Here is a 57,671-nt window from a genome sequence, read left to right on the forward strand (position 1 = left end):
GTACGGGCCTCTGCGGGACTATTTGCAGCAGGAACAGATTTTTCAAGGAGATTTGGTCGATTAGGTCAGTGGACAACCCCTCCCGTCATATACTTAGTTGGACTGCATTAGACGGGAGGTGCCAATATGGGTTATCAGCAGTACGGAATCAGCCCCCAATTGGTCGCACGGATCAAGCTGAAGATGAAAAATCCGGCCACCAAGGAGCGCATTAAAAAATTGATCGAAGGCGTAAACAAACAGGACCTGCAGGATCCGGCCAGGGTACAGCGGCTGGTCAAGTCGGCATCGTCCATCCTGAACGAGAAGCTGACCGGCGCCGAGGAAGGACAAATCGTCCGGTTTGTGATCGCCCAAAAGATCGATCCCAACAATACGTTCCACCTGATCAAGTTGTGGGGAATGTTCCGCTAAAAAAGCATACAAGCGCTTAGAATGCAGCCCTCCGGGAGAAACCCGGGGGGCTTTTTTTGTATTCAAAGCAGGCAGCAGCGAGACCTGCCCGAACTTCTTGACGTTTAGGCTGTCAGGTGATTTGCGGACTCTCTTCCTTTGAAGATCAATCCGGCGGTTGTGATGGAAATCGCGAGGTTCGTCCTAGTCATTTGGTCGCAATATGACGTCTGATGTCAGATATTGCGTTTGAAACAGAGAAATTTTGGGTAACTGATTCGAAGTGGTCTTCTTTATTGCATCCATAATATTCATAATTGGAGGGATCATGTTGCCAGGACTGAAATTGGGGAAGAGCAGCAAGCCGGCCCGGTCGAAAGAACCGGATGAATCCCGGCGGAAATTTTTGAAAGCCTCGGGAATGACGCTTGGCGGTCTGGTCGTCGGCGGTGTGTTCGGGGGCGTCCTGACGGACAGTCTGGAGAAAAATCAGGCCCCCCAGACGGCGCCTGCCGACAGCAAGCCTGAGGCTTCGCTGCAGGATGCGCTGATGTTCTTTAACCAGGAGCAGTTTAAAATGACCGAAGCGGCGGCCGAAAGAATTTATCCCGAAGATGAGAACGGTCCCGGTGCCAAGGCGCTGGGCGTTGCCTTTTTTATTGATCATCAGCTCGCAGGCCCATGGGGGTATAACGCGCGGGACTATATGATGGGTCCTTTTGTCCAGGCCCAGACAACGCAGGGGGAGCAGTCGCGGCTGAAGCGCAACGAGATGTTCACGCTGGGCCTGGAGGGACTGAAGAGCTACTGCCAGCAAAAGCACCAAAAGGCTTTTACGGAGCTTGAGGGCCAGCAGCAGGACGAAGTGCTGACCGCTATGGAGAAAGGGGACAAATTCCCCATGCGCGGGGTGACGAGCAGCAGCTTCTTCAACATGCTGAAAAATTTGACGATCGAGGGCGTATACGCCGATCCGCTCTATGGCGGCAACCGGAATATGAACGGGTGGAAGATGCGGAATTTTCCGGGCAACCAGATGAGCTACGCCCAGCAGATTACGAAGGAAGGGCTGGTCCAGATCCAGCCGAAAAGCCTGCAGGCTCACATGAGCGAATAAATTTCACAGATATAAGGGGACATCAGACGTGGCCAAATTACCTAAAGTACCAGTGGTTATTGTTGGAATGGGCTGGGTCGGCGGCATCATTGCAGCCGAGCTGACCAAAGCGGGCGTCCAGGTCGTCGGACTGGAGCGCGGAAAAAGCCGGAGTACGGAAGATTATTTCATGGATCATGATGAGCTGCGGTATGCGCGGCGTTTTGAACTGATGCAGGACTTGTCCAAGGAAACGATCACGTTCCGCAATACGGAATCGATGAGGGCGCTGCCGATGCGCAGCTATGGCTCCTTCCTGCTGGGGGACGGGCTCGGCGGCGCCGGATCGCATTGGAACGGGCAGACGCACCGCTTCCTGCCGTATGACTTTGAGATTTACAGCCAGACGGTCGATCGGTACGGAAAAGGCAAAATTCCCGCCGGCATGCAGCTGCAGGACTGGGGAATCACGTATGATGAAATCGAGCCGTATTACGACAAGTTCGAGCAGATGGCCGGCATTTCCGGGGAATCGGAAGCGAACCCGATGCTTGGCAAACGGTCCCATCCGTTTCCGACTCCGCCGATGAAAAAAACGCCGATCCTGCAAAGGTTCGAGGAGGCTTCGAAAAAGCTCGGATACCATCCGTACATGATCCCTTCGGCCAACCTGAGCGAGAACTACAAAAACCCGGACGGCGTTTCCCGTGCGGCCTGCCAGTACTGTGGATTTTGCGAGCGGTTCGGCTGCGAGTACGGCGCCAAGGCGGATCCGGTTGTGACTGTGATCCCGACGGCGATGGCCACCGGCAAGCTGGAGGTGCGCACGTTCTCGAACGTGACCGAAATTCTCCATGACGGCAAAAAGGCGACCGGGGTAGTGTACATCAACACGGTGACCGGGGAAGAGGTGACCCAGCCGGCGGACGTGGTCATTCTCGGCAGCTTCGTGCTGAATAACGTGCGCCTGCTGCTGAGCTCCAAGCTCGGAACGCCCTATGACCGGAAAACCGGCCGGGGAACGATCGGCCGGAATTATGCGTATCAGGTCAACTCCGGGCGCGCGGTCGGCTTTTACGATGATGAAGAGTTCAGCACGTTCATGGGTGCCGGGGCGCTCGGGATGGAGTTCGACGACTTCAACGGGGATAACTTTGACCATTCCGATTTGAAGTTTCTGCACGGGGCGGGCATCCGGATCAGCCAGAACGGCCTGCGCCCGATCGAGAACAATCCGGCGCCGAAGGGCACGCCGACCTGGGGCAAGGAATGGAAGAAGACCACGCTGAAGTACGCCAACCGCGTACTGACCGTAGCGACGCAGGGGGCAAGCTTGCCCTGGAAGCACCACTATTTGGATCTCGATCCGACCTATAAGGACATTTACGGCAAACCGCTGCTGCGGATTACGTTTGATTTCGAAGATCAGGACCGTGAGCTGACGAAGTTTCTGGCAGACAAGGCCGGTGAGGTCATGAAGGAGATGGGTCCTTCCCATGTGGAGGTCAAGGACAAGCTGGATCCTTACAATATCGTTCCTTACCAATCCACCCACAATACCGGCGGGGTCATTATGGGCGCGGACCCGGAAACGTCGGCGGTGAACAGTTATCTGCAGATGTGGGAAGCGGAAAACGTGTTTGTGGTAGGTGCTTCGGCATTTCCGCATAACAGCGGCTACAATCCGACCGATACCGTCGGCGCGCTTGCCTACCGGGCGGCGGAAGGGATCCAGAAGTATTTGAAACAGGGAGGCATGCTTGTCTGAACAGGCAGTGCTTTCGGGCTACTGCGTGACGGTCATGCGACTTCATGGAAAAGGAGGGATCGGCCATGCTTTCGACGATCGGAGTACCGGGGCTGCTGCTGTTGCTGCTGCTCGTCCTGCTGCTGTTCGGGCCGTCCAAGCTGCCGCAGCTCGGCAAGGCGGTGGGAACGACGTTTCACGAATTCCGCAGCTCTGCGCGGCAACTGACGGAAGAGGATGAGGAGAAGCAAGAGGCGGGGCGCCGCCAGGAAGGATAACAGAACAACATACTTATTTATTTTAAATGGAGGGATTTAACATGAAAAAATGGATGCTGATGGGACTTACGCTGCTGCTGGTTTTTGTGCTTAGCGCCTGCGGAAGCAGCGGCGGAAGCGGGAGCGGCTCGTCGGACGAGTCTTCGTCTTCCGGCGGCTCGGACGGCGTGAAGGAAATCAAAGTGACGGCGTCAAACTTTAAGTTTGAGCCATCCGAGATCAAGGTCAAAAAGGGCGAAAAAGTCAAAATTACGCTGGAGAACAAAGATGGAAACCACGGTCTGGCCATTCCCGATTTCAACGTGGACCTGCAGAAGCCAAGCTCTGCAGAGTTTACCGCCGATCAAGTAGGTGAGCATGAGTTCCACTGCTCCGTCATGTGCGGTGCCGGCCACAGCGATATGAAGGGGACCCTGATTGTTGAATAAATTGGATTAGCAGATGATGGAGCACCTGACTGCCTTCTGACGAAACAGGAGGCAGAATCGAGAAAGCGCCGCCCAGCCGGACCGTAAAGGTTCGCGCAAGGCGGCGCTTTTTTTGCATATATACGGTTACGCGCCTTCCGGCACACGTTCGATGCAATCGGGCGTATCGTTTTTAACCGAATTGACCGTCCTTGAGACCGGGTAAGCTTCCATCTCCTCGGCAGGATAGGGCACGAGCAGCTTCTGCAGGGCGTTTACGTCCGTCTGCCCGCGGTCCAGCCAGGCCATTTCGTCCTCCGGGCGCAAAATGACGGGCATCCGGTCATGAATCGGCGCCATCAGTGCATTGGGCCCGGAAGTGATGACCGTGCAGGTGCTCAGCTTACTGCCGTCCTCCTGAAGCCAGGTGTCGTAGAGGCCGGCCATGCTGAAGATTCCCCCGCCCCGGAGGGTAATCCGGTAAGGGACTTTGCCGCTGTCGGTTTTCATCCATTCATAGAATCCGTCGGCGGGGATCAGGCACCGCTTCCTCGCAAAAGGCAGCTTATAGGCCGGCTTGTCCGCCAGCGTTTCGCTTCTGGCGTTGATCATCTTGCTCCCCATGCTGCTGTCCTTGGCCCAGGACGGGACCAGCCCCCATTTAAGCTGACCGGCGCGAAGGCTGCTTCCATCATGAATGACCGCCAGTACGTTCTGCGCCGGAGCGATATTATAACGGGGATGAAAGTTCAGCGCAAGCTCAAGCTCATAGCGCAGCATCAATTCTTCCATCGACACAGTCAGTGTATAACGGCCGCACATCAGGCACTCCCCCTTTTGTGGAATGATCGTTGTAAACAGTGTACCGCGGGATGCCGGTTTACGCCAGCCTGTCTGCCAGCAGCAAGGGAAGGCTGTCAAAAAATACATTTGCATAGAGAACATGTGTTTGGTATATAATACGAATATACGTTCGCTTACCGAGTGAGCATGCTTCGTGGAGAGGGAAGCGGCCCGGATCGTTTTTTCGAAGAGCGGTCTTTAGGGAGCTGGAGCTTCTCGGAGCTGCCCGGCCCAAACCGGTTTAACGAAATGCCAAAGTGGATGTGGAGGGTGTGTGCGCTTGAGCAGATCAAAGGAGAGAATTATATTTTTGGCCGATTGTCAGAGCTTTTATGCAAGCGTAGAGAAGGCGGATCATCCGGAGTATAAAGACAGGCCGCTCGCCGTTGCCGGAGACCCGATGCGCAGATCGGGCATCATTCTGGCCGCCTGCCCGATCGCCAAGAGTTATGGGGTATCCACCGCCGAACGGCTGGGGGAGGCGCTCAAGAAGTGCCCGGATCTCGTCATTATGCGTCCAAGAATGCAGCATTATATCGATGTCTCGCTTCAGATTACCCGGATTTACGAGGAATATACCGATCTGGTCGAAATATTCAGCATCGACGAGCAGTTTCTGGACGTGACCGGCAGCATGGCTCTCTTCGGCGACCCCGTGAGCATTGCGAAGTCGATCCAGCAGAAGGTGATGGAGGAGACGGGAGTCTGGGTGCGGGTCGGCATCAGCTCGAACAAAATTTTGGCTAAAATCGCCACCGACATTTGGGCGAAGAAGAACAAGGAGGGCATTTTTATACTGCCCAAAGCCGACATCGAGAAGAAGCTCTGGCCGCAGCCGGTCCATAAAATGTTTGGGGTGGGCTCGCGCATGACGGCCCATTTTGCCAAGCTTGGCATGACGACGATCGGGGATGTGGCGAGAACGCCTCTTCCCCAGCTGAAGGATAAATTCCGGGCGCGGTTCGGCAAGCAGTCGGATATCCAGGCCGAAGTGATGTGGCGCACCGCCAACGGCATGGACGACAGCAAGGTGACCCCGGAAACGTTCGACAAGCCTCCCAAATCGGTCGGGCATATGATGACGCTGCCCCGGGACTACGCCATCCCTAAGGAGGTCGACACGATTCTGCTGGAGCTGACGGAAGAAGTATGCCGCGACTGCCGCCGGAAGGGATATATGGGCTCGGTCGTCACGGTCAGCTGCATGTGCAGCCCTTATGACGCGCCGACAGGCTTTTCCCGGCAAATGAAGATGCCGGATCCCACGAACAACACGAACAAAGTGTATGAAGCCGTAAAAACGATTTTTTATAAGCACTGGGACCGCATGCCCGTTAGGCGCGCCGGGGTCATGCTGAGCGAGCTCAGCGACGACCGGAATTACCAGCTGACGCTGTTTGAAGACCAGGAGCGGCTGCGGGCTCTGGAAAAGGCGACGGACCATATCAAGCAGCGGTACGGCAGCATGGCGATCGTAAGAGCCTCTTCCCTTACGGGCGCCGGCCAGGCAGCGGAGCGGTCCATGAAAATCGGGGGGCATTATAAATGAGCAAGAAGCTTGAGAATAACGGGATTTGGGAATCCAGCCGCATGATGCTGCCCCAGCACCGGGAGGAACTGCTGAAGCGGCGCTCGCAGCAGCCGGAGGAACACCGGCCGCCCCGCAGGGAGGACCTGGAGCTGATGCGGGACAGAATCCTGCTCCCGGTCATGATATCGATTGTGAAGAAGCGGATCCAGGCGATCGAGGCGTCAAGCGAGGCCTTGAAGCACCTTTATTCGAAGGTGGCCCAGGTCCTGCTGCAGGACATCCAGAAGGATTTGTCCAAGGTGGAGCAAACCATGCTCGATGAGCGCATCGATCTGACCCAGGAGGGAAAGGACACCCAGATGATCTGGTACCGGTATTCGTTTCATGGGTATGAGGATACCTTCACGATCACGCGGGATTATATGCGCACGGAGGTCAGCGTAAGAATCGGACGGTACTCGGACCGGCTGATTACGGCATTGTACGCCCGTCTGCAGGATCATAAGCAGAAATAACCGAATGGAGCCCGTTGTCTTGTCTGGGAGACAACGGGCTTTTGGCCTTGTCGTACCTGGGCGAGATCAGGATCGGCGGACATCCAGGCCGCTGTGGCCATAACGATGGATAGGAAGCGTACAGCAGAAATTACCAGGTTCAGCCGGCGGGATCCAGGGTAGGTATGGGAGTGGAACACCCAAGAACGGAATGGGGCCTGTTTCCTATTTTGGAAATCCGGGGGATCATACGTTTTGCAATTCGGCGGGAAAAAGGCCCCTAATGGTAAATTTCAACAAATTACGATTTTAAAAAAAGCCCCCATAGCGATTGATTTTTGAAAAACCTGCCCGATGATCCTAGTCAAAAAGAAGCGGGGGAACGGGGAGAAAGGACCACTAAAATGAACGAAAAGTCTGGTAATTGAAAACCAGTAATTGGAATGATTTGGTGAAAAAAAGACAGGAGGTCCTACCCGGGACCACGTTCTCATTTTTGTAATGTGACATAAATTGGCAAACGTTGATGTGACGCGGTTTTTCGCTGTCGCTTTATCGGACTATGGTATCAATTTTGTAATCTTTATGGATAAAGCTGTTAAATAGACCACAACTTTAGCAATTTTGAGGCGTATAAATGTCCAGTTAACCTGTCGCCTCAAGGCTTGGTTTACGTTTCTTTGTTATTCGTAACGGGGCCGGCTGACAGGGGATGGCAGGGCTCTATGGTCCGCACGAGGGAGTGGCGGGCTAGGTCGGCGGGGTGGGAAATTTCCAACTACTAGCCTAGTTTACAGATCGGGGCCGAATAGTTAAAAATTAGATTTAGGCGAAGGCCAAGCCCCGGACCGATGAGGCAAAAATCGAAAACGAGGTGGGAACGAAGAGGCGATGATCAGACGTAAAACACTATTTATTTGGATCACGGCGGCTGCGGTTCTCATAGCCGGAGGCGGGGCGGCGGGACTGATGTTGAAGAACCCGACGGCTGCGGCCTACAAAGATCCGGACGGTACGAGATTTACGTTTAAAACCCAGGGGGACCGTTTCCTGAAGTACGAGAAGGACGGGACATGGAAAGAGATATTCGTTAAAGGCGTTAATCTTGGCGCCACGGTGCCGGGACATTTTCCGGGGGAGCTGCCGGCGACCGAGGAAGATTATCTGCGCTGGTTTAAAGAAATTGACGACATGGGCGCTAACGTCATACGGGTCTATACGATTCACCAGCCCGTATTCTATCAGGCTCTCGTCAAGTACAACAAAGACAAGGGGGACGACCCCCTGTATTTTATGCAGGGGATCTGGTCGCCTGAAGAACAGCTGATCGAGCAGCAGGACGCCTATTCGGGGGATATTACGAAACAGTTCAAAGAGGAGATCAAGAAAGCGGTGGCCGCGGTATACGGCGATGTCACGATCCCGCAGAAGCAGGGTGCGGCAAGCGGGGAGTACAAGGCGAATGCCGGCAAGTACTTGATGGCATGGCATCTTGGAACCGAATGGGACCCGGGTATGGTCAAAAATACGAACAAGGTGCACAGCGACGTGAAGGCCTATCAGGGCAAGTATTTTTCGGGTACGAAAGACGCGGCTCCGTTCGAAAACTGGCTGGCCAGCTTGCTTGACTATACGGCCGAGCAGGAGGAGCATTACGGTTGGGAGCATCCCGTGACTTTCACCAACTGGGTCACGACCGATGTGCTCAGCCACCCTGGCGAACCGCTGTTCGAGGAAGACATGGTGAGCGTTGATGCCCGGCATGTTCAGCCTACCGGCTGGAAAGGCGGTTATTTCGCGGCCTATCACGTCTATCCGTATTACCCGGACTTTTTCCGGACGGATTCGACGCTCCAGACGATCAAGGACGACCAGGGGAACTACAATACCTACAAAGCTTATCTCCGTCAGCTAAAGGCCAAGTATAAGGACATGCCGCTGATGGTCACGGAGTACGGTGTTCCTTCTTCTGTCGGCGTGTCGCATTTTGGCGCCGGAGGGCGCGATCAGGGCGGCCATAACGAACAGGAGCAGGGAGAGATCGATGCATCCCTGACCAAAGACATTCACGACGAAGGCTACGCTGGCGCCATCCTTTTCATGTGGCAGGACGAATGGTTCAAGAAAACCTGGAACACGATGCCGATGGAGCTGCCTGAAGACCGGAGGTCCTATTGGATCAACGTTCTGACCAATGAGAAAATGTTCGGCCTGCTCGGCATGCTGCCGGGCAAGGAGAAGCTGATTACGATTGACGGCAATCTCACCGACTGGGACAGGCTCCCGGAAGGGGAAGTACAGCACTGGCAGGGCAAGATCCCGGGAGTCCAGGATATGAAAATCACGCATGATGAGGGCTACCTGTACATCGGCATGAAGCTTGATCATCCATTTGATCCGGCCAAGTCGAAGCTCTACATCGGTGCCGACACGATCACAGGCGGCAACCAGCCGTCCGCGAAGCAGCTTCCCGGGAGGAAGCTGGAAGGCGGGGCGCCCGAGACGCTGATCGAAATCGGCAAGGACGAGGAGTCCCAGGTGGAAATCGCGGCCGATTATGATTTTCACCAGCGGCTGTACGGCAAAGACGGTTATTGGATGCTGCCAGAGGCCGAGGCAGGAAACACGGCGCCGTTCCATCCGTGGAAGCTGGCGATCAGCCTGCTCATGAATCCGCCGGATACGCGCTTTTCGCATCCGTTCATCGACAAGACGATTGGTACGCTGAAAAGAGGGACGACGGACCGCAGTAAGGAGACGTTCGACTCGCTGACTTCTTGGCAGTACAGCGGTGATTTAATAGAGATGCGAATCCCGTGGATGCTGCTTGGCTTCTCGGATCCGAGCTCCCTTCAGGTCATCGACTACGGTCCGCTGAAGGAACGGAGTTACTTCGGCACGACCACAACCGACGGGATACGGCTTATTCCGTGGATCGTCCAGCGTGACGGAAGCGGCGTGTCCTGGCCCGGAGGAGACCAGAAGACGCTGAACGTGCAGAGCCTGCCGCTGTATACCTGGAAGCAGTGGGACACGGTGCAGTACAGTGAACAGTTGAAGCAGAGCTATTACATCATGAAGGATGCTTTTACGAAAATTTCCGGCCCTAAAGAGAAAAAGGAGTAGGAGAATTGACTTTCCAAAAAGGAGGAACCTGCTAACATGTTTCATTTAACCGTTGCCTATATTTTCATCTATGTGTGCCTCGGCTTGATTGCCCTAGGGATTCTGCTGTTGCTCCAGATGAAAATATCGCATAACCGGGAACTTCGGAACCGTGAAGCGTATGCGAAGAAGCATCATGACTACTTTGTGTACGTTCAAGCCAATCTGCAGGACAATGTCGAATTGAGGCTTCCGCCCGGCAAGCTGAAGAAGCTTGAGAAGAGAGTGATTCAGGATAAATTTATCGAGTGGATCGAGCAGTTTAAAGGCGATTACCGTCTCAAGCTGATCGAGCTGTGCCGGGAGGCCGGCTTTGTGGAGGAGGACCTGAAAGCACTCCGCAGCATCCGGTACGGCCGGAGGCTGGAGGCGGCCTACCGTTTGGGAGGCATGCGCGCGCCGGAGGCGGTGCCGCTGCTGCAGAACATCCTGCAAAAACGCAAATACAGCTCGCTGTCGATCGTTATGGCCCGCTCCATTGCGAAAGCGGCGGATAACAGCGAGGATCTGCTCCAGATGCTGCGCGCCCTCTTGTCTCACGGCAAGCCGATCCATAACCTGGCGGCGGATATTATGCTGGAGACGGGGCTGGATTCAAGTGCGATTTTGCTCAAGCTGCTGAACGACTCCGATTCCGCGCTGGTCAAGGTGGGACTGGTGGCCATGTGGGGACAGGCTGTACCGGAAGTCATGCCGGTTCTGGGACGTTTGGTCGGTGCGGAAGAGAAGGACGTTCGCGCCGAAGCGGTCAAGCTGTATCTCACGACAAATCCAGCGCTCAAGGACGATACGATCGCCCAGCTGATGAGCGACCGAAGCTGGGAAGTCCGGGCCGAGGCGGCCAGAGCACTTGGCCAGCTGCACGCCGCAGGCAGCATTCCGCTGCTGACCGATGCGCTCCGCGATTCCAGCTGGAAGGTGCGCTATAACAGCGCCGAGAGCTTGGCGGAGCTGGGAGAAGCCGGCTTTGAGGCCCTGTGCCAGGCCGCGCTGACCGGCGCCGGCATCCAGCGCGAGGCTGCGTTGCACCGGATCGAGCTGGTGATGGAAAAGGAGCGCGAGCACAGCGCGATCGAACAAATGGTGGCTTACAACAAGAAACGGCTTCTGTACGACCGTTATTTCGGCGTGAAGCAGCCGGCCAAACGGGTTGGCGGGGTAGCCGCTGTAGGAGGGGATTACTCTGCTTAGAGACATACTTATGTATTACGGCATGATCGCCGTGTATTACGTCATGATCGTCAACATTTTGTATTTTACCATTATGGCTTTATCGTACCGGAACATCGGGACCATCTACCGGAGGTCCAAATATTCCAACTACAATACGCTGTCCGGCTCCGAACTGGTGCCGCCGGTATCGCTGCTGGTGCCGGCCTTCAATGAGGAACTGACCATCAGCGAGAACGTCAACTGCCTGCTGACGCTCAACTATCCGACCTACGAGGTCATCGTGATTAACGACGGGTCCAGCGACAATACGGTGGATGTGCTCATCAAGGAGTTCCGGCTGAAGAAAATGCCGAATCCGGAGTTCCGGGGGACGATCGACACGCAGGAGATTCGAGGCGTTTATCATAATCCCGATTATCCCTCCCTGTTTGTAATAGATAAGGAAAACGGCGGCAAGGCCGACTCGCTGAATGCAGGTATCAACTTATCGCATTATCCGCTGATCTCTTCCATCGACGCGGACTCGCTGCTGGAGAAGGACGCCCTGATCCGCATGGCCCGCATGTACATGGAGAATCCGGAGGAAATGGTGGCGATCGGCGGCGACGTGCGTATTGCCAACGGCTGTCTGATCGAGAACGGTGCGGTGCAGAAAGTGTCGCTGCCGCGCAAGATCTGGCCGATGTTCCAGTCCATCGAGTATATGAAAGCCTTCCTGGGCGGACGGATCGGCTGGAGCCATATGAACGGCCTGATCATTGTCTCGGGCGCGTTCGGCCTGTTCCGTAAGGACTATGTCATCGCTGTTGGCGGGTACCGCGGCGGTTATCCGGGAGAAGACATGAACATCATCATCAAGCTTCACCGGTACATGCTCAGCCATAAAATCCCGTACAAGGTAGCTTTTTGCCCTGAAGCGGTCTGCTGGACGCAGGCACCGGATACGTACAAGATTATCTCCAACCAGCGCAAGCGCTGGGGGCGGGGAAATCTGAAGAACATGATCGAGAACCGCGGAATGCTGTTTAATCCGAAGTACAAGGTCATGGGTATGATCACGATGCCTTACAACGTCCTGTTTGAAACGTTAAACCCTTATTTTAGAATCACGGGCCTGTTGGCTCTGGTAGGATATACGCTGCTGGACATGACTCACTGGCGCATTCTATTGACTTTCTTCCTTCTGAACTTCCTGAGCGGCTATCTGCTCAGCGTCGGTGCCATCATCCTGGAGGAAATCGCCTTCCGGCGATACAAGAAATTGTCCGATCTGTGGAAAATGCTGCTGTTCTCCGCGCTGAAGTTTTTCGGATACCATCAGCTCGGCGTGCTGTGGCGCGTCCAAGGACATATCCAGTATCTCCAGAACAACAATTCCTGGGGAACGATGACCCGGCAAAGCTGGAGCGAAGAAAGCAAAACGGCCTGATGGGCCCCGATTCAAAGATTTATACATTTGAGAGAGGTGGGAGTGGATTATGCCGCAAACCGTAACTTTACAGAGAGAACAGACGACCGATGTGTACCACCATCTGGGAGAACGTTTGAAGGAAACGTCGCCGGACACTTGCGGAATCATGTTTCTGTACAGCAGTGCGAACCCCCCGCAGCTGGAAGAGCGGGTTCGGGAGATTTTGCAGCATGGTTCCGGGCTCGACTATGAGGTGTTGAAGGATGCGCAAACCCGGACGCTGGCGATTTTGCTGCCGGGACTTACGCTGGATGCGGCCCATTACCAGGCGCTGCTTCTGAAGCAGCAGCTGCAGGAGACGGTGAAGGATGCCGATCCGCGGATTACGCTGACCGTATTCCCTGGGCAGGTCGAACCTACGCCTGGCGTTCTCAAACAGATGGCCGAGTCCACAAAGCTCAGCACATCGTCCGATATTCATATATTTACGAAAGAGGAGGCCGCGGAAGAGGCTGGAAGAATTTTGATCGTCGACAATGACGCCACCGTCCGCGAGTTTCTCCAGATTCGTCTGAAAATGCAGGGCTACGAGACGCTGGCCGCTCATGACGGCACGTCCGCCCTGGAGCTGATCGAGAAATGGGAGCCGGATCTGGTGCTGACGGAGCTCAACCTTTACGGGATTGACGGGCTGCCGTTCATTCACCAAATCCAGCAGCTGCCGGTCGACAACACGCCGAAAATCGTCGTGCTGACCGAACAGCGCGTGGAGCAAACCATCAGCCAGTGCTTTAAACACGGAGTAGACGACTATGTGACCAAGCCTTTCTCTCCGGTAGAGCTGGATGCCCGTATACACCGGTGCTTTCACTAAATCATCCGCTTTTCTTGAGCGTTACTTAGTAGCAGACCAAAACTTACATCTAATGGAGGTTGAGTGCTTGTGAATCACGAATATGAGCAGTTGTTGGAAGGAATTAAAACCAAAAAGGCCGTATTGGGCGTAGTAGGACTGGGATACGTAGGACTTCCGCTGGCCGTGGAAATGGTCAAGCAGGGCTTTACCGTAATCGGTATTGACGTGGATCCTGCGAAAATCGATAAAATCTATCAGGGCGAATCCTATATCACCGACATCTCTTCCGAAGACTTGGCCGCGGTCGTGGCTAGCGGACGCTTCAAGCCGACGACGGACTACAGCATGATCGCCGTCATCGACGCGCTCAGCATTTGCGTACCGACACCGCTCAGCGAAAACCAGGATCCGGATACGTCCTACATTACGAGCGTCGTGGATCAAATCAAGCTGCACATGAAAAAAGGCATGCTGATTACCCTGGAAAGCACGACTTACCCGGGTACGACCGAAGAGCTGATCCAGACGGAAATCGAAGCGCTCGGCTACCAGGTGGGCGAAGACTTCTTCCTCTGCTTCTCTCCGGAGCGGGTGGACCCTTCCAATGTGCGCTTTAACACCTTCAATACGCCAAAAGTTATCGGCGGTACGACCGAGGCCTGCCTGGAGCTGGGGACGGCGCTCTACTCCCAGTATGTACAGACGGTGGTGCCTGTCACTTCGCCGAAAGTGGCCGAAATGTCCAAGCTGCTGGAAAACACGTTCCGCAGCGTAAACATTGCCTTCATCAACGAAATGGCCATGATGTGCGACCGCATGGGCATCGACATTTGGGAAGTCATCGACGCAGCAGCGACCAAGCCGTTCGGCTTTATGCCGTTCTATCCGGGTCCTGGCATCGGCGGACACTGCATTCCGCTCGATCCGATGTACCTGTCGTGGAAGGCGAAGGGCTTCCGCTTCTACAGCAAGTTTATCGAGCTGGCACAGTCGACCAACGACAACATGCCGTATTACGTTATCGGCAAGACGTCGACGATTCTGAACGAATACGCGAAATCCATCAAGAAATCGTCGATCCTTATCCTCGGCATGGCTTACAAGCCGGACATCAGCGACCTGCGCGAATCTCCGGGGCTTGAAGTCTACGAGCTGTTCAAAGAGAACGGCGCGAACGTGGAATACTACGATCCGTACGCTGTCAGCTTCCGCGACAAACACGGCGAGACCGTGCACAGCGTAGCCTACGATCCGGCGCAGTTTAAAAAATACGACTGCATGGTGCTGATCACCAATCACAGCGGACTCGACTACGGCGAAATCGCGGCGATGGGCGTGCCGATCATCGATACGCGCAATGCATTTAAAAACTACACCCTGCCTCATATTTACAAAATCGGACATTCGGTGCAGCACGTGGAAGAGCCGGATGTGGCGTTAATCGTATAATAAAGGAGGGGATGGTTTGGGAGAGCTGCTCAAAAAAGCGAAAATCCCGGTGATCCTAGTCATCTGCGGCTTGCTGCTCCTGCCTCTCCTGTTAAAATCGTCATCAATGGAAGATCAAAAAGCGACCTGGCTGTGGGATACCGAGCTGATCAAGGATCCCGGCAAAATTATAGCATTCTGCAGGGAGCAGAACGTAGGCACGATCTTCCTTCAGGTTCAGAAAAAGGTTAGCGATGAGGACTACCGCCGCTTTATTGCGGCAGCCTATGAGGAAGGCATTGCCGTGCATGCGCTGGATGGGCAGCCCGATTGGGCCTATGAACGCCAGCGCAGGGAGGCGGATCAATTTCTGCAGTGGGTGTTTGATTATAATGCAAAAGCAGCCCCAAGCGAGAAGTTTGCCGGCATCCAGCTGGATGTGGAGCCCTATCAGTTAAGACGCTGGGAGAGGGATCAGGACGGCGTAGTCCGCGAATGGAGCAGCAATGTGGAGAAATGGGTAGCCCAGGGCAAGGAGAAGGGCCTGTACATGAGTGCGGCCGTTCCCTTCTGGCTGGGCAACGTTAAGGATGCCAACGGCAGCGGGAACCTGAGCCGGTGGATGATCAGCCAGTTTGATGCCGTCGCCGTCATGTCGTACCGGGACAGTGGACGGAAGATTTACGATGTGGCCCGCGAGCAGTTGGATGAAGCGGACCAGCTCGGTAAATCGGTATGGATCGGCATGGAGCTGGGCGACACCGAAGAAGGTTCGCACATCACGTTTTTTGGCAAGGCCGTGCCTGTGATGGAGGAAGAGATGAAGTCTGTGAACAGTCTGGGCGACAGCCATCCTTCCTTTGCCGGACTGGCGGTACACCATTATGAAATTTGGCAGGACAAAATCGCTTCAGCGGCTTCGGACGAGAAGCCCGAGAAGTCCAATCAGTAAATGGAATCAGGCGTGCGAAGAGGGAAACCATTCGCACGCTTTTTTTCGTGGATGAAGAGCAGTCTCGGCACCGCACAAGGTTGAACGCACATCGCACACCGATATAAAAGGCCCCGCTTGACGGGGGCTTTGCTTCAGGCATCCGGCAGCCGGATGCCGAGATAACGGCTGAGCACGAGGCCCGATTCCGCCTGCACGTACGTCCAGAGCATGGCGAACCGCCGCTGGTATCCGCGGCACAGGTACGACGCCTCAATGCCCTTGGCGGTCCGGGTTTCCTCGTAGACCCGAATGCCTCGGGCCTTCATCTCGCGGCGGATGGACGTCAGGCTCGCCATAATCTGATCCTGGATGGACGACAGGGCGCGGATATACAGCTGTGCCATCTTCAGCGGGACAGTGCCGATCAGGCGAACGTCCTGCTCCAGCGCATCAAGCAAAACCACGTGCAGCAGGTAGGCTTTGACCAGACGGCCGTCTTCTTCCGAGGGGGCTGGAGGGGAGAGGGATGCTTTCATGAGGCATGGCACTTCCTTGCTAACAGTATAGGAACATACGTTCTAATTATACTCATGTTAAGGCAAAAGTATTCGGGAAGGCAATAACGAATTTATGGAAGCGCGCAGCGTTTCGGTCCGGACGGGTGGATTTGGTATAATAAAGAGAAGCGGCATTGAACAAAAGAAACTTGGAATCGCGGAACTTTAGGTTGGAGGAAGAATCATGTTTTTGAACAAAGGAGAAATATTATTCAGACAGGGGGACAGCGGGGAGTTTTTATACCATATCAAGAGCGGTTTGTTCAAGGTAACACGGCTCCATAAAAACGGGAACAGCGTTCTGTTTAACGTGCTTTATCCAGGGGAAACGGTCCCTCACCATTCGTTGATCACCCCGAAGGATATCCACGGTACGGCAACGGCCCTGATGCGCAGCGAAGTCGAGAAAATTCCGGCAGAGGAGTGGTACCGCGAGCTCCGTGAGCACCCGGAGAAGGCGCTTGAAATCGCCCTTTTGCTGCAGGAAAAGGTGCGCTTTATGCAGCAGCGGATCGACCACCTAACCGTCGGGACTCCGGCCGAGAGGCTGGCGCTGCTGACCGATTGGCTGGACAGCTACGCCCACGGTATCCACTTTACCGAGCTGCTGACCCAGGAGGAGATCGGCCAGCTGATCGGTGTACGCAGGGAAACGATCAACCGGCTGCTCCGGGGGCATTAACATAACGCCATCCAGCCATCCGCCATACGCGAACGGTCCGGTAAACAAACAAAGGGGCTGCCCCCAGGTTCAGAGAACCTGAATGGGGCAGCCCCTTTGTGCATTTTAGTAAATCGTATTGGCTGGTTTGAAATCGTATTGGCTAAATCAGCGCATCGCATTAGCTAACTCAGAGCATTGCATTGACCAATCCGTGCGTTGCATTGGCTTCAAATGACACCGTAGTCCGATAGGCGGGTTATCCCGCCAGCTGATAAGCTGACCGAGCGTGGCCCGCCGCCGATACGTTAGTCGAGCTGGCCTGCCGGGCCGAAAAATTCGTAATGGATCCGCTCTGCGGGGATTCCCAGCTCCTTAAGGGCGCTGTAGACGGTGCGCATGAACGGAACCGGGCCGCAGAAGTAAAAATCAGCGCTTGGATCGACGATTTGCTGCAGCCATGCAGCGTCGATATATCCGGTTTTATGGCAGCTGTCGCCCTCAAGCGGTGTCTCATAGCAGAGGTAGGACGACATTTGCGGATGCGCACTTTCAAGGTCGGCGATATGCTCCTTCATCGCATGATGGCTTCCGTTAATCGCGGCGTGAACATAAGTGACTTTACGGGCCGGCTGTTCTTTCAGCAGCGTCTCCAGCATGCTGACCATTGGCGTCAGGCCAACCCCGCCGCTGATCAGTACGACGGGAATGTCTTGGGTCTGATCCAGCGTAAACGTGCCTGCCGGTGCACTGATTTCAAGGACGGTGCCTTCTTGGGCGTGCTCGTGCAGATAGTTGGAGACGACGCCTGCGGGTTTACCTGGCGCGGCATCTTCGCGGCGCACCGAAATCCGGTAGGAAGAACCGCCCGGCGCAGCGGACAAGCTGTAGTGGCGGATCTGCGTATACGGCTGGCCTTCAGGCTGCACGCGCACCGTGATGTATTGTCCCGGCAAATAAGAGGCGATTGGTTCACCGTCTTGCGGTTTTAAATAGAAGGAAGTGATCACTTCGCTCTCCTTCACTCTCCGTTCCACGACGAATGGGCGGAAACCGGACCAGCCTCCTGGTGCGGCTTCAGCTTCCCGGTACATTTCCGCTTCCACGCTGATAAATGCGTCTGCAATGACGCCATAAGCCTCTTTCCAGGCTTCGAGAATTTCCGGCGTGGCCGCATCGCCAAGAACTTCCTTGATGGCCCCAAGCAAATACTGCCCGACGATCGGGTAATGCTCCGGCTTGATTTGCAGGGCCCGGTGCTTCTGCCCGATCTGCTTGACGGCTGGAATGATATCCTCCAGATGATCGATATGCGCGGCTGCAGCATAGACGGCGCCCGCCAGGGCGGCCGACTGCCGACCTTGGCGCTGGTTGGCATGGTTGAATATGTTCAGAAGCTCTGGATGATCCTTGAAGAGATTGTTATAAAAGACGGATGTAATGGACTGTCCGTGTACTTCCAGTACCGGAACGGTCGATTTGATCGTATCAATGGTTTGTTGGCTCAGCATAAAGGGTTCCTTCTTTCAACGTAATATTTAACGATTTCATAAGTTAAGTATAGAAAAGCCGATAACCCTTTATTGTGATTTCAGTCACATAAAAAATTGACATTGTGTGAACTTGAATTTACGTTCTGAAGACATGATCCGACGGAATAGGGCATAGGATATGACACGGTATCACGGTATCATTCCTGAAATCTGGATGACAGCGCCTGCGGCATAGAAGCCCTTTTTTTAGGTATAAGAAAGTTATAAGTTTCGGAGACTGGTTTCCTTATATCGCAACCAAAACTATCATATAAAAGCGGTCCGGCTTCTTGGAATGCACGACGAAAGACGTTTCTAACGCATTCTCCTCAGCAAGCTGTTTAGCAGGCAGTGCAACTGTGGTATAATAAGTATAGAAGTTATCAAACAAAAGAAAGGATCAGGATACCATGTGTCCCCGAAGGAACATTCCCCAAAGGACGATTTGGAAACGTTATGATCTCTCTTACACTTAGCTTCCATCGTAGAGAACAAGCGCCCGGATATTGGGTTGTGACAAACTTCTCGCGAAAGAAGGAAGCTTAAGATGCGAAGGACTCGGTCCTACAGGTTTCTTCCCGCGGAAGTTAGTCGCGTCCCTGACGAACTAACTACGATGAGGGGTAACCTGTATGAGGAAGAAAGACCATGTAATTTCAACGCTTCGACCAATCGCTATTATGATGTTAGGTACTTTTTTGCTGGCTTTTACGTATTATCACATTAATTTTCAGAATCATCTGTCCGAGGGCGGCTTCGTTGGCCTGTCGCTGCTCGGCAAGTACGCATTCGGTTTTGACCCGGCAGTGACCGTGCTGATCCTGGATATTCCGGTGATCCTGGTTGCGCTGCTGCTGAATGGACGCAAATTTATTGTGAACACGCTTGTGGCGACCGTTTCGTTTTCCGTTTTTTACGATCTGATGGAACGCTACTCTGTGCTTGACATCAATCTTCACGGCAACCTGCTGCTGGCAGCGCTGCTGTCAGGCGTCTTGTCCGGCTTTGCGACCGGACTGGTGCTGCGGTTCGGAGGAGCGACAGGCGGCGACGATATCGTGTCACTGCTGCTAAGCCGTCTCACCGGCCTTAAAGTCGGCACCGTATTTATTCTGCTCGATGCGGCCGTCCTGCTCGTATCCTTGTTCTACCTGCCTTTGCAGGAAACGTTGTTTACGATTTTGGCCGTGAGCATTGCAGGGAAAATGATTACGTATACAGTCTCGTTTCGTGCGCATCGTACCTCGCCGGCAGCGGGAGATGTCGCACCTAAGATGACCGCGGGGCAGAAACAGCCTGCAGCCAAACCCGTTCACAAAGTTCGGAGTGTCCACTGATAGATAACCGCCTGGTTCCTGAGGGAATCAGGCGGTTTGCTGTTTATGGCAGGGCGGGGGGCTCCGTAAGGAGTCTCCCGCGAAGACATACCACAAATCGCTCGATTTTGCCGTCTTGCGTGAACGCTGGCATGAACAGCATCACGAATAACTTCGATTGCTCTCGATTTTGCCGTCTTTGCCGTGAACGATGGCATGGACATCGTGTTTCGAGGCGTAGTCTTCCGCTTCGTCCATGGCTTCCTTCTTCGATCCAAAAGTCGACAAGGGCTTGTCTTTGCCTTCCACCTTGAGCGCCCATCCGTCCTCATGGGTGACGACATGGACGTCGGCATCGCCGCCCCGGCCGCTGCGGGACCGGGAGGTCTTGCCTGCGTGCTCGTCATGCTCGTCATCCGAACGGCCGGATGCATGCTTCGATTGCCCTTCCTCACCGGCAGGGTGGTCCTCATTCCACTTTTCCGCCTGAGCGGTGCCGATGGCAATGGCGCGCCCTTCCTCGTAGCCTTCCTCGAGCAGCGCATTGGCGATTTCGACCGCCTTATTCCGCACCCGGGGCTCCAAGTTTTTCATGGATACAGGGTAATCATGCTTATTCCAAGGCATTGTCAATCCCTCCAAACCAGTTCTCGTTTACCCCTATATTACCCGGCGCCGCGCGAATCAAACGATGTTCATCCGCCCAATATGCATTATAATGGAAAAGATTGAGAATAAAGGAGTGAGGAATCGTGATCATGCAGATGCTGCTGGTACTGCTCTTGACGGGGATCATCCATACCGTGGACAGCCTTTCCTATGCTCTGCGGCTCGGCGGGCTGCGCAGCCGGCGGATTACGCTGGCCCTGTCCTTGTCGGGGCTGCTTGTGATCGTGTCGAGGACTTCCAACATGGCGCAGGGGCCGATGGTCGGCAGCATGGTGGACAAGGCGCTGGCGTCTGCCTCCTTTCATTTGGAGTCGAGGCTGCATTGGATCATCGCCGCCGCTACAGCCGGTACAGCCGCAGCCATGCTGCTGTTTCCGAGCGTGGTGCGGATTTGCTCGCGGCTGGTCGTCCATTTGGAGGCCGCCGGTTCCATCCCGCAAATGGTAAAGCAGCTGACTGCCGGGCGAAAATGGAAGAACGGGGCGGCGTACGTCAAGCTCCCGAATCTCCAGATGCTGCGCAGCCTGTTTCGGGGCCGCCTGCCCAGACGCCTGATGGCGATCAATATGGCCGTCACGGCCATTTATACCGTCGGCGTGCTGTCCGCGCTGTATGCCGCCTATCTATGGCCGGAATCCCGGCTGGCGGCATCGACCTCCTCCGGTCTGATCAACGGGGTGGCGACGATTCTGCTGACGCTGCTCGTCGACCCGCGGATCGCCCTGATGTCGGACCGGACGCTGCGGGGAGAGTCGCGTCTGGGGCGGATGAATCAGGTGCTCGGCCTGATGCTCGTATCCCGCTGCGCCGGGACGATCGCGGCCCAGCTGCTGCTCGTTCCCTGCGCGTTCTGGATCGGCTGGCTTATCTCCGGCTGACCTAAAGCAGCCGGAAAAAAGGAACGCGCATGAAAAAGAGGGTAAGGCTGCAAGCCTTACCCTCTTTTCGTATAAAGAACGAACCCCAGCGCCTATCGCTTGCTGGTCTCGCATAGAACGGCAGTGCCGTTTATTCAAACAGCACTTTATATTCGGAATATCCTTCCTTATCCAGGTCTTCCTTCGGAATAAAGCGAAGCGCCGCGGAGTTGATGCAGTAGCGGAGGCCGTTCGGCCCCGGTCCATCGTCAAATACATGGCCCAGATGAGAATCCGAGCCTTTGCTGCGCACTTCGGTCCGTACCATCATATGGCTCAGGTCCAGCTTCTCTTTAATGTGGTAATCGCGGATCGGCCGGGTAAAGCTCGGCCAGCCGCAGCCGGAATCATATTTGTCCGTGGAGCTGAACAGCGGCTCGCCGGATACGATGTCGACGTAAATGCCGTCGCCGTGATGATCCCAGAACTCGTTTTGGAACGGGCGCTCCGTGGCGTTGTTCTGGGTGACTTCGTATTGAAGCGGCGTCAGGCGCTGTTTCAGCTCTTCCTTGTTTATCTTGGGAGCCCAGTGCTTCTCCAGGAAGTCATCGCGGCCCGATCCTTTCCGGTACCGTTTGTAATGTCCCGGGTTTTTCTTGTGGTAATCCTGGTGGTAATCTTCCGCTTCATAGAACGGGCCGGCAGGCAAAATCGGCGTGACGATCGGCTTGTCAAAGCGGCCGCTTCTTTCGAGCGCCTGCTTGGACGCTTCAGCTTTCTCGCGCTGCTCCTCGCTGTGATAGAAAATAGCGGTCTGGTAGGAAGAGCCGCGATCGTAGAACTGCCCGCCCGCATCGGTTGGATCGATCTGCTGCCAGAACAGCTCGAGCAGCTTTTCATAAGGAAAAATGTCCGGGTTGAACGTAATCTGCACCGCTTCCACATGCCCTGTCGTTTCAGAGCATACTTCCTCGTAAGTCGGGTTTGGCTTATGGCCGCCGGTATATCCGGACACGATGCTGACGATGCCCGGCAGCTCCTCAAACGGGGTTACCATGCACCAAAAGCATCCACCCGCAAAAGTGGCTTTATGTTCAACTGGCTGTACGTCGCTCATGATATCACTCCGTTTCTTTCAAATCGTAAGTAAGGTGTACAACTCCATTATAATCCATCCACGCAAGGGAACCAAGGTGCCCGGTTATTTCGGTCTCGTGCGGGAGAGGCGGCGGTACATTACCGCGATCAGTCCGAGCAAGAGGACATAAGCGGAGGCCGCAGCGGCGGAGATCCACGGGTGCGCAGACAGATTGCCGCCCAGGTAGGCATACAGCAGGATGCCCGGCACTTTGCCGATCCCGGAAGCGGCGGTGTAGCTCCAGAAGGGAAGCGCCGCGGCCCCGGCGAATATATTGACCGCCATCTGCGGAACGATCGGAATAACCCGCGCAGCGGCGATACTGACAAACGGATGCGTTTCAATGAATGCGGTGAAAGTCTGCAGCGGCTTGATCCGTTCCAGATACCTCCTGCCCCGGTCCCGAAACAGGTAGCGGACAAGTCCGTACAGAATCGTGGCCGCCAGCATCGTTCCGATCCAGGAGACGACCGCCGCCCACAGGGTACCGTAAGCGTAGCCGAGCGCCGCGATGACCAGCTTAAAGGGAACGACAGGGAACAGGGCGACCAGGGCGGCTATTCCGACCAGCAGAAGGAATGACGGCCTTTCGCCCAGCGCCTCCATGATCGCGTCCCGGTACAGGAAAGCCCAAACGAGCAGAAGGATGTACAAGAGGGGCAGCAGCCATTTTTTCATCGTGATTTCCTTTCCACTTAGCCTATAATCTCCATCATACCAAAAATTAATGAATAAAAATCATAGTAATTGCCTTAGAGTTTTGCTATAATGATTCCAACAAGTGAATAGTTCCCAAAGGGGAGTAGCTCATGCAATAAAGTCGTCATTACGGGATCGGTATCCCCGGCTTTATTGGCAACGATTATGTTGTTTTGCGAGACCTTTGCCTGATTTTTCATTAGGTAAAGGTCTTTTTTGGTGGGCAAAAAGCGCCATTTTACCTAATGAAGGTAAGGGGCGCTTTTTTTAGTGCGGCGACTAATCATTCTATCTATATAGAATGAACTAAAGAAATGAAGGTTATAGGTAAAACTTTAGTTCATTCTATCTCAAACAACAGAAAGGTGGAAATCGTATGGAATTGTTTACTATGGCATTTTGGGCAGCACTCATGTCCATCGTCATCATTGACCTGGTTCTTGCCGGCGATAACGCCATTGTAATCGGGCTCGCCGCACGGAACGTCAAAAAAGAAGACCAGAAAAAAGTCATTATTTGGGGGACCGTCGGTGCCGTCGTCATCCGGGTTATCGCTACGCTGCTCGTCGTGCAGCTGCTGCTGATTCCGGGACTGCGGCTTGTCGGGGGAATCGCGCTTGTATGGATCGCGTATAAGCTGCTGATTGACGAAAAAAAGCACGACATATCCGCAGGCAACCAAATGTGGGCGGCCATCCGCACGATCATTATCGCCGATGCCATGATGGGTCTCGACAACGTGCTGGCGGTAGCCGGAGCGGCCCATGGAGACTTCCTGCTCGTCATTATCGGACTGGCGATTTCGGTGCCGATTATGGTATGGGGCAGCACGATTATTCTGAAGCTGACGGAACGCTTCCCGGTCATTATTACGATCGGTGCGGCGGTGCTCGCCTGGACGGCATCCAAAATGCTGGTGGAAGAGCCGCTGATTCACGACTGGTTTGCCAGCCCGATCCTGAAGTACGGGTTTGAAGTGGTGGTCATTGCCGCCGTCGTTGCTTTGGGACTGATGACCAAAAAGAAAAAGCAGAAGGAAAACCGGGCGGCAGAGTCGATGTAACGGCTTAAATTTGCCGGCCAAAAGCGGTATAATGGGTATCTGTCCGGCATGTCCGGAAGGTTCGTTGGATTGGAGAAAGGTGGACCATAGGCATGAATGTAATAAACCATAAGCGAAAGGTTGCGCTGACGGGGCTCGGGGACATCGCCCACAAGGTATATCTTCCGCTGCTGGCCCACCACGAGAAGGTGGAGGTTGCCGGGGTGATGAGCCGCTCCGAAGCTACGGTGCAGCGCGTGACGCAGACTTACCGGTTTCCTCAGGGGACGACCGATCTGGAAGAACTGCTGTCATGGAACCTGGACGCCGTTTTTGTCCACAGCCCGACAGAAACCCATTATGACGTGGTCAAAGCCTGTTTGGAACGCGGGGTATCCGTCTATGTCGATAAGCCGCTGACGACGGATCTCGCCAAGTCCAGGGAACTGGCCGCTCTGGCTTCAAAGAAAGGACTGCTGCTCGCGGTAGGCTTTAACCGCCGGTTTGCTCCATTATATGTGCGGGCAAAGGCATGGGTCGAGGAGACCGGCGGATTTGTTCAGGCCGCTGCAGCCAAGCACCGGACCACCCTGCAGAAGGGGAGCAGCAGCGACACGATTTACGACGATCTGATCCATATGCTGGACCTGCTGCTCTGGCTGGGCGGAGGTGATTACGAGCTGCTTCATCACCATCTAAGCGAAGATGAACAGGGCCGGCTGCTGCACACCTCCGGCGATCTGGGCCTCGGCCGGAACGTCACAGGAAGGTACGGTATGATCCGGCAGGCCGGAGCGGATATGGAGAAGCTCGAGCTGCACGGAAGCGGCCGGTCGGCGGAAATCGTTAATCTGGAGCATGCGGTTCTGTATGAGCATGGAAGGCCGCCCGAGACCCGCGAATTTGGAAGCTGGGATACGATCCTGCATCGGCGCGGCTTCAGTGGGGCCGTAGATCATTTTCTGGAACATCTTGCTTCTCCGGAAGACTGTACTATTCGCGCCGAGCGGGTCATGCGCAGCCATGAGCTGGCATCGAGACTGGCGGAGCAGCAGAAGGGGGGAACTGACAATGGATGAACGGCAGAAGTCGCTGGAAGAAGGTATCGTGGAAAGCTACCGGCAGGATGAGGATATGATGATCCTGGTTTTTGCCCAGTGGTGCGTCAATCACGGATTGGACCCCCTGGAGCTGTACCGGCAGGCGTACCCGCAGCAGGGTGACAACGAGCGACTGCAGCGGGTGCTGGACCTGACCGTACCTAAAGAGGAGGCCGGGCCGATTCCGGACGATACTGTGCTTGGCGTGTTGTCGCTGTTCGGCAACGAAGACTTGGCGTTTGTCGTATCCGAAACGATCGCGGCGAGAGCCAAAAAATAAGCACCAGCAATTTTGGCTGCAGCATTGAATGGTTAAAGCAGCCCAGAAGCCATGCCCCGGATACGGGGCATGGCTTCTTTGCTCATAGGGCGGGAGAGCGTTATTTGCGGCCGGTATAACTCGCGGATGCTTCCAGCGCACTTTTCACCGCCTTCAAATATTGATAGCCGTGATGCCGGTCCGGTTCAAGGTAAGCTCCCTCCGCCCATTCGTTCCAGGCGTTGATAAACAGAAACTCGCTGCGGTACAGCCGGCTTGCCCTTTCGATCTGTCTCGCCAGATACCAGCCGAACTTGCGCGGGGAAGCGCCCATGCTGCTTTGCCCGTTGGCGCCGAGCCGCGGCGTGTTGTCCCAGTTGACGAAAGCGCCCGGGAAAATCGTCTCCCCGGCACGATGAGGCGAACGGTTCAATATGTTTTCCCAGACATGATCATAATCCACAACGATGTGCGGGTCGCCGCCGTACGTATTGACATAGCTCCAGATTTGCTGGGAACGGCTGTGACCGAACGTATAGTGCGGTTCGAACTCCAAGCTTGCTTCGAAGCCAGCTTGGTTGGGAAGGGGGAACCCCCCTAGCGTGCGCACAAAATAGATGCCTTCAAGCCCGTTTCTCCGGGCCAAATCGTTCCATAACCGGATCATCTCCTCGCAGCGGGGGATGTTCCCGGGCCGATAGATGATAAACATCGGTTTCTCTTGAACACGAATGTATCTCTCATCCCGGAAGGCATCCAGCAGCGCATAAAAGTGCTCTTCCCAGTCACGTTCATCCCCGTAATCCTGCGGCATCAGCAGGTGATGATCACCGCCGTCCCATCTCCGGGTCCACGGCTCGTTGGCCCAGGACAGGCAGAACGGGATCCGGGGCTCACCCAGCCGCAGCACTTCGTTAAAAGGCTTTTCGAGCAGCCGCTTTCCTTTGAACCAGTAGTGGTAATAACAAAAGCCGTAAATCCCGTAGGACTGAGCGGTGTCCGCTTGCCACATCCGCGCGGCAGGGTCGGTCAAATCGTAGTAATACTGATCGAAGGGCTCATTGGGCTGCCTGTGCCCCGGGTACAAGGGGACGGCCTTTCGGGTATTTGTCCACTCGGTAAAACCCTCCCCCCACCACAAATCGTTTTCGGGTATCGGGTGAAACTGCGGCAGTAAAAACGCGATAAGCTTCAAGTTGACTTACCTCCCATACAACTTCGACGGCGGTTCAATTCTGATCCCTGCAGGCTGCCCGGATGGGATGCAGTCTTAGCGCCGGGCGGCGAGATGGAGCAGCTTCAGCACCATTTGCAGGCACGAATTGCGGTACTTGCTGCCGTACAGAGCGTTGGTCGACACATACCGCATGAGCTCGGGCCGGTCCCAATAATAGCCGAGTTTTTCCTGCAGGTCGCCGGCGGAGCGGAAGATGACGATATCTTCGTCCGGCCGCATGTACTCGTATAGATTGGGATCGTTCTCCGCCAGCAGAAAGCCTCCGCACGCGCCAATGGCCAAAACCTGCCCGGGCTCCGGCTGCGCATAAATGATTACGGTGGCCCCATTATAATATTCCTGGATATCGGCCAGCGGCCGCACGCAGGTTACGCCGTCTTCGGGCTGCCATCCTAAGCCCATGGCAAACACTTTTTTGTCCACGAGCAGCGGCTTCATGCCTGCGAACATCTCCCGGGTACGAGGATCCGCATTTCCGATGAACAGAATGTCGGATTGATAAGCGATGTTTACGGTTTTGGGGAAATACACGGATGGATCCGCGGCAAAAGGCAAATATACGATCTGTCTGCAGCCCATATAGCGGTATAGAGGAATGTGATTGATATTTTGCGTGAATACGAGGTCGAATGCATCCGCAATCGAAGGCAGCTGTTCGGCAGGAGCAGCGGCATCCGCCAGCCAGACCGCTTTTACTGGGGAGCCGGACAGGACCGGATCCCGCAATTCGTCAAAAAAGTTCGGATCGGGATTGCCAAGCACCAGCAGGAGATCGAACGGAATGGCAGTCAGCCCTGTGGGCAGGCTACAGAGGTGCTTCACGGGAGCGGCCGCCTGTGTGACCAGCCTGAGCCCGTCAAGAATGGACTGTTCGGTATGCCAATGACTATCTTCCGAGAGCAGTGACCGCACAAGAACTTTCATTTGTTTGGTATCCACCGGGCCCGGGGGTTTGCGTGCTTCGTCTAATTCAGCGAGAACGGTTGGCGCCGCTGCCGGTTGTTCGGAAGGGACGGTTTCCGTTTCGGCAGCAACGGGGGGGCCTGGCAGACTTGGGACCGCGCCGGGAAGGGGAGCTGGTGCCTGCGGTGTTCCTCCGCCGTTTTTCTTCAGCACGCGGACCACCATTTTGGCGATGCGCTGCTCGGTAACGGGATGCAAACGGATCTGGGTGCGGCGGGATCGCACGCGGCTCCTTTTTTTGTTCATGGCGTTTGATTTCCCTCCTCATCGCCTTAGCATAGTGTCATACCAGTGTATGGTTGTATCGTGAAAGCTGCCCCACGGACAACTGACCTGAAAAGGAAAAAAAGGGCGGATGCTGAAGCCGGCAGCACAAAAAAACCGGCGCTTATCCGCGCCGGCTACAGCCTGTCTTATCCGATGTTCTAGTTCGGCGAACGGACGCCGATCCCGGTCTGGATCTGCTCCCTGTTCTCCATGCGGTATTCCTTGGGCGACTTGCCGAACCGGGACCGGAATACCCGGTGGAAATACGTATAGCTGCCGAATCCCGAAGTTTCCGCAATGTCTTCGAGCGACATCGGACTAAACACGATCCGCTCGCGGGCCATTTCCAGCCGGACGTCCAGCGTATATTGCATAATGCTCGTCCCAAAGGCTTCTTTAAACAGATGGACCGCCCTCGAGACGCTGATGCCGACATGTGAAGCGACATCCTCCAGCTTGAAGGATAACGAGGCGTGTTCTTCAATAAAATGCTTCATGCGGTAAGCCAGGTACGTTCTCGGGGTCGTGGAGGGATGCTCGCTTAGGAGGCGGTCCGTTTCGAGGCATAAAATCCTCATGTAGTATCCGGATATTTCGGGATACGGGTTGGACATTCTACGCTGCTCCAGCACGATCTGGCGGAACAGGCTGAGCAGGCTCTCGTTAAGCGGGACGCGGATGCGCGTCGGCCGTTTCTGCTTGGCCCACCACTGGTCGATCCATTCCCCGCCGAAGAAAATATGATAGTCGCCGCTTTCTACGGCAAGCTCGCCCTGAGCGTTCGGCTCCTCGCCGATCAACAGCTCGTACGGCTCGTCAGGGGAATAAATCAACAGATCGCCCGATTCGACGGGAACAAGCTCACCGTCTACCAGTGCGCGGCATCTTCCGTCGGTCTGCAGACGCATGAGGTAATTTTTAACGCCGTCCATCTCGCTCATGTAGAACGGTTTATGATGAAATGAAAATCCTGCTGTATAAATGTGCACTGAATCTTGGGTGGACATGATAGGGCTCCCTTTGCAATCAAAAAAATAATGACCAGATTGTTCATGTTTCGATCATATAATTCATTTTAATATAAATAAATTCGGAATACCATGTTACTAGATTGTTGAATACGCATTCAGCATCGTAAGGAGTGACTTTCGTGGAGAACAAAATGAAAGCCGGCATTATCGGCTGCGGCAACATCAGTGCCATTTACCTGGAAAATTTGAAGAAAAGCCCGGTTGTTGAAGTGGTGGCGGTTGCCGATCTGGTGACTGAACGCGCCCAAGCGCGGGCTGAAGAGTTTGGGATTGCAAACGCATACACCGTGGATGAGCTGCTTGGTGACAAAGAGATTGAGCTCGTCATCAACCTGACGATTCCCGGCAGCCATGCCTCCATCGATTTGGCGGCGCTTGAAGCCGGCAAGCATGTATACGCAGAGAAGCCGCTGGCAACCTCGCTGCAGGACGGCAAGCGCGTGGTTGAACTGGCCGAGCAGAAAGGCCTGCGCGCCGGAAGCGCGCCGGATACGTTCCTCGGATCAGGCGTGCAGACCGCCAAAGCGGCGATCGAAGCCGGGAAGATCGGTATACCGGTGGCGGCAACCGCATTTATGATGGGCGGCGGCCCCGAGGGGTGGCATCCGGACCCTGAATTTTTCTACGCGCCGGGCGGCGGTCCGATGCTGGATATGGGTCCGTATTACCTGACAGCGCTGGTTGAGCTGCTGGGCTCGATCCGCCGGATCAGCGCCTCGGTAGGTGCTCAGATCCCGATGCGGACCATCGGCTCGGGGCCGAAGAGCGGCCAGCAGATTCAGGTGCAGACACCGACCCACCTGGCCGGCACCATCGATTTTAAACAAGGTGCCATCGCCACGATGATAACCAGCTTTGATATTAAAGCCGGGGCCAATCTGCCGTGGATTGAAATTTACGGTACGGAAGGGACGCTCAGCCTGCCGGATCCGAATTTCTTTAACGGCGACGTCAAGCTTCGTCCCAGCGGTTCCAGCGAATGGGAAGTGCTGACGCCCGTTTTTGAGAGCACCCAGAACGAACGCGGCCGCGGCGTAAACGACATGGTCGAAGCGATCCGCTCGGGGCGCAAGCACCGGGCCAACGGCAACCTGGCCTACCACGTGCTGGAAGCCATGTATGCTTTTGAAGAGTCATCCATCAGCGGCAGCCATGTCGTACTTGAGAGCAGCCATGAATAACGGTCATCCCAATAAGATGGCCTATAAGCGAACACAGGGGTGAACCAATATGTTGAAGCTTGGCCTGCAGTTATATACGGTTCGTGAAGAAATGGAAAAGGATTTTGAGGGTACGTTGAAGAAAGTAGCAGAGCTGGGTTATCAGGGCGTGGAATTCCACACCTTCTTCGGACGCTCCAGCGCCGAGGTCAAGAAGCTGCTGGACGAGAACGGGCTGGTCGCCATCGGGACCCATACGCCGTACGACCGGATGCAAAACGCACTGGACGAGGAAATCGCCTATAACAAGGAGATCGGCAACAGCAGCCTGATCGTTCCGTACCTTGGCGAGGAGCAGCGTAAGTGGGACGAGGTGTTTGACAACCTGAAGCGTATCGGCGAGAAATGCGCCGCGCAGGGGGCCACACTGCTGTACCATAACCACGATTTTGAATTTACGGAAACACGCGGCGAGGAAACGGTGTTCGATGCGATGTACGAAGCAGTGCCCGCCGACCTGCTGAAGGTGGAGCTGGATACGTGCTGGGTATATTTTGCCGGCTACGATCCGGTGGAGTACATCGAGAAGTATGCGGGACGCCTTCCGATTGTGCACTGGAAGGACGTCAAGCGGAAAGAGGACGGCACGCCGCAGACGGTCGAGCTCGGCGCAGGCGAAGTCAACCTGGAAGCCGTAGCCGAAGCAGCGGATCAAGCCGGCGTGGAATGGATCGTTGTGGAGCAGGATTTCTGTGAAAGACCACCGCTCGAAAGCATTGCAGCCAGCATGGAATGGATCAAATCTTATGCCAGAAACGGAGGACCCGTAAATGTCTAGCTCAAGCAAAACCCTGAAAATCGGCATCATCGGCTGCGGAGGAATCGCCAACGGCAAGCATATGCCGAGTCTCAAGAAGCAGCCTCAGGCGGAAATGGTCGCGTTCTGCGATATCGTGCAGGAGCGCGCCGAGAAGGCCGCTGCCGAATTCGGCGCAGAAGGCGCCAAAGTGTATACAGATTTCCGCGAACTGCTGAAGGACGCAAGCATCGACGTCATTCATGTATGTACGCCGAACGATTCCCACTCCGTCATTTCGGTGGCGGCGCTGGAAGCCGGCAAGCATGTCATGTGCGAGAAGCCGATGGCCAAGACGGCCGCCGAGGCCAAAGCGATGGTGGAAGCCGCCAAGCGCACCGGCAAGAAGCTGACGATCGGCTACCAGAACCGCTTCCGCAATGACAGCCAATACTTGAAGGAGCTGTGCGAGAACGGGGAGCTCGGCGACATTTATTACGGTAAAGCGCTGGCCATCCGCCGCCGTGCCGTTCCGACCTGGGGCGTGTTCCTTGACGAAGAGAAGCAGGGCGGGGGACCACTGATCGATATCGGCACCCACGCGCTCGACCTGACGCTGTGGCTGATGGACAACTATAAGCCGAAGAGCGTGCTCGGGAGCACCTTCCACAAGCTGGGCCATAAAGAGAATGCGGCCAACGCGTTCGGCCCGTGGAACCCGGAAGAGTTCAAGGTAGAGGATTCCGCCTTCGGTTTCATCACGATGCAGAACGGCGCAACGATCGTGCTGGAGTCCAGCTGGGCGCTGAACGTCGTGGAAACCGGGGAAGCGAAGACGGTTCTTGCCGGCACGGAAGGCGGGGCCGACATGAAGGACGGCCTGCGCATCAACGGCGAGAAAATGAGCCGCCTCTATGAAACTACGGTGGATCTGAACGCCGGCGGTGTAGCCTTTTACTCCGGGTCTGCAGAGACCGATGCCGACAAGGAGCAGCGCCTGTGGCTCGAAGCCATCCTGGAAGATAAAGAGCCGGTGGTCAAGCCGGAGCAGGCCTATGTGGTTACGCAGATTCTGGAAGCCATTTACGAGTCTGCCAAAACAGGCAAAGCCGTTTATTTTGAGGAATAGTCATCCTTTGCATAGAAGCAATTATTTATAGCTACGATAACCAAGAATGAGGAGGAGTACACTTGAAACTGGGAGTATTTATGGTATTGTTTGGTGGACGCAAACTGGAGGACGCTTTGGACTATGTCGTCTCAAAAGGATTGAAGGCTGTTGAAATCGGAACAGGGGGCAATCCCGGCAACGCGCACTGCAAGCCGGCTGAGCTGCTGAAGGACGAAGCCGCATTGAAGCAATTCAAGGACGCAATCGAGTCACGCGGCCTGACGATCAGCTCGCTGAGCTGCCACGGCAACCCGCTGCATCCGCAGAAGCATCTGGCCCAAGCCGACCACGAGGATTTCGTGAACTCGGTGCTGCTGGCTGAGAAATTGGGCGTTGAAGTAGTCACCACGTTCTCCGGATGCCCTGGCGACCATGAGGATGCCAAATATCCGAACTGGCCGGTAGCGCCTTGGCCAAACGATTATCAGGAAGTGCTCGCATGGCAGTGGGAGAACAAAGTCATCCCTTACTGGACCGAACAAGCGAAGTTTGCCAAAGAGCATAACGTAAAAATCGCGCTTGAGCTCCACGGCGGATTCTCGGTGCATACACCTGCGACACTGCTCCGCCTGCGCGAAGCTGCCGGCGAAACGATCGGCGCCAACCTGGATCCGAGCCACATGTGGTGGCAGGGTATCGATCCGGTGCAGGCGATCCACATTTTGGGCCGTGAGGGTGCGATCCATCACTTCCATGCAAAGGATACCGTGATCGATCCGATCAATGTTAACAAATACGGCCTGACCGATATGCAGTCCTACACGAACATGCTGGACCGCGCTTGGCAGTTCCGCAGCGTAGGCTACGGACACGATGTGAAAACGTGGGCTGACATTATCAGCGCACTGCGCCTCGTCGGCTATGATTATGTCGTCAGCATCGAGCATGAAGACGGCCTGATGTCTGTTGAAGAAGGCTTCTCCAAAGCCGTTCAAAACCTGCAGCAAGTACTTATTGAAGAGCCACTCGGTGAGATGTGGTGGGTCTAGGGGGATAAACCATTGATTAATGTAACCATTTGGAACGAATTCGTTCATGAAAATATCCACGATGAAGTAAAGGCAGTCTATCCGGAAGGCATTCATGCCGCACTGGCCGCAGGGCTGGACGGCAACGGCTTTGCGATTACAACGGCGACGCTGGACCAGCCGGAGCATGGATTGACCGAAGAAGTGCTGAATGCCACGGACGTGCTCGTATGGTGGGGCCATATGGCCCACGACCAGGTCAGCGACGAAGTGGTGGCGCGTGTCGTAAAACGCGTGCTTGGCGGCATGGGACTCATCGTGCTGCACTCCGGCCATTTCTCTAAACCGTTTAAAGCGTTGATGGGAACCTCCTGCGACCTCAAGTGGAGAGAAGCAGGGGAGCAGGAAATCATTTGGAACGTGAATCCGTCCCATCCGATTTCCATGGGCATTGACGCCAAGATTATCCTCGAGCATGAGGAAATGTACGGCGAATTTTTCGATATTCCGGCTCCGGATGAGCTCGTGTTTATCAGTAATTTCGAAGGCGGCGAAGTGTTCAGAAGCGGATGCACCTTCCGCAGAGGCCAAGGGAAGATCTTCTATTTCCGGCCAGGCCATGAGACGTTCCCGACCTATTACCAGCCGGAAATCCTGAAAGTCATCGCCAACGCGATCAATTGGGCGTATCCTCTCCAAACGCCGGCTCCGGTATTCGGCAACATGCAGCCGGTCAGAGAGCTGAAGCCGGCGGCAGTATTGTAAGCTTTCGCAAGGCACATCAGCCTAAAGCGGCGGTCCAACCGCCGCTTTTTTGCTTGCTTGCAGAGCATGCATGATTTTCGGATGATCTGCAAATCATGGGGTCAGCAAGGAATCGGGAGTCCCTTTTTGCAAGGGAAAGAACATTTGCGGAGCTTTCCAGCAGTTGTCTTGTTTCATTTTGAGCAAAAATGTGGTAAAATGAAATATACTAACTTAATGTAAGCGTTCATGAGACGTAACTGTTTACATGGATTCTGTAAAGAGGTGAAGATCATGAATCAACAACAATTTAACATGTGTCCGCGATTCGAAAATGCTTTCTCCATATTAGGAAAACGCTGGAACGGCTTGATCGTCTTTTCCCTGATGGATGGTCCGAAACGGTTCAAGGATATATCGAAATTAATTCCTTCGATGAGCGATAAGATGCTGTCCGAACGCATGAAAGACTTGGAAACGGAAGGAATTCTGGTTCGGCACGTTTATCCCGAAACGCCTGTCCGTATCGAATATGAGCTGACGGATAAAGGCCGTGCGCTGCGTCCCGTTATGGAGCAGGTTCAAGAGTGGGCAGAACAGTGGGTTGAGCTGTAAAACCGTCCGAAAGGTACGGTTCTGCGGGAACCCCGTTAACGACAAACCTTCCTTCCATTAAGGAGGGTTTTTGTTAATTATAGGAAAAGACTTGCACTAAATGACGGAGTCTGTAGTATAATTGGTAAAAAACTGCCTTTTCGGCGTATAAGGAGGCGGATGACGATGAGGAAGATCTTACTCTCCCAGGGAATCGGGTACGGCAAGGACGATGTACACGAGCTTGAAAGCGCTTCGGTCAAGGTTCGGGGCATTTACGACAAGACACTCAGCATGCTGAGCCGGTATTGGCCGGAATCGATTTGGAAACGCTGGACCTTAGACAGGCCTGCTCAGGCGTCACCTGCCGACGAAGACAAAGACAAGAGCAGTACGATTTTTCAGAAATGGATTCAAGGTCCTACGGGCTGGAAATGCATCGGCTGTGAGCGGCATAATGTCGAGAGTCTTGATGCGAATCATGCCTCGGACGGAACGTCCAAGCATGAATACATCTTTCACAACGGCCGGCATCAGAGCATGCTGCTGCAGGTCATCATCTGGTCCCAATACGAAGAAATCACCATGTTTCACCCCTTTCTCGGCGACACTCCTTTTTTCACAGAAGAAGAACTGGAGGTCATCTCCACTTATTTTGTGCCTACCTATGTCCATGAAGCCCCTCTGATTCAGCTTGGCAAAAGTTACAAGAAACACAACACGAAATTTCCGATCTACCAGGAATATATTTCAGCTCCGCCGCTGATGCTGCAGTTTGGGGGAGAGGTGCTGGAAGGCACGTGGATGACAGGCGTATACGTGGATCAGGCGAATTTTCTCGGTTTGGGCCCTTATTTGAAAAATACCGACGGCACACGGACGTTCATGGAGCCTCTTATCGATTCATAGGAAACATCTGCCGGAATGCGCGGATTATGCGGGCCCGGCTCGAATATGGTAAAATAGAGTCCTCAGGGGAGGGCTCTATTTGCGTTTTGGAAGAGTCCTGCGAGATTGCGGAAGCAAAGGTGGTTATTCGATGAGGAAGCCGGTTTTACACGCTGCATTCATCATGTTGATCATAGCAACACTGCTGCTGACAGGCTGCAAACAAGCCGACCAGGAGGAGGCATCGGCCAACGTTTATTCGAATGACGTCAATGGGGAGGTCTCTCTCTCGGAAAAAGACGGCTTCTTCTCACCGGCGGTCATCCAAAATTTACGACAATATTTGCAGCAGGGCGTGACGGTTCGGGAAGGGCTGAAGAGAAGCGGCATCGTCGGTTTCAGCGATAACGGCAGCGTCCTGACGATCAGCCAGGTGTCCCTGGATCCTTTATTTGAGTGGGCATTTGAAATCAATGGCAAGAAGCTGGGCAAAGACAATCTTGACACCGTCCTGCAGGACCATGACGAAATTTCCATCAACATTCAGTACGCTGACCCTAAAAAGGACGGGAAAGATGCAAAGGCTCCCGAATTTACCGTGCTGAAGCTGGACGGCGGGTCCATGAAGCCTGATATGACGCATTCTTATGTAATTCCGTACACCAATAATCAAAGCGTCAGGGACGTTATGGCGCACAGCGGTTTCGTGAAGCTGACGGACAATAAAATGTACGTAGACACCGTCCAGGGGTACAGTCCCAAATCGGTGGAGAAGTGGGTCGTCAAGGTGAACGGGAAGGAACTGGTGGACAGCGGTTTGGAAATGAAGCTGACGCCGCAGGATGAAGTGGAAATCAGGCTGGAACGGGCAAGCGTATAATAGCAAAACAAGCAAATCGACAAGCAAATGGACAAGCCCGAATTGAGCTGACAGCGAATGTGAAATGAACGTCTGGCTTAAATGATACATGTCGTGCGTAAAAGGAAGGGTACCCCTATGTGGATGAATGAGAAGATCAAGGCTTCTGAGGTGGAATTAACCGGCTTGAACGGCGAGGATATCGGAATCGTCCCGACCAGGGAAGCATTGGCCATGGCCCGCAAGCTGAAAGTGGACCTCGTCTGCACGTCGCTGATGAGCAGTCCACCGCCGTGCCGGCTGGTGGCTGCCGCCGACGCCAAGAAGGAAGCCCAGGCAGCCAAAGCCAAATCTTCCGACCGGGTAGTCAAGGTAAAGGAGATCCGGCTGACCCCGAACATCGAGGAGCACGATCTGGACACGAAGAAGCAGCAGGCCGCGCGAATATTACAAGCGGGAAATGCAGTCATGCTGGTGGTCCGGGTGCAGGGCAAGGAGGGCGCCGCCGCCAAGGTTCTGCTGGAGGAACTGGTTCGGGAATTAAAGGAGTGGGGCCGCGCCAAAACAGGCATCCAGGTGAGCGGCAAGCAGGTTGCCGTACAGATCGATCCGGTCGCATAAATAAAAGACAAAGCCCCCGGGCGCCGTTTATTCAGGCACTCAGGGGCTTTTCTGCGGTTCGGGTTAGTCATTAAGCGATCTCCAGCCGTCGAGGTCGTGAACGGACACCCCAGCGAATGAGGTATTGACCTGCGCCAATTGCTGCAGCTTGCCTAGCTGGGAGTCCATATAAGCTTTTCCTTCCTCATAGAAGGTAATAAATTCGCCTTCACTGCTCGGCTTCGTTTCGACAGAAGCAAAGGCCGGTTTGCCGAGATAGTTCGCCTCTTCCAGTTCGCGCTTAGCGGTGCTGTAGATGCCATCGGCGGTATCCCGATAGGACATGATCGCAACGGCGTCATATTGGCTGATCATGAAGCGGCTCAGCGTGCTTGTTCCGTCCGCTGTCGTATAGTTGCAGAGCCAAAACGGAATATCGGCTGCAACTGGAAGATTCATTTCACGCACATTATCGGTTAAATACTGGACGTTCTCCTGCCATTGGCGGATGACCGAGGTCTGGTCCGACTTCCATTGAGGCAGCACGTGGGGTTCGATGTCGACATGAACGCCCTGGAACTTCTCGTCCTCTGCAGCGCCGTTCTGGTACGCCTTCACCCAATCGAGGAAGCTTGTGATTTTGTAACGTTCCGACGTAAGTCCCCAGGACGGGGCACCGCTGAGCGCATCGACCCGGATATCCAAAGCTCCGGCCTGCTTAATGAAGCTCTTATAATAGGAAGCAGGAATATCGCTGTTGGTCTGGAGATAAATCGTACGGACGCCGTGATCGGCCGAAAATTTCAGCATCTCCTTGGCTTCCGTCTTGATCAGCACCGTGTTCCACAGCCAGGTGGCTTTAGTGTAACCTTCCGCTTTAGCCTCATTTCCGGGGAAGAGACCCGCGGCAAACCATAATACAACGAAGGCGGCAATCCATCCTGAACGCAATGAATATTTACTTGACATGACAATCGTACACTCCTTTATGTGATATGCGGTACTACCTGATTCGATGGACCCTCTTTCACGACAAACACGATTCCTTATGACCAGATCTGGCAGCGGGTAAGGCATATGATGTTCCTGGTATTGGCGGATCTCAGTCCTCCTTACAAGGATCTGTAGTCTGATAGCAGGCCCACGACATAATAGGTAGATCTGCGTAGTGGATGAGTCCTTGGAAATAGGTGCTATCCAATTGATCGGTTCTTTATTCCGCATTATATATAGGTCTTAAGAATCATTTAATAGTATATGAAGAAAGCGCTTTAATGAATATAGGTATTTGGAAGGGTGAAGAGAGAAAAATTAGAGGAAGGTATAGGAGGGAATGGAAGCCAGTTTGAGCCTTTTTGCGCAAGAAAAAACCTCTGCGCTGGCGCACAGAGGGATGGGATGCATTCTCTTAAATCCGGCATATTTCCTTCGGGCAATGCTCACAGTGACAGATGCCCTGCAGATGAGAAATGTCGTTAATGACAATCAGGCCGTCCACAATGTCCACCGCACCGCATCTGCGGAGGTCGCCCAGCATCCGGTTGACGCTTTCGCGTGTAGCTCCGATCAGGTTCGACAGATCCGTGTTGGTAAGCTTTTTATGGATGATGATACGTCCTCCGATATGTTCTCCGTACGTATTGCCGAGCCGGATCAGTGTCGAACAGAGCGCGCCGGGCTTGCCGTACATCATGAGATCCCGGAACTTGGTCTGCGTGAGGCGGTGATGGTTGCCCATCCATTTCATAAAGTCCATCGCAAAAGCGCCGTCCTGGCAAATGAGGAATTCCATATCCTGCTGGTCGATTACGCCGACGACGCTGTCCTCAAACACCTCGGCGGTATAACTGTGCGTACGGCTGCCGATCGGGTCGGCCTGGCCGACGATATCGCCGCTTGTATACATATAGACGATAAGCTCTTTCCCTTCGACCGAGGATTTGCTTAATTTAACGCATCCGCTGTAGATATAGTAAAATCTGTCGGCAGCATCCCCTTCCCAGAACAGGTGGGAACCCGCAGGCATCTTTATTTCCGTCATCATGGAAAGCATCCGTGTGAAGTTGGCGTCCGAGAAGCAGCATGTATTCCGGACCGTGTCCTCGAGTGCAGGCAGTGTGCTCATCGTTCATTTCCCCTTTTTGGCTTGCTGTAATGTGATTGCCTTTATCCATATTATAGCGGGAATACGAGCGGCTGAGTGCGCGCCGGGCGGGCGAAAAGTGTCAAAATTCTAACAATGTGATTATTTTCACTTGGTGTAGAAGATTTTCCCCCTGCATTAGCGGAATATTCTCCTTACGGATCTGGCGGCCGCTTCTTATAATTAAGCATGTAAACCAGATTGCTAAGGGGGGCTAACCAGATGAAGATGAAAAGAAGTTTGATGCTGCTGATCTCGTTATGCTTTGCGGCGTCGCTCGCGTTATCCGGTTGTGGAAGCGATAACAAATCGGCCGGAGAGACGGGCGGGGGTTCATCGGGAACGGAGCCGAAGACGGAGGAAGCGCAAAAGGCCGAACCGTTCGAGCTGACACTGAGACATACGCAGGTTGGCCAGGACAAAGAGAAGCGTTTTGCCATTTTGCAGGACGTCGTGAAAAAGACGGAGGGCGAAATCGAAGGGTTAACGTTCAAGCTGGATGGAGTGGAATCCGACGTCAACCGGAAAGAGAAGCTGCGCGGCGAAATGGCGGCAGGCAATCCGCCGGATATTTTCGACCTGTTCGGCAGCCCCGATTCCAAAGTGTACGCCAAAGAGGGCAAGCTGCTTGATTTGACGCCGATCATTGAGGAGCTGGGGATCAAGGATAAGTTCAGCTCGCTCGAGCCGTTCACTTACGAAGGTAAAGTCTACGGACTGCCGATCGGCGGATCTGGCGAAGGCTTCTTCTACAACAAGGAGTATTACGATAAAAAGGGCTGGGCGCCGCCTAAAACGTTCGCCGAGCTGGAAGAGCAGCTGGCCGCGATCAAGGCCGACGGCAAGGTGCCTATGGCGGCAGCTTCCAAGGCAGGCTGGGTGCCGCTGATGCTGACCAACCATCTGTGGTCGCGCTACGCGGGACCGGACATTACGAATAAATTCGCTACCGGCGAAGCCAAATGGAACGATCCGAACATGGTCAAGGCGTTTGCGAAGCATAAGGAATGGGTCGACAAGGGCTATTTCAAAAAGGGCGAGCTGGGCTTTGAATACGCCGAGTACACGACCCAATTTACGAGCGGGGAAGCCATTTTGATGTATGACGGAACCTGGAAGTCTTCGGTGTTCAAGCAAGGGGAATCCGGCGAAGGCATGATCGGTAAAGTCGGCTTCTTCAACCTTCCGCCGGTGGACGGCGGCGTAGGCGATCAGACGGCGCTGATGCGCGACGTCAACAACGGCTACGGCTTCTCGTCCGCGGTCGCCAAGGATCCGCGCAAGCTGGAAGCGGTGAAAGCCTTTATCAAGAATATGTTCAATGAGGAAATGCAGATCCGCGGCTTGGTGGAAGACGGGGTCCTGCCGGCCATGAAGCTGGACGCATCTGTGCTGGAGTCGAGCATTACCGACGATCTGATGAAGCAAATCGTCGACGTGCTGAACTCGGCTCAATCCTCCTTCCCGGCATTCGACTCGCTCGTACAGGCTGACGTGACGACGGAAATCAGCAACATTCAGATTCAAAAGCTGATCGGCAACCAGACGACGCCTGAGAAGATGGGCGAAGCGCTCCAGAAGGCACAAGAGGAAGCGAATTCCCTGGAAGAATAACGGCAGCTGATGCGGTGTGCCTCGGGTCAAACCGGGGCACATGTTTTTTACTCAACCCCCTCAAGTCTGAGGGAGCATGACATTTTTTCGGGCGGACGACCAAGCGCCCGCGTTGGGAGGAACTCCATGAACAAAGCATTGAAGAATCCTGCGCTATACGTCCTGTTTATTCTTCCCTGCTTGATTTTGTTTGCCATGTTTTTTCTGTATCCGATTGTAAGCTCCATCCGTTACAGCCTGACGAGCTGGAACGGCGTATCCAGCGATCCGAAATTCATCGGCTTCGACAACTTCGTGAAGGCGCTGACGGAGAAGCGGTTTTGGACCGCGGTCCGAAACAACGGCTATTTCATTTTGTTTTCCTGCGGAATCCAAGTGCCGCTGATCGTCTTTTTTTCGCTCCTGATCGCCCATGTCAAAAAACTGAAGGGGCTGTACAAGACGGCGGTATTTTTGCCCTCGATCATGTCCACGGCCGTGATCGGCATCCTCTGGGGATTTATTTATGAGCCGAACATCGGGCTGCTGAACAATATTTTGAAAGTGTTCGGCATCGAACCGCTGTATTGGCTGTCCGACGAAAAATACGCGATGCTGTCCATCCTGATTACCAATGCCTGGCAGTGGACCGGCTTTTATATCGTCATGGTGCTCGCCGCCATTATTTCCATTCCCCGCGAGCTGGACGAAGCCGCCGCCATCGACGGTGCAACGGCTGTACAGCGGGCGTTCTCCATTACGCTGCCGCTCATTAAGCCGATCATCTCCGTCGTCATTATGCTGTCCATCGCCGGCGCGATGAAAGCCGCGGACATCGTCATCGTCATGACGAAGGGCGGACCGGCGGGTTCGACCGACGTGATGGCCACCTACATGATCAAATATGCCATTACCAACTTCAAATACGGGTACGGCAACAGCATTTCTGTTCTCATCTTCGTCTTTACATTAATACTGACCGCCCTGTACCAACTGTTGATTGCAAGGCGCAGCGAAAGGATTGAATACTGATGACCAGGCTCAAAAAACTGCTGCCCCACATCGTCCTGATGGCCTACTTATTGGTTATTCTTTTCCCGTTCCTGTTCGTGCTTTTCTCTTCGGTCAAAAAGGATAACAATGCGATCGCCCTGAACCCGTTCGGCATACCAAAGCAGTTTGCGCTAGGTAATTACGTGGAGGCATGGGTCAACGCCAAGATCAGCACCTATTTTTTCAACAGTCTGTATATCTCGATTCTGTCGGCCGTCGTATCGATCCTGATCGCCGCGATGTTTGCGTTTGCGATCACCCGCATGCGGCATTTCAAAATCAGCGCGCTGCTGTCCGGCCTGATCCTGGTCGGCATGCTCATCCCGAACAACGCGCTTATGCTCCCGATCTATCTGCTCGTGCGCAAGCTTGGGATCCTGGATACGCATCTGGCGCTCATCATTCCGTACATCGCCAACGCGCTCCCGTTCTCGGTCATCATTCTGGCGGCGTTCATGCGGTCCCTGCCCGGCGAAATCGAGGAAGCAGCCGTCATGGACGGGTTGAAAGCCCAGGGTATATTTGCTAGAATTGTCGTACCCCTGACGGTTCCGGCCATGGTTACGGTGTTTATCGTGAACTTCCTCGGCAACTGGAACGAATTTTTGCTAGCCAACTACTTCCTCTCCAATGATTCGCTGCGGACCCTCCCGGTCGGGATGGTGCAGTTCCGGGATCAATACCAGATGAATTACGCGCAGATGTCAGCCGGCATTGTCTACAGCGTCGTACCTGTCATCGTCATTTACGCGATCCTTCAGGAGAAAATCATTGAAGGTGTTACAGCAGGCAGTGTTAAGGGATAACATGCGAAGAAACGGATGAATGCCAATGAATTTGCGGGTAAAATTGTTTACGGCATTTGTTACACTGATCATCGTTCCGCTGTGCGTGCTGGGCGTCGTCACCTTTATGGTGACCTCTCATTCGATTGAGACCAAATACAGCCGGCAGACGGAATATTCCCTTAAGGCAATCAGCTACAGCATCAACAGCGTGCTGAAGCAGATGGACAACGTGACGGATAACGGCATCGCGACCTCGGTGTTTCATATGGCGCTCATCGCCAAGGACCCGACCAAACAGGATTTGAACGATGCCGAGCAGCTGAACCTGAACAACAGCCAGCGCAACTTCCGGAGCCTGCTGTACAACCATCCTGCCATCAGTTATGCCTATCTGTACAACCTGCAGGGCAGCGGGCCGTCGAGCACGGTCTCCATTTTCACCAAGGAAGACTTTAATACGCTGTCATTCGAAGAGTTTAAAGCCCATCCGCTATATCAAGAGGTTATGGCCCTGAACGGGGTCCCCAAATGGCTCGGGCCGCATGAATACCCGGAAATCACCGGATCCGAACCGGTGTTTACACAAATTCGGCTCATCAAGGAGCTGAGCTATTTTAAAAATATCGGGATTTTGGTGACCCAAATCAAAAACTGGGATATCGAGCTGATCTTCCGCAACCTGTCTTTAAACCGAGATATGCAGTCCACCGATTTTATGCTCGTGAACGATAAGGGACTTATTCTGTATGATCCGAATAAAGTGCTGGACGGCCAGCCCATCCAGTCCGTGATGAAGAGGGACGTCAAGTTCGGCGGTGATTTTCAGAGCTTCAAGACGGCGTTTAACGGGGAAAAAAGCATCGTTTCGATTTATCATATGAAAGAATACAATTGGAGTCTCGTTTCCGTTACTTCGTGGAGCTCCCTGTCACAGGAAACGCTGGTCTTTGCCAAATGGTTTATCGGCATTACGCTCGTCTGCCTTTTGGCGGCGGTGACCTTCAACATGGTCTTCATGAACCGGATTACCGGCTCGATCGCGGTCATCGTCCGTTTCATGCGTAAAGTGGAAGGCGGGGACTTCAATGTCCAGGTGCATCACCGGGGCAAAGACGAGCTGCATATTCTGGCGAAGGGCTTTAACGATCTGGTTGAACGGGTCAACGGCCTGTTCCAACAGATCCAGAAGGAGCAGAAGCAGAAGGCGAAGGCGGAGCTGCGGGTGCTCCAGGCCCAGATCAAGCCGCATTTTCTGTTCAATACGCTCGAGTCGATCAACGTCCTTGCGGTTCAGAACGAAGGGGAGAAGGTCAGCGAAATGGTGCACCGGCTTGGCAACATTTTGCGGATCAGCATCCAGGACAATGAGGAGATTACGCTTGGTCAGGAAATCGAGCATTTGCAGAGCTATTTGGAAATCCAAAAATTCAGGTTTCAGGATTTGTTTGAATATGAGATCGATATTCCGCCGGAGCTGCGGAGCCGGAGCGTGCTGAAGCTGACCCTTCAGCCGCTCGTCGAGAACTGCATCCAGCACGGCTTTGAAGGGATCAGCTATAAGGGCATGATTTATGTGTCCTGCTGGAAAGAGCGCGGCCGGCTCGTTCTGCAGGTACAGGACAACGGCATCGGCATCAGTCCGCGGCAGCTGGCGGCTTTTGAATACATGAAGAGCGATGGCGGGGAACCGCCGGAAGCAAAGGATATGCAGGTGAACCACGAACGGAGGGGACTCGGCGTACGCAGCGTGGCCGACCGCATCCGGATTCACTACGGCGATGTATACGGGTTGTTCATTTGTTCGTCCGGGACCACCGGAACGATAATCCAATGTATCATACCAGACAACGAGTGGAGGGACATGGATGATTCTGAACGTGCTGCTGGTTGATGATGAAGCCCCGATTCTGAACAATCTGAAAAGCGTTATTCCGTGGAACGACATGCAGATGCAGGTGTACACAGCCCGGAGCGGACAGGAGGCACTAGACATTTGCAGTCTCCATACCCCCGATATCGTGCTGTGCGACATTCGCATGCCGGTGATGGACGGCCTGACCCTGATCGGCGAGCTGCGCAAAGGCGGATCCGCCGCCGAAATCATTCTGCTGACGGGATATCAGGAATTTGAGTATGCCCGGCAGGCGATCAAGTATAATGTCAGGGAGTACATCTGCAAGCCGATCCATTACAAGGAGCTGGAGAATACGATTCGCTCCGCCCGTGAGGACATTCTCCGAAAACGGCGCAGCGATCCGTTCCAGGTGACCGTAGCCCGGATTGAGGAGGACAGCAGCGACAGCGGGGCAAGAAAGACCCCGCAGCAACTGATGTCGGAAGCGATTCTTTATATCGGCGAGCGGCTGGGCAGCGATCTGGGCATCGAGGAGCTGGCGGGACACCTGGGCATCAGCTGCAGCTATTTTTGCCTGCTGTTCAAAAATCATCTCGGCGTCACCTTTGTCGAATATTTGACAGGGAAACGGATCGAAACCGCTAAATATCTGCTTACCCACAGCGACAAAAGCATCACGCAAATCGGCAGCAGCATCGGTTACCAGGAGCGGAGGTACTTTACCAAAGTGTTCCAGCGTCATACCGGGCTGACACCGTCCGAATTCCGTGACCAGACGAAGGGAAGAACGGCGGGGTAGCGGACGATCTGCGGAGCAAAATATGAATAGGGAGTGGGCATGTCATGTTAGTATCGGATCTAACGCTTGAGCAAAAAATCGGGCAAATGTTCATCTGCGGGTTCCACGCGCAGGAGCCGGATGAGCAAATCCGCCGTCTGATCGAAGAGTACCATGTAGGCGGCGTCATCTACTTCCGCCGGAACATCGGCGAGCCGGAACAGGTGGCCGCGATGTCTTCCTCCCTGCAGGAGATGGCCGCGAAGCAGGGGAAGCTGCCGCTGTGGATCGCCATCGACCAGGAAGGCGGCATGGTGGCCCGCATCGACCATCGCAGGGTGAGCCGCATTCCGGGAAACATGTCACTTGGGGCGACGGGAAACCCGGACTTTACCTATCGGGTGTCCGCCATCAGTGCTCAGGAGCTGCATGCGCTTGGGATCAACATGAACTTCGCGCCTGTGCTTGACGTGAACAACAATCCGCGGAATCCGGTCATCGGCGTCCGATCGTTCGGCGAAGATCCGGAGCAGGTGGCTGAGCACGGCTCGGCCGCCATTCGGGCGTACCAGGAGCACGGCGTATCGGTGGCAGCGAAGCATTTTCCGGGGCATGGCGATACCAGCGTCGACAGCCATCTGGGGCTGGCATCGGTAGAGCATGGCATGGAGCGGCTGCGCGAGGTGGAGCTGAAGCCGTTTGTCCGGGCGATCCGGGACGGGGTGGACGTCATTATGACGGCACATGTCGTCTTCCCGGCGATCGAGAAGGAGGCGGTTCCGGCGACGCTGTCTAAAGCGGTGCTCACCGGCCTGCTCCGCGACCAGCTCGGTTACGAGGGCGTCATCGTGACCGACTGCCTGGAAATGCACGCGATTGCCAAGCATTTTGGCGTGGGCGAAGGCGCGGTGCTTGCCGTGGAAGCGGGAGCGGACATCGTCTTGGTCAGCCATACGCTTCAGGATCAAATCGAAGCGGTTGAAGCGGTCATGGCGGCTGTGCGCAGCGGAAGAATTCCGGAGAGCGTTATTGACGCTGCGGTGAGCCGGGTTCTGAAGCTGAAGGAGAAGCGGCTGCAGCCTTCGGGTACCCAAGATAGCGCACCAGCCTTCCTTGAACGGCACGAAAAGCCGGAAACGGAACGGCTGTTGAGGGAAGTGGCAGCGAGCAGCATTACGCTCGTCAAAGACGATGGCCAGCTTCCGCTTCAGGAAGACGAGCCGGTCCTTGTCGTGTGGCCGGAGCTCCGCTCGGAAACACAGGTGGATGAGCCATGGACGGAAGCGAAGACCCTCGGGCAGGCGCTGTCGGAATACATACAGGACGTAAATGAGCTGACGATCAGCGCTGAGCCGGACCTGCACGAGGTTGAACAGGTGCTGGCCGCCGCCAAAGGATATCGTCAGGTCGTCGTCGCCACATACACGGCCGGCAGCGAGCTTCCTGCAGGTCAGCGCAGGCTCGTCGAAGGGCTGATCGCGCTTCAGCCGCAGCGGCTCGTGGTGGCCTCCACGCGCAACCCGTACGATCTGGCAGCGGTACCGGCCTCGCCGGCATACCTGTGCTGCTACGAAAATACGCCTTATTTTATGGAAGGGCTGGCTTCCATTCTAACGGGGCATGCTAAGGCCGGAGGGACGCTGCCGGTTAGCCTTGGCAGTCAAACCACGGCGTCCTAATGAGCGTGATAATCCGCAAGAAAAAGGCGTGAGGTATAGATTTACCAAAGGTTGGATGCCCATTTGGGATATCCTTCCTTTTTTCTTTTGGAGATCTGTAAAATCGAGAGCAACTTTTCAGGGAATGAAGCGTCTAATACTATGTCTTTTCAATGATATCAGAAAAAAATAAGCTTGATGGATCTGATGTCGGGGGGAACTAGCGTCAGCCTCTTTTTTTTTGTATGGGGTCAGGAGGCTCGTTAGAACAGAACGTGATTTAAAAATGGGAGCAGAAGGAGTCTGGAGATGAATTTCAAGAAATTGACCATGATTGCAGTGTTAGCTGCATCACAAACCGCTCTGGTCTTGCCGGCCGGCGCGGAAACCGCGGTACAGGTCCAGCAAAATGCGGGGACGGTCCAAGGTGTAGACAATGCAGCGGCAAGCGCAGTCACCAATAACATCACGAGCAGCACGACCAATACTGGCAATTCCAGCAATTCGGGCGCTGCAAGCACGAACGGAACAACAGGAACTGCAGGCACGTCCAGCACGACAGGTACAACCGGAAATGCAGGGGGAACGAACGGCACGACGGGAACTGAAAGCGGTACAAGCACCACTACGACAACTTCCGGCCAAGACTCCACAGGCTCGGGAACCGCAGGAACGACCGGAAACACAAGTAACACCGGGCAAGGCGCTGCCCAGAACGGCGGCACGACAGACGGAACAAGCACTTCCGGTCAAACCGATGGCAGCACTGGGAACGCGAATGACGGTGGCCAAGCGGCGGACGGCCAAAATGCCGGCACGCAAGGAAACGAAGGACAGTCCGAAGGTGCGGCAGGCGGCACCGCAACAACCACCGATCCGCAGGGAATTACGGCGACGGGAAGCACGACAACCGGTCAGGCCGGCCAGCTGATCCTCATGATGAACAGCAACAAAATGTACCAGGACGGCAAACTGTACTTGGCCGGACAGCCGATGGCCGTCAAGAACGGCGTATCTTACGTGGCGATCCGCGCCATGGTGGAGCGCGTCGGCCTGAAGCTGACGTATGACGCCAAGACGAAAGAAACGATTATTATTAAAGATAGCAACGAGCTCCGCTTCAAAACGAACAGCAGCAGCTACCGCGTCAACGGCGTGTCGAAACCGATGAAGGGCCCTGCCTATCAGTACAAAAATACGTTTATGGTCCCGCTCACGTCGATCACGCAGGCGCTTGGCATTCCTTACACGGTCGACCAGCCCGGAAAGCGCGTCATTCTGAACCTGTCGACGAAGCCGGTAGCCACGTTCAGCGTTGGTCCAACTGAAATTTTTGCAGGTGAGACGACGGTGAACTACATTTCCCAAGCGACCTCTCCAAGCGGACTGCCAATTATTGACGAGCGCTGGGAAGGGAAAGAGGACATTTTCCAAGAACCCGGACTGCATACAGTGACCCACTATGTTCAGGATTCCAGCGGACAGTGGAGTGATCCGTACAGCATCACGGTGAACGTGCTCAAGCCGAACGAGCCGCCGGTAGCCAGTTTTACAACCGACAAAGAACAATACAAAATGGGTGAACTGATCACCATTACCGATCAGAGTACGGATGATGAAGACGCGATCGTCAGCCGCGAATGGCTGAACGACCGCAAGGCGTTCTTCCAGCCTGGACCGCAGACAATCCGGCTCAAAGTAACGGACAAACACGGCGCGATAAGCGAGTTCCAGAAAACCGTCGTCATTACGAACGAAACGTTGTACACCGAAGACGAGTTCAACAAGCTCTTTACACCGGTGGGAGACAAATTTACGTTCAACGGCGGATCGGTGCCTAGCTGGAAAACGGCGACCTTTACGACAACTTCCGATCCAGCCACGCTGATCCGCAGCAACAGTCCGGAGACGGTATATTCCGAAGGCCTCCTGTATCAGGAAACGGCGCTCGGAAGCACCCGGTTTATGCTTCACCATGTCAATGCTACGACTAAAAACATGCAGGTTTACGTCATCGCTACCAACACGATGCTGGATATGAGCAGCACGATCAACATCCAGAACTTCGGCATGGGGGGACCTAGCCCGTATGCGACAGGCCACGGCAGAGCATCCGTGATGCGCTACTTTGATTCCATGACGAGCGGTTCGGGCCGTCAGGATATCACCCTCGCCCCTGGCGAGAGCAAGGTCATTATGACGAATATCAACAACATTAAAATTAAACCGGGTGAAGGTATTTCCGTTCTGGCGGACGCATTCAGCAACTATCCGGTAAAATACAGCGTCATTATGCTCGACGCCACGAAGGATCCGCTGCAGTCGCTGCCATTCCTTCCGGCCCTTGACCGCGACGTACACAACCGGGGCACGTATCCGAATTCCGTCGTGAACATGTCGACCGACGAAGTGCTTGGCAGCACCGAGACACGTATCGTTCTCGGCGACAATAACATCGATCCGAACCTGAAGGGACTGGACGGGATCTATGGAACCGAAGCTTCGAATGCAGGCAACTTTGGTGTATTGTACAAAATCAAGCTGAACCACGTCGCTCCGAATACACTGATTACGCTTAACCCTCGCGGCGGCGTATATAACGGCATTTTTCTGGTGAACGGCCAGCAGGTGCAGGCTGCAAACAACACCCAGGATGTCAACGCCCCGAACGAAACGAGCGTTCTGTACCGTACCGGAAACTATGAGCAAAGCGTAGAAATTTGGTACACGGCGGCGCCGGGCAGCAACCTGCCGATTAACCTGCTCCTGATGCCGATGCCGCAGATGAAGCAGTAAACGAAAGCGGTAAACGGATCATGTTTACGGAAGACAGCAATTATTTTTTCTTATTCTTATAAGCAATGAAAAGACCCCCATCCACTGCAGCTGCGGTAGATGGGGGTCTTTTTTGTCTTTTTTATAATGCATTCGCTGCCGTATTGCACTAGGAAGAGCTGCGGCTCTTCCATAACAGGAATATGAAAAACGGCGCGCCGACAGCCGATGTAAACACGCCCACCGGAATATCCAGCGGGGTGAACAGGTTGCGGGCGAGGACATCCGCCACGACAACGATGATGGCCCCGCATAGAGCGCTGGCCGGAAGCAGGGAGCCGTAAGACGATCCGATCAGCTTCCGGGCGATGTGGGGGGCGAGGAGGGCGACAAAGCCGATCGCTCCGCCGACGGAGATGCCCGCACCGGCAAGCCCGACGGCCATGAAGAGCAGGATCGTCCGGTCGCGCTCCACCCGGCTGCCGGCCCCGGCGGCCAAATCGTCGCCGAGCTGCAGCATGTTGATGCGCCGGGCGAAGATCAGGCTGAGCACGCCCAGCACGATGAACCAGGGCAGCATCATGTTGACATGCTTCCAGGAACTGCCGTACACGCTGCCCAGCAGCCAGTTGAAGGCTTTCTGGGCGACGTCGGTCGGGCCTGTGACGAGCAGCATCGTGGAGATGGCGGAAGCGACCGCCCCGATGCCGACGCCGATCAGGACCAGCATGAGCGGGTTGACGCCCTTTTTCCACGAGAGCACATAAATCAGCAGCGTGGTGAGCGCGGCGCCGACAAAGGCGGCCGGCGGCAGCCAGAAGACGCTGGCCGATGGAATCAGCGTAATGATGGCCGTCGTTGCGACAGAAGCGCCGCTCGTGACGCCCATGACGTCCGGAGAAGCCAGCGGATTACGGATCAGTCCCTGCGTGATCGCCCCGGACATGGCGAGGCAGGCCCCGACCAATGCGCCGACGATGACCCTGGGAAGCCTGAGCTTCTGCACGACCACAACGTCCAGCTTGTTCCCTTGGCCAAAGATCGCCTGGGTCACCTCCCAGGGATTCACGTACTTGGTGCCGAAGCCGATGCTGATGATGACCGCAAGTATAAGGACAATGGCAAGAATGCATAGAATGGCAATCTGGCGCTTCGATGTGAGAAAGGAAACCGCATCCCCGCCCATGCGGACGCTGATGGGGCCTTTCGGTCTGGATGAACGGCTCATTGGCGAAGCAACCCCTTTCTGGCAGCGTGGATGAAGAACGGCACCCCGATGATCGCCGTCATGACGCCGATCGGGATTTCCCGGGGCATGGCGATAAAGCGGGACGCAATATCCGCAAGAAGGAGCAGAATGCCGCCCAGCAGAGCGCTGTATGCGACCAGCCAGCGGGTATCCCGGCCGACGAGAGCTCTGGAGATGTGCGGGATGACCAGTCCGACAAAACCGATCGGCCCGGCGACGGCGACCGAGCTGCCTGCCAGCACGACGATGAGCAGTCCCATGGTCAGCTTGAGGAGTACGGTTTTCTGGCCCAGGCTGCGTGCTACGTCCTCGCCGAGCATGAGCGTGTTGACGGACGACGCGATGAGAAGGGCGACGATCCAGGCGGCAAGCATGTAAGGCAGAAGCCCCAGCAAAATGCTCAGGCTCCGGCCTTCAACCGAACCGGACATCCAGAACAGCACTTCCTCCATGGCCCGGCCGCTAATGATGAGCATGCCGTTGGTCAGCGAGCTGCAGAAGGCGGTAATGGCCGCCCCGGCGAGCGTGATTTTCAGCGGTGTTAAGCCTTGCCTCCCGGCGGAGCCGAGAATAAATACGAACAGGCAGCTGACAGCCGCCCCGAGAAAAGCGATCCAGGTGAAGGAAGCGAGCGAGCTGACGCCGAGCAGGACGAATGAAGCCACGACAAGCAGGGAGGCGCCGGCATTAATGCCGAATATCCCTGCATCCGCAAGCGGATTTTTGGTCAGGGACTGCAGCAGCACGCCGCAAATTCCCAGGCTTCCGCCGACGAAGGCGGCGATCAGCGCGCGCGGTACGCGGACGTCCCGGACGATAATGTGCTCATTGCTTCCATTAAACGAAGTAAAGGCTTCGACAACTTCCCTCCAATTGGTGCTGTGCACGCCAAAGAGGATGCTCGCAGCAACACATAAGAGCAGGAGGACGAGCCCTGCGATCAAACCGGTCCATTTGGCAGATGATCTATGTAACCATTCCGGCTGCACGGCATACCCCTCTTTTCAATCAGGCTGTAATTAAATAGATTGAACTAAAGTTGTGCATTGAACTTCCTGTTATAAGGGCCTAATGCGGCCTATATCATTCATTTCTTTAGTTCATTCTAAGTAACATATTAAAGTTTAAGTGGAGCGCATAGGCTTGTCAATGAGGTTGATTCTCAATTTCAATATCCGTTTTTTGCACTTCCATACAGGAAGTTTATTGACAATACAGGCGCTATGAATTAGGATTAGGACGATACTGAGAATCATTATCAGGAGATTAGAAGGGGAGAGCTTTTACTTATGAGAAAATGGAACGGCCTTATACTTATGCTGTTGGCTGCTGTGCTGGTACTGTCCGCATGCGGCAAAGACAGCGGCAGCAACGCTTCCGGAAGTACAGGAGAGAGCAGTACGGAAGCGGGAGCTGCGAACGATGCAGACCGCACGATTGAGACGGTTATGGGGCAGGTCAAAGTACCGGCACATCCGAAGAAAATCGTCGTTTTGACCAATGAAGGAACCGAGGCGCTGCTGTCCATGGGCATCAAACCGGTGGGCGCCGTCAAATCTTGGACCGGCGATCCCTGGTATCCGCATATTAAGGATCAAATGCAGGGCGTAGAAAATGTAGGCGACGAGGGCCAGCCGAACGTGGAAGCGATCGCTGCGCTCGAACCGGACCTCATCCTGGGCACGAAAATGCGCCAGGAGAAAATTTACGAGCAGCTGTCCGCCATTGCTCCAACCGTATTTTCCGAAACGCTCCGCGGTGAGTGGAAGGATAACTTCAAGCTGTGGGCCGATGCGGTCGATGAGAAAGAGAAGGGCGACCAGGTACTGGCCGACTATGATAAGCATGTGGCTGACGTGAAAGCGCAGATCGGCGACAAATTGAGCACGAAAGTGTCGATGGTCCGGTTTATGCCGGGCAAGGCACGGATTTACTATAACGACACGTTCTCCGGCATCATTTTGAAGGAAGTGGGCCTCGCCCGCCCGGCGGTACAGGATAATCCCGGATTCTCCGACGATGTCGGCAAAGAGCGCATTCCGGACATGAATGGCGACATTCTGTTCTACTTTACCTATGAAACCGGCGACGGTGAAGGCAGCAAGATGGAGAAGGAATGGACCGAAGACAAACTTTGGAAAAACCTTGAGGTGGTCAAGAAAGGCAACGCGCACCGCGTGGACGACGCCATCTGGAACACCGCAGGCGGGGTCCTTGCCGCCAATCTGATGCTAGACCAGCTGGCATCCTACTTTAAATAAAATCTAAGCGCACAGGGGGCTCCGTCAGGGGTCCCCTGCTTCATTGACGGAGGCCCGGATTTGAGGCATTATTAATAGTAGACAAATGTTGTAAACAAGAGTGGCTTACGGCTTTAAGCATAGAATGGGAGGATGAGCGTATGCTTTCGACGGAGAAGATTATTGACGCCATGTCCGAGCAGGGACTGCGCATAACCGACCAGCGCAAGACGCTCGCCAAATTATTTGGTGAACATTCGGGTTATTTGTCAGCCAAGGATGTCTATGAGTTTATGGGCAAAAAATACAGCGGACTCAGTTTCGATACCGTATACCGCAATCTGCGGGTCATGCAGGAACTTGGCGTTCTCGAACAGATCGTGTTTGAGGACGGGGTCAAATTCAAAGCCAGCTGCAGCGAAGACCACCATCATCATCACATGATCTGCCTGCAATGCGAGAAGACGTATCCGATCAGCTTTTGCCCGGTGTCGATGGCGGATACGCCCGACGAATTTCAGGTCGTGAAGCATAAATTTGAAGTATTCGGATATTGTAAAGACTGCCGGCAGCCTGCGGATGCGGGGCTGAGTGTCAATCCGGTGTCCGGGCACAGCGGGGAGCATTAATGCCATGGGCGTATCCCGAAGAATCGTCCAAGGCCCCATCGTCATCTACCGCAAATACATTTCGCCGTTAAAACCGCCGACCTGCCGTTTCTACCCGACATGCTCGGCGTACGCAATGGAAGCCATCGAGGTGCACGGGGCGGCCAAAGGATCGTGGCTCGCCATGAAACGGATCGCCAAGTGCCATCCGTTTCACCCGGGGGGCGTGGATCTGGTTCCCCCGCGGAAGGAGAAGGGGGGCGCAGGCGCCCCTCATCCTTCCGAAGGCGAGGGACACCTGACTTGACACGCGGCATCCGGGTTCAGTATATTATGGAATATATGACATTTCCGAGGAACGGATGAGTACGAGAACAGTAGCTTATTGCAGAGAGCCGGGGCAGCTGAGAGCCGGTATAAGCGAAGTCTCCGAAGATGGTCCGGGAGGAACCGCTTTCGAGCAGCATCCTGAATTAGAGGATGCGTAAGGGAGCGGCGTGATCCAGCGATAATGGACAGTGCGCGGCTGAGACAGGCCGGTACTGATGGAGCCTGCCGCCTGCGAGGGCGCAGGGAATTTGGGTGGTAACACGTGAGGAATCTCTCGTCCCATTAGGGGCGGGAGTTTTTTTGTATCCTCGGGGCCCCCGCACAGTACCTGAACAGGGTATCACAGCAAAAGCCCCACTTCGTGGGGTTATTTTGTGTTCACACAGAAGATACAGGAACGCCGATTTTGGAAAGGAAGATGAACGATGGCTGACAAGAAAACATTTTATTTGACGACGCCGATCTATTATCCCAGCGACAAGCTTCATATCGGGCATGCATACACGACCGTGGCCGGCGATGCGATGGTTCGTTACAAGAAGCTGCGCGGCTACGATGTGCGCTATTTGACAGGAACCGACGAGCATGGTCAGAAGATTGAGCGCAAGGCCGCAGAGGCGGGCAAAACGCCGCAGCAGTTCGTCGACGACATCGTGGCGGGGATCAAGGAGCTGTGGAAGAAGCTCGACATCTCGAACGATGACTTTATCCGGACGACGGAACCGCGCCATACGAAGGTCGTTCAGGAAGTGTTCGAACGCCTGCAGGCGCAGGGCGATATCTACAAGGGCGAGTACGAAGGCTGGTACTGTACGCCGGATGAGTCGTTTTTCCTGGAACGGCAGCTCGTAGACGGCAAATGTCCGGACTGCGGCCGGCCGGTGGAACGCGTGAAGGAAGAGAGCTATTTCTTCCGGATGAGCAAATATGTGGACCGGCTTCTCCAATACTATGAGGACCATCCGGACTTTATTCAGCCGGTGTCCCGCAAGAACGAAATGATCAACAACTTCATCAAGCCGGGACTGGAAGACCTGGCGGTGTCCCGTACGACCTACGAATGGGGCGTCAAAGTGAAGAGCGATCCGAAGCACGTCGTTTACGTCTGGATCGACGCGCTGCTGAACTATATCACCGCGCTGGGTTACGGCTCGGAAGATACGAGCCTGTTCGACAAGTACTGGCCGGCTGACGTTCATCTCATGAGCAAGGAAATCGTCCGCTTCCATACGATCTACTGGCCGATCATCCTGATGGCGCTGGACCTGCCGCTGCCGAAGAAAGTGTTTGCTCACGGCTGGCTGCTGATGAAGGACGGCAAGATGTCCAAATCGAAAGGCAACGTCGTCGATCCGGTCACGCTCATCGACCGTTACGGTCTGGACGCCCTTCGCTATTACCTGCTGCGCGAGGTTCCGTTCGGCGCGGACGGCACGTTTACGCCGGAGAGCTTCGTGGAGCGCGTCAACTCCGATCTGGCCAATGACCTCGGCAACCTTCTGAACCGTACGGTGGCGATGGTGGACAAATATTTCGAGGGCCGGGTTCCTGCGTACCGCTCCGGCGTAACTCCGTTTGACGCGTCGCTCGAGGAAGCGGCCAAGGATGTTTATGGTAAAGTTGAAGAAGCGATGGAAAATATGGAGTTCTCCGTTGCGCTGACGGCCATCGGCCAGTTTATCAGCCGCAGCAACAAATATATCGACGAAACGCAGCCATGGGCGCTGGCAAAAGATGAGGCGAGACGCGAAGAGCTGGCGTCCGTCATGACACACCTAGTCGAAAGCCTGCGGATCGGCTCGATCCTGCTGCAGCCGTTCCTGACCCAGGCTCCGCTGAAGATTTGGGAGCAGCTGGGCATTCAGCAAGGCGAGCTGACCGAATGGGACAGCGGCAAGACGTTCGGCTTGATTCCGGAAGGAACGCAGCTGGTGAAGGGCAACCCGATCTTCCCGCGCCTGGACGCGGAAGAAGAGGTGGCGTACATCAAGCAGGCGATGACCGGATCCGAAGCTCCCGCGAAGGAAGCGGAAGCTGGCAAGTCTGCCGAAGCGGCTGCGCCGCAGGAAGCGCCTGAGCTGAAGGAAGAAATCGGCATTGAGGATTTTGCCAAGGTCGAACTGCGCGTAGCTCAGGTTATCGCCTGTGAACCTGTCAAGAAAGCCGACAAGCTGCTCAAGCTGCAGCTGGATCTCGGCTTCGAGCAGCGGCAGGTCGTGTCGGGCATCGCGAAGTTCTATACGCCGGAAGAGCTGGTCGGACGCAAGGTCATCTGCGTCACCAACCTGAAGCCGGTGAAGCTGCGCGGCGAGCTGTCGCAGGGCATGATTCTGGCGGCATCCCAAGGCGATCAGCTGACGCTGGCGACGGTGCCGGACAGCATGCCGAACGGCGCGGTCGTGAAGTAGGAGCGAAGGATAGAGCACCTATAGGTAAGTTAAGCTTGGTTCATAGGAAGACGGAATCCCGTTAGCAGCGGGCTTCCGTCTTTTTGTCGTCCAGGTATATCGATCTCTTGGGGGACACGCCAAGCTCCAAAGAACTCCATGGCAGGTATCGTTCGCTTTCCTCTGGTAATTTTGCACCCATGGTTGACAAATAAAATAAGCCCATTCATAATCTTATTAGTAAAAGTTACGATTAGTGGGAGCGTACATCTGTGAATATGAGAAATGTGATCAAGCGGATTCTGGCGCCTTCGTTTCTTCTGATGGCCTTGCTGGTTTTTGCCGGCTGCGATAACTCAGGGAACGCACAGCTGGATCCGGATAAAGTGAATGTCATGACGACGTTCTACCCGATTTATGAGTTTGCCAAGGAAATCGGCGGCGAGGACGCCAACGTCATCAATTTACTGCCGGCGGGCGTCGAACCGCATGATTGGACGCCGCGGAGCCAGGATATCGTGAACACGTCCAAGTCGCAATTGTTTTTATATAACGGAGCCGGACTCGAAGGCTGGGTACCGAATTTCCTGAAAGGGCTGAACCGGGACTCCAAGGTGAAGGCCGTTGAGGTCAGCCAGGGCATCCAGCTGATCGAAGGCGAAGAAGACGGCGGGCATGATCTCGAAGGAGAGGGCATGGGGACCGGGCACAAGCATCACATCGACCCCCACACCTGGGTCAGCCCGAAATCGGCCATCATTATGGCCGAGAACATCAAGAACAGCTACGTGGAGGCCGATCCACAGCATGCGCAGGCTTACGAAGCGCGGTATGCCGAGCTCAGCCAGAAGCTGCAGGAGCTTGACCGCAAGTTCGAGACGGAGCTGGCGCAGGTTCCGCATCACAAAATCGTCGTATCCCATCAGGCCTTCGGCTACTTGTGCCGCGATTATGGCTTGGAGCAGCATCCCATCATGGGCTTGTCGCCGGATGCCGAGCCCCGGGCCCGCGATTTGGTGGAGCTGTCGAACCTGGTGAAGTCGGAAGGAATCAAATATATCTTTTTCGAAGAGCTGGTCTCCGACCGGCTGGCCAAAACGCTGGCTTCCGAGACCGGAGCGACCGTGTCCGTCCTGAATCCCCTCGAAGGACTGACGAAGGAGGAGCAGGAGAAGGGCGACGACTATTTTACCTTGATGGACAAAAATTTGCATAATCTCATTCTCGCATTACAATAAATGAAGCAGCTAACAGAAAGGCGGATTTCGCATGTTTACGCTGATGATTGACGATTGTCATCAACCGATTATCGAGATGGAGAACATCTCCTTTTCATACAGGGACCAAAAG

The 57,671-nt window shown here is 54.7% G+C and carries 55 protein-coding genes (2 of these 55 cut by a window edge); 42 read left to right on the forward strand and 13 right to left on the reverse strand.

Translation table 11 applies throughout. From position 1 onward, the window contains the following. The 6 genes from recG to ABID47_RS02170 form a co-directional block, all read left to right on the forward strand. Window positions 1-64 carry the 3' portion of an ATP-dependent DNA helicase RecG gene (recG, locus tag ABID47_RS02145; protein WP_354494760.1) on the forward strand. Its footprint begins 1,988 nt before the window's first position, so the window shows 64 of its 2,052 coding nt (coding positions 1,989-2,052); its start codon lies off the left edge, out of view; the stop codon is at window positions 62-64. Window positions 65-126: 62 nt separating this feature from the next. Next, window positions 127-414 (forward strand): stage VI sporulation protein F, encoded by a 288-nt coding sequence (locus ABID47_RS02150; protein WP_076169947.1) that lies wholly within the window; start codon window positions 127-129, stop codon window positions 412-414. Window positions 415-721: 307 nt separating this feature from the next. Beyond that, complete coding sequence (locus tag ABID47_RS02155; protein ID WP_354494762.1) at window positions 722-1,510, forward strand: gluconate 2-dehydrogenase subunit 3 family protein; 789 nt, start codon at window positions 722-724, stop codon at window positions 1,508-1,510. A gap of 67 nt (window positions 1,511-1,577) precedes the next feature. Further along, window positions 1,578-3,257, forward strand: coding sequence for a GMC family oxidoreductase (locus ABID47_RS02160; RefSeq protein ID WP_354495679.1), 1,680 nt, complete (start codon window positions 1,578-1,580; stop codon window positions 3,255-3,257). A gap of 65 nt (window positions 3,258-3,322) precedes the next feature. Further along, the gene (locus ABID47_RS02165) at window positions 3,323-3,514 is read left to right on the forward strand and encodes a twin-arginine translocase TatA/TatE family subunit (protein WP_354494764.1); all 192 of its coding nucleotides are present in this window, start codon (window positions 3,323-3,325) and stop codon (window positions 3,512-3,514) included. Between the two features lie 41 nt (window positions 3,515-3,555). Next, the gene (locus ABID47_RS02170; protein ID WP_354494766.1) at window positions 3,556-3,942 is read left to right on the forward strand and encodes a cupredoxin domain-containing protein; all 387 of its coding nucleotides are present in this window, start codon (window positions 3,556-3,558) and stop codon (window positions 3,940-3,942) included. Between the two features lie 126 nt (window positions 3,943-4,068). Here the strand turns inward: ABID47_RS02170 and ABID47_RS02175 are convergent, their stop codons facing one another. Continuing rightward, entirely contained in the window at window positions 4,069-4,743 is a 675-nt protein-coding gene (locus ABID47_RS02175; RefSeq protein WP_105444601.1) for an SOS response-associated peptidase, read from the reverse strand. A gap of 301 nt (window positions 4,744-5,044) precedes the next feature. On the opposite strand from ABID47_RS02175, the gene ABID47_RS02180 reads away from it, so the two are divergent. The 8 genes from ABID47_RS02180 to ABID47_RS02215 all read left to right on the forward strand — a co-directional run bounded on the left by ABID47_RS02180 (window position 5,045) and on the right by ABID47_RS02215 (window position 15,774). After that, the gene (locus tag ABID47_RS02180) at window positions 5,045-6,313 is read left to right on the forward strand and encodes a DNA polymerase IV (RefSeq protein ID WP_354494769.1); all 1,269 of its coding nucleotides are present in this window, start codon (window positions 5,045-5,047) and stop codon (window positions 6,311-6,313) included. Then, window positions 6,310-6,810, forward strand: a complete 501-nt coding sequence (locus ABID47_RS02185) for a hypothetical protein (protein WP_076169954.1) — start codon at window positions 6,310-6,312, stop codon at window positions 6,808-6,810. Before ABID47_RS02180 ends, ABID47_RS02185 begins: the two co-directional genes overlap by 4 nt. A gap of 870 nt (window positions 6,811-7,680) precedes the next feature. Beyond that, window positions 7,681-9,915 (forward strand): hypothetical protein, encoded by a 2,235-nt coding sequence (locus tag ABID47_RS02190; RefSeq protein WP_435530581.1) that lies wholly within the window; start codon window positions 7,681-7,683, stop codon window positions 9,913-9,915. 36 nt (window positions 9,916-9,951) lie between these two features. Further along, a complete protein-coding gene (locus ABID47_RS02195) occupies window positions 9,952-11,145 on the forward strand; it encodes a HEAT repeat domain-containing protein (protein WP_105444596.1) in 1,194 nt (397 codons plus the stop codon). 43 nt (window positions 11,146-11,188) lie between these two features. After that, on the forward strand, window positions 11,189-12,556 hold the full coding sequence (locus ABID47_RS02200) for a glycosyltransferase family 2 protein (protein ID WP_181909050.1): 1,368 nt from the start codon (window positions 11,189-11,191) through the stop codon (window positions 12,554-12,556). A gap of 49 nt (window positions 12,557-12,605) precedes the next feature. Then, a complete protein-coding gene (locus ABID47_RS02205) occupies window positions 12,606-13,412 on the forward strand; it encodes a response regulator (RefSeq protein WP_116229606.1) in 807 nt (268 codons plus the stop codon). 69 nt (window positions 13,413-13,481) lie between these two features. Continuing rightward, window positions 13,482-14,843: a nucleotide sugar dehydrogenase gene (locus ABID47_RS02210; protein ID WP_354494772.1), complete on the forward strand. Its 1,362-nt coding sequence runs from the start codon at window positions 13,482-13,484 to the stop codon at window positions 14,841-14,843. A 16-nt stretch (window positions 14,844-14,859) separates the two neighbouring features. Further along, window positions 14,860-15,774 (forward strand): hypothetical protein, encoded by a 915-nt coding sequence (locus ABID47_RS02215; protein WP_251677122.1) that lies wholly within the window; start codon window positions 14,860-14,862, stop codon window positions 15,772-15,774. A gap of 134 nt (window positions 15,775-15,908) precedes the next feature. On the opposite strand, the gene ABID47_RS02220 is transcribed toward ABID47_RS02215, so the two are convergent. Beyond that, entirely contained in the window at window positions 15,909-16,292 is a 384-nt protein-coding gene (locus tag ABID47_RS02220) for a hypothetical protein (RefSeq protein ID WP_105444604.1), read from the reverse strand. Between the two features lie 205 nt (window positions 16,293-16,497). Between ABID47_RS02220 and ABID47_RS02225 the strand changes: the two genes are divergently transcribed. Next, the gene (locus tag ABID47_RS02225) at window positions 16,498-16,995 is read left to right on the forward strand and encodes a Crp/Fnr family transcriptional regulator (RefSeq protein WP_105444605.1); all 498 of its coding nucleotides are present in this window, start codon (window positions 16,498-16,500) and stop codon (window positions 16,993-16,995) included. Between the two features lie 287 nt (window positions 16,996-17,282). Here the strand turns inward: ABID47_RS02225 and hmpA are convergent, their stop codons facing one another. Next, window positions 17,283-18,485 carry an NO-inducible flavohemoprotein gene (gene hmpA, locus ABID47_RS02230; RefSeq protein WP_354494775.1) on the reverse strand — a complete coding sequence of 401 codons (1,203 nt, stop codon included), beginning with the start codon at window positions 18,483-18,485 and terminating at the stop codon, window positions 17,283-17,285. A gap of 653 nt (window positions 18,486-19,138) precedes the next feature. Between hmpA and ABID47_RS02235 the strand changes: the two genes are divergently transcribed. Next, window positions 19,139-19,843 (forward strand): YitT family protein, encoded by a 705-nt coding sequence (locus ABID47_RS02235; RefSeq protein WP_116229609.1) that lies wholly within the window; start codon window positions 19,139-19,141, stop codon window positions 19,841-19,843. A gap of 141 nt (window positions 19,844-19,984) precedes the next feature. On the opposite strand, the gene ABID47_RS02240 is transcribed toward ABID47_RS02235, so the two are convergent. Further along, entirely contained in the window at window positions 19,985-20,449 is a 465-nt protein-coding gene (locus ABID47_RS02240) for a DUF2188 domain-containing protein (protein ID WP_354494778.1), read from the reverse strand. A 131-nt stretch (window positions 20,450-20,580) separates the two neighbouring features. Here ABID47_RS02240 and ABID47_RS02245 point away from each other — a divergent pair, with 131 nt between their 5' ends. Further along, window positions 20,581-21,369, forward strand: a complete 789-nt coding sequence (locus tag ABID47_RS02245; RefSeq protein WP_354495683.1) for a lipid II flippase Amj family protein — start codon at window positions 20,581-20,583, stop codon at window positions 21,367-21,369. Window positions 21,370-21,499: 130 nt separating this feature from the next. Here the strand turns inward: ABID47_RS02245 and msrA are convergent, their stop codons facing one another. After that, window positions 21,500-22,465, reverse strand: a complete 966-nt coding sequence (gene msrA / locus ABID47_RS02250) for a peptide-methionine (S)-S-oxide reductase MsrA (protein WP_212984398.1) — start codon at window positions 22,463-22,465, stop codon at window positions 21,500-21,502. A gap of 84 nt (window positions 22,466-22,549) precedes the next feature. After that, a complete protein-coding gene (locus tag ABID47_RS02255; RefSeq protein WP_354494781.1) occupies window positions 22,550-23,164 on the reverse strand; it encodes a TVP38/TMEM64 family protein in 615 nt (204 codons plus the stop codon). A 397-nt stretch (window positions 23,165-23,561) separates the two neighbouring features. Here ABID47_RS02255 and ABID47_RS02260 point away from each other — a divergent pair, with 397 nt between their 5' ends. The 3 genes from ABID47_RS02260 (at window position 23,562) to ABID47_RS02270 (ending at window position 25,607) form a co-directional block, all read left to right on the forward strand. After that, a complete protein-coding gene (locus tag ABID47_RS02260) occupies window positions 23,562-24,248 on the forward strand; it encodes a TerC family protein (protein WP_076169968.1) in 687 nt (228 codons plus the stop codon). Between the two features lie 92 nt (window positions 24,249-24,340). Further along, on the forward strand, window positions 24,341-25,306 hold the full coding sequence (locus ABID47_RS02265) for a Gfo/Idh/MocA family protein (RefSeq protein ID WP_354494783.1): 966 nt from the start codon (window positions 24,341-24,343) through the stop codon (window positions 25,304-25,306). After that, on the forward strand, window positions 25,299-25,607 hold the full coding sequence (locus tag ABID47_RS02270) for a hypothetical protein (RefSeq protein ID WP_076169969.1): 309 nt from the start codon (window positions 25,299-25,301) through the stop codon (window positions 25,605-25,607). Before ABID47_RS02265 ends, ABID47_RS02270 begins: the two co-directional genes overlap by 8 nt. 100 nt (window positions 25,608-25,707) lie before the next feature. Here the strand turns inward: ABID47_RS02270 and ABID47_RS02275 are convergent, their stop codons facing one another. The 3 genes from ABID47_RS02275 to ABID47_RS02285 all read right to left on the reverse strand — a co-directional run bounded on the left by ABID47_RS02275 (window position 25,708) and on the right by ABID47_RS02285 (window position 29,060). After that, complete coding sequence (locus ABID47_RS02275; RefSeq protein WP_354494785.1) at window positions 25,708-26,781, reverse strand: glycosyltransferase WbsX family protein; 1,074 nt, start codon at window positions 26,779-26,781, stop codon at window positions 25,708-25,710. A gap of 75 nt (window positions 26,782-26,856) precedes the next feature. Further along, on the reverse strand, window positions 26,857-28,032 hold the full coding sequence (locus ABID47_RS02280; RefSeq protein ID WP_354494786.1) for a glycosyltransferase family protein: 1,176 nt from the start codon (window positions 28,030-28,032) through the stop codon (window positions 26,857-26,859). A 179-nt stretch (window positions 28,033-28,211) separates the two neighbouring features. Continuing rightward, window positions 28,212-29,060: an AraC family transcriptional regulator gene (locus tag ABID47_RS02285; RefSeq protein WP_116229617.1), complete on the reverse strand. Its 849-nt coding sequence runs from the start codon at window positions 29,058-29,060 to the stop codon at window positions 28,212-28,214. A gap of 155 nt (window positions 29,061-29,215) precedes the next feature. Between ABID47_RS02285 and ABID47_RS02290 the strand changes: the two genes are divergently transcribed. The 9 genes from ABID47_RS02290 (at window position 29,216) to infC (ending at window position 36,885) form a co-directional block, all read left to right on the forward strand. Next, window positions 29,216-30,265 (forward strand): Gfo/Idh/MocA family protein, encoded by a 1,050-nt coding sequence (locus tag ABID47_RS02290; RefSeq protein ID WP_354495685.1) that lies wholly within the window; start codon window positions 29,216-29,218, stop codon window positions 30,263-30,265. 49 nt (window positions 30,266-30,314) lie between these two features. Further along, window positions 30,315-31,082: a sugar phosphate isomerase/epimerase family protein gene (locus tag ABID47_RS02295; protein ID WP_145023761.1), complete on the forward strand. Its 768-nt coding sequence runs from the start codon at window positions 30,315-30,317 to the stop codon at window positions 31,080-31,082. After that, window positions 31,075-32,169, forward strand: a complete 1,095-nt coding sequence (locus tag ABID47_RS02300) for a Gfo/Idh/MocA family protein (RefSeq protein WP_076169974.1) — start codon at window positions 31,075-31,077, stop codon at window positions 32,167-32,169. Before ABID47_RS02295 ends, ABID47_RS02300 begins: the two co-directional genes overlap by 8 nt. Before the next feature lie 62 nt (window positions 32,170-32,231). Continuing rightward, a complete protein-coding gene (locus tag ABID47_RS02305; protein ID WP_089548117.1) occupies window positions 32,232-33,200 on the forward strand; it encodes a sugar phosphate isomerase/epimerase family protein in 969 nt (322 codons plus the stop codon). A 12-nt stretch (window positions 33,201-33,212) separates the two neighbouring features. Beyond that, window positions 33,213-33,944, forward strand: a complete 732-nt coding sequence (locus ABID47_RS02310) for a ThuA domain-containing protein (protein WP_076169976.1) — start codon at window positions 33,213-33,215, stop codon at window positions 33,942-33,944. A 273-nt stretch (window positions 33,945-34,217) separates the two neighbouring features. Continuing rightward, window positions 34,218-34,538: a winged helix-turn-helix transcriptional regulator gene (locus ABID47_RS02315; protein WP_076169977.1), complete on the forward strand. Its 321-nt coding sequence runs from the start codon at window positions 34,218-34,220 to the stop codon at window positions 34,536-34,538. Window positions 34,539-34,703: 165 nt separating this feature from the next. Further along, complete coding sequence (locus ABID47_RS02320; RefSeq protein ID WP_354494790.1) at window positions 34,704-35,426, forward strand: hypothetical protein; 723 nt, start codon at window positions 34,704-34,706, stop codon at window positions 35,424-35,426. Between the two features lie 130 nt (window positions 35,427-35,556). Beyond that, a complete protein-coding gene (locus tag ABID47_RS02325) occupies window positions 35,557-36,285 on the forward strand; it encodes a hypothetical protein (protein WP_354494792.1) in 729 nt (242 codons plus the stop codon). 117 nt (window positions 36,286-36,402) lie between these two features. Next, on the forward strand, window positions 36,403-36,885 hold the full coding sequence (infC, locus tag ABID47_RS02330; protein WP_354494794.1) for a translation initiation factor IF-3: 483 nt from the start codon (window positions 36,403-36,405) through the stop codon (window positions 36,883-36,885). 63 nt (window positions 36,886-36,948) lie between these two features. On the opposite strand, the gene ABID47_RS02335 is transcribed toward infC, so the two are convergent. Both ABID47_RS02335 and ABID47_RS02340 read right to left on the reverse strand, forming a co-directional pair. Then, window positions 36,949-37,833 carry a hypothetical protein gene (locus ABID47_RS02335; RefSeq protein WP_089548113.1) on the reverse strand — a complete coding sequence of 295 codons (885 nt, stop codon included), beginning with the start codon at window positions 37,831-37,833 and terminating at the stop codon, window positions 36,949-36,951. 439 nt (window positions 37,834-38,272) lie between these two features. Continuing rightward, window positions 38,273-38,989 carry a Crp/Fnr family transcriptional regulator gene (locus tag ABID47_RS02340; RefSeq protein WP_354494797.1) on the reverse strand — a complete coding sequence of 239 codons (717 nt, stop codon included), beginning with the start codon at window positions 38,987-38,989 and terminating at the stop codon, window positions 38,273-38,275. A gap of 246 nt (window positions 38,990-39,235) precedes the next feature. Here ABID47_RS02340 and ABID47_RS02345 point away from each other — a divergent pair, with 246 nt between their 5' ends. From ABID47_RS02345 to ABID47_RS02375, 7 genes are all read left to right on the forward strand, one after another. Beyond that, window positions 39,236-40,621, forward strand: coding sequence for an ABC transporter substrate-binding protein (locus tag ABID47_RS02345; protein WP_181909051.1), 1,386 nt, complete (start codon window positions 39,236-39,238; stop codon window positions 40,619-40,621). Between the two features lie 126 nt (window positions 40,622-40,747). Further along, complete coding sequence (locus ABID47_RS02350) at window positions 40,748-41,632, forward strand: carbohydrate ABC transporter permease (RefSeq protein ID WP_076169984.1); 885 nt, start codon at window positions 40,748-40,750, stop codon at window positions 41,630-41,632. Next, window positions 41,632-42,459 (forward strand): carbohydrate ABC transporter permease, encoded by an 828-nt coding sequence (locus tag ABID47_RS02355; RefSeq protein WP_089548111.1) that lies wholly within the window; start codon window positions 41,632-41,634, stop codon window positions 42,457-42,459. Before ABID47_RS02350 ends, ABID47_RS02355 begins: the two co-directional genes overlap by 1 nt. A 25-nt stretch (window positions 42,460-42,484) precedes the next feature. Beyond that, a complete protein-coding gene (locus ABID47_RS02360) occupies window positions 42,485-44,332 on the forward strand; it encodes a cache domain-containing sensor histidine kinase (protein ID WP_354494799.1) in 1,848 nt (615 codons plus the stop codon). After that, on the forward strand, window positions 44,307-45,095 hold the full coding sequence (locus tag ABID47_RS02365) for a response regulator transcription factor (RefSeq protein ID WP_234489329.1): 789 nt from the start codon (window positions 44,307-44,309) through the stop codon (window positions 45,093-45,095). The genes ABID47_RS02360 and ABID47_RS02365 overlap by 26 nt, the downstream gene beginning before the upstream one ends. Before the next feature lie 44 nt (window positions 45,096-45,139). Continuing rightward, window positions 45,140-46,753 (forward strand): beta-N-acetylhexosaminidase, encoded by a 1,614-nt coding sequence (nagZ, locus tag ABID47_RS02370; RefSeq protein WP_354494801.1) that lies wholly within the window; start codon window positions 45,140-45,142, stop codon window positions 46,751-46,753. 288 nt (window positions 46,754-47,041) lie between these two features. Beyond that, window positions 47,042-49,528 (forward strand): copper amine oxidase N-terminal domain-containing protein, encoded by a 2,487-nt coding sequence (locus ABID47_RS02375; RefSeq protein ID WP_354494803.1) that lies wholly within the window; start codon window positions 47,042-47,044, stop codon window positions 49,526-49,528. Window positions 49,529-49,676: 148 nt separating this feature from the next. Here the strand turns inward: ABID47_RS02375 and ABID47_RS02380 are convergent, their stop codons facing one another. Further along, window positions 49,677-50,735 carry a FecCD family ABC transporter permease gene (locus tag ABID47_RS02380; RefSeq protein WP_354494805.1) on the reverse strand — a complete coding sequence of 353 codons (1,059 nt, stop codon included), beginning with the start codon at window positions 50,733-50,735 and terminating at the stop codon, window positions 49,677-49,679. After that, window positions 50,732-51,745 carry a FecCD family ABC transporter permease gene (locus tag ABID47_RS02385; protein WP_354494807.1) on the reverse strand — a complete coding sequence of 338 codons (1,014 nt, stop codon included), beginning with the start codon at window positions 51,743-51,745 and terminating at the stop codon, window positions 50,732-50,734. Before ABID47_RS02385 ends, ABID47_RS02380 begins: the two co-directional genes overlap by 4 nt. Before the next feature lie 300 nt (window positions 51,746-52,045). Between ABID47_RS02385 and ABID47_RS02390 the strand changes: the two genes are divergently transcribed. From ABID47_RS02390 to ABID47_RS02415, 6 genes are all read left to right on the forward strand, one after another. Beyond that, window positions 52,046-53,017: an ABC transporter substrate-binding protein gene (locus ABID47_RS02390; protein ID WP_354494809.1), complete on the forward strand. Its 972-nt coding sequence runs from the start codon at window positions 52,046-52,048 to the stop codon at window positions 53,015-53,017. A gap of 140 nt (window positions 53,018-53,157) precedes the next feature. After that, on the forward strand, window positions 53,158-53,625 hold the full coding sequence (locus ABID47_RS02395) for a Fur family transcriptional regulator (protein WP_163879399.1): 468 nt from the start codon (window positions 53,158-53,160) through the stop codon (window positions 53,623-53,625). A gap of 4 nt (window positions 53,626-53,629) precedes the next feature. Further along, window positions 53,630-53,911 carry a membrane protein insertion efficiency factor YidD gene (gene yidD, locus ABID47_RS02400; protein ID WP_145131892.1) on the forward strand — a complete coding sequence of 94 codons (282 nt, stop codon included), beginning with the start codon at window positions 53,630-53,632 and terminating at the stop codon, window positions 53,909-53,911. Window positions 53,912-54,359: 448 nt separating this feature from the next. After that, complete coding sequence (gene metG, locus ABID47_RS02405; protein ID WP_354494811.1) at window positions 54,360-56,342, forward strand: methionine--tRNA ligase; 1,983 nt, start codon at window positions 54,360-54,362, stop codon at window positions 56,340-56,342. Between the two features lie 257 nt (window positions 56,343-56,599). Then, window positions 56,600-57,559: a metal ABC transporter substrate-binding protein gene (locus tag ABID47_RS02410; protein WP_354495687.1), complete on the forward strand. Its 960-nt coding sequence runs from the start codon at window positions 56,600-56,602 to the stop codon at window positions 57,557-57,559. A 76-nt stretch (window positions 57,560-57,635) separates the two neighbouring features. After that, a protein-coding gene (locus ABID47_RS02415) for a metal ABC transporter ATP-binding protein (RefSeq protein ID WP_411829678.1) crosses the window boundary here: on the forward strand, window positions 57,636-57,671 show its start. The gene runs 672 nt beyond the window's last position; 36 of the gene's 708 nt are visible here — the first part of the coding sequence; it begins with the start codon at window positions 57,636-57,638; its stop codon lies off the right edge, out of view.

The organism is Paenibacillus favisporus (assembly GCF_040545415.1).
GTDB lineage: Bacteria > Bacillota > Bacilli > Paenibacillales > Paenibacillaceae > Paenibacillus_AQ > Paenibacillus_AQ favisporus.

Excerpts from the sequence above, each read along its gene's own strand:
- ABID47_RS02410 (WP_354495687.1), top strand. The coding sequence starts at position 56,600 with ATGAGAAATGTGATCAAGCGGATTCTGGCGCCTTCGTTTCTTCTGATG.
- ABID47_RS02340 (WP_354494797.1), bottom strand. The coding sequence starts at position 38,989 with ATGAGCACACTGCCTGCACTCGAGGACACGGTCCGGAATACATGCTGC.
- ABID47_RS02355 (WP_089548111.1), top strand. The coding sequence starts at position 41,632 with ATGACCAGGCTCAAAAAACTGCTGCCCCACATCGTCCTGATGGCCTAC.
- ABID47_RS02320 (WP_354494790.1), top strand. The coding sequence starts at position 34,704 with ATGAGGAAGATCTTACTCTCCCAGGGAATCGGGTACGGCAAGGACGAT.
- msrA (WP_212984398.1), bottom strand. The coding sequence starts at position 22,465 with ATGAGCGACGTACAGCCAGTTGAACATAAAGCCACTTTTGCGGGTGGA.
- ABID47_RS02245 (WP_354495683.1), top strand. The coding sequence starts at position 20,581 with ATGCAGATGCTGCTGGTACTGCTCTTGACGGGGATCATCCATACCGTG.
- infC (WP_354494794.1), top strand. The coding sequence starts at position 36,403 with ATGTGGATGAATGAGAAGATCAAGGCTTCTGAGGTGGAATTAACCGGC.
- ABID47_RS02280 (WP_354494786.1), bottom strand. The coding sequence starts at position 28,032 with ATGAACAAAAAAAGGAGCCGCGTGCGATCCCGCCGCACCCAGATCCGT.
- ABID47_RS02150 (WP_076169947.1), top strand. The coding sequence starts at position 127 with ATGGGTTATCAGCAGTACGGAATCAGCCCCCAATTGGTCGCACGGATC.
- ABID47_RS02185 (WP_076169954.1), top strand. The coding sequence starts at position 6,310 with ATGAGCAAGAAGCTTGAGAATAACGGGATTTGGGAATCCAGCCGCATG.
- ABID47_RS02390 (WP_354494809.1), top strand. The coding sequence starts at position 52,046 with ATGAGAAAATGGAACGGCCTTATACTTATGCTGTTGGCTGCTGTGCTG.
- ABID47_RS02265 (WP_354494783.1), top strand. The coding sequence starts at position 24,341 with ATGAATGTAATAAACCATAAGCGAAAGGTTGCGCTGACGGGGCTCGGG.
- ABID47_RS02160 (WP_354495679.1), top strand. The coding sequence starts at position 1,578 with ATGGGCTGGGTCGGCGGCATCATTGCAGCCGAGCTGACCAAAGCGGGC.
- ABID47_RS02255 (WP_354494781.1), bottom strand. The coding sequence starts at position 23,164 with ATGAAAAAATGGCTGCTGCCCCTCTTGTACATCCTTCTGCTCGTTTGG.
- ABID47_RS02225 (WP_105444605.1), top strand. The coding sequence starts at position 16,498 with ATGTTTTTGAACAAAGGAGAAATATTATTCAGACAGGGGGACAGCGGG.
- ABID47_RS02220 (WP_105444604.1), bottom strand. The coding sequence starts at position 16,292 with ATGAAAGCATCCCTCTCCCCTCCAGCCCCCTCGGAAGAAGACGGCCGT.
- ABID47_RS02260 (WP_076169968.1), top strand. The coding sequence starts at position 23,562 with ATGGAATTGTTTACTATGGCATTTTGGGCAGCACTCATGTCCATCGTC.
- hmpA (WP_354494775.1), bottom strand. The coding sequence starts at position 18,485 with ATGCTGAGCCAACAAACCATTGATACGATCAAATCGACCGTTCCGGTA.
- ABID47_RS02155 (WP_354494762.1), top strand. The coding sequence starts at position 722 with ATGTTGCCAGGACTGAAATTGGGGAAGAGCAGCAAGCCGGCCCGGTCG.
- ABID47_RS02375 (WP_354494803.1), top strand. The coding sequence starts at position 47,042 with ATGAATTTCAAGAAATTGACCATGATTGCAGTGTTAGCTGCATCACAA.
- ABID47_RS02325 (WP_354494792.1), top strand. The coding sequence starts at position 35,557 with ATGAGGAAGCCGGTTTTACACGCTGCATTCATCATGTTGATCATAGCA.
- ABID47_RS02285 (WP_116229617.1), bottom strand. The coding sequence starts at position 29,060 with ATGTCCACCCAAGATTCAGTGCACATTTATACAGCAGGATTTTCATTT.
- ABID47_RS02240 (WP_354494778.1), bottom strand. The coding sequence starts at position 20,449 with ATGCCTTGGAATAAGCATGATTACCCTGTATCCATGAAAAACTTGGAG.
- ABID47_RS02290 (WP_354495685.1), top strand. The coding sequence starts at position 29,216 with ATGAAAGCCGGCATTATCGGCTGCGGCAACATCAGTGCCATTTACCTG.
- ABID47_RS02205 (WP_116229606.1), top strand. The coding sequence starts at position 12,606 with ATGCCGCAAACCGTAACTTTACAGAGAGAACAGACGACCGATGTGTAC.
- ABID47_RS02395 (WP_163879399.1), top strand. The coding sequence starts at position 53,158 with ATGCTTTCGACGGAGAAGATTATTGACGCCATGTCCGAGCAGGGACTG.
- ABID47_RS02365 (WP_234489329.1), top strand. The coding sequence starts at position 44,307 with ATGATTCTGAACGTGCTGCTGGTTGATGATGAAGCCCCGATTCTGAAC.
- ABID47_RS02380 (WP_354494805.1), bottom strand. The coding sequence starts at position 50,735 with ATGAGCCGTTCATCCAGACCGAAAGGCCCCATCAGCGTCCGCATGGGC.
- ABID47_RS02175 (WP_105444601.1), bottom strand. The coding sequence starts at position 4,743 with ATGTGCGGCCGTTATACACTGACTGTGTCGATGGAAGAATTGATGCTG.
- ABID47_RS02270 (WP_076169969.1), top strand. The coding sequence starts at position 25,299 with ATGGATGAACGGCAGAAGTCGCTGGAAGAAGGTATCGTGGAAAGCTAC.
- ABID47_RS02295 (WP_145023761.1), top strand. The coding sequence starts at position 30,315 with ATGTTGAAGCTTGGCCTGCAGTTATATACGGTTCGTGAAGAAATGGAA.
- ABID47_RS02195 (WP_105444596.1), top strand. The coding sequence starts at position 9,952 with ATGTTTCATTTAACCGTTGCCTATATTTTCATCTATGTGTGCCTCGGC.
- ABID47_RS02335 (WP_089548113.1), bottom strand. The coding sequence starts at position 37,833 with ATGTCAAGTAAATATTCATTGCGTTCAGGATGGATTGCCGCCTTCGTT.
- ABID47_RS02345 (WP_181909051.1), top strand. The coding sequence starts at position 39,236 with ATGAAAAGAAGTTTGATGCTGCTGATCTCGTTATGCTTTGCGGCGTCG.
- ABID47_RS02165 (WP_354494764.1), top strand. The coding sequence starts at position 3,323 with ATGCTTTCGACGATCGGAGTACCGGGGCTGCTGCTGTTGCTGCTGCTC.
- nagZ (WP_354494801.1), top strand. The coding sequence starts at position 45,140 with ATGTTAGTATCGGATCTAACGCTTGAGCAAAAAATCGGGCAAATGTTC.
- ABID47_RS02315 (WP_076169977.1), top strand. The coding sequence starts at position 34,218 with ATGAATCAACAACAATTTAACATGTGTCCGCGATTCGAAAATGCTTTC.
- ABID47_RS02360 (WP_354494799.1), top strand. The coding sequence starts at position 42,485 with ATGAATTTGCGGGTAAAATTGTTTACGGCATTTGTTACACTGATCATC.
- ABID47_RS02200 (WP_181909050.1), top strand. The coding sequence starts at position 11,189 with ATGATCGTCAACATTTTGTATTTTACCATTATGGCTTTATCGTACCGG.
- ABID47_RS02300 (WP_076169974.1), top strand. The coding sequence starts at position 31,075 with ATGTCTAGCTCAAGCAAAACCCTGAAAATCGGCATCATCGGCTGCGGA.
- ABID47_RS02350 (WP_076169984.1), top strand. The coding sequence starts at position 40,748 with ATGAACAAAGCATTGAAGAATCCTGCGCTATACGTCCTGTTTATTCTT.
- yidD (WP_145131892.1), top strand. The coding sequence starts at position 53,630 with ATGGGCGTATCCCGAAGAATCGTCCAAGGCCCCATCGTCATCTACCGC.
- ABID47_RS02190 (WP_435530581.1), top strand. The coding sequence starts at position 7,681 with ATGATCAGACGTAAAACACTATTTATTTGGATCACGGCGGCTGCGGTT.
- metG (WP_354494811.1), top strand. The coding sequence starts at position 54,360 with ATGGCTGACAAGAAAACATTTTATTTGACGACGCCGATCTATTATCCC.
- ABID47_RS02235 (WP_116229609.1), top strand. The coding sequence starts at position 19,139 with ATGAGGAAGAAAGACCATGTAATTTCAACGCTTCGACCAATCGCTATT.
- ABID47_RS02170 (WP_354494766.1), top strand. The coding sequence starts at position 3,556 with ATGAAAAAATGGATGCTGATGGGACTTACGCTGCTGCTGGTTTTTGTG.